Below are 56,824 nucleotides of genomic sequence, written 5' to 3'. Positions count from 1 at the left end.
GCGTCGATCAAGGTGTTGCGTGCCGGATGACCACCCCCGCCGGCCGGCACGGTAGAAGGCTTCATGGAGGCTCCCTCCCCAGGCGGCGCCGCGAGACAGGTTGACCATAGCGGCGTCAAGGCATCCTGGATCCATGGTCGGCCATGGAACGAGCCGTAGTCCACCGCCTCAGCGGCTGCCCCCTACTGCTAACCTGAATGCCGGCGAAGTTTGCCGGCATCGCGTTGTGCGTTCGAATGAAACGGCACGGCGATGCTGCGCCTGATATTGAAAGACGGCAATGATCCGCGGGATTGTTGACTCCGTCGTTCATTGCAATGGCTTCTCGTTCGTTCTTTTGCGCACCGCTGCGCGCCATCCGAAAATCTCCTTGAAATACCCGGCCCGAATTTCTACATTATTGGAAATCATGTCTGCATCGCGGTACTGACGACGCAAACGTTGCACGTGCCGGCAATACCGAACAACAACACTTGAAAATCAAGAGACGGCCCGACAATACGGAAAACAGGCCAGTCACGCACGATCAAGGCCGGGGGAAACATGAACGAGCAAGCAATGGCAAGCAGGCGGCCTGACGCTTCATCCAGCAGACATCCACGGGCCCGCGGCGCCCGCGCGAATCCGCCGCGCACGTTCCCCGGTCCGCTTCCCCCCGATTCCTGACCACCGGCACGCGACCGCGTCCGCAAGACCGTTTCCGCACCGACATCCCGCACGACGAAGCACACGCGAAGCGGCCCGCACCCGGCCGGCGTCGCGTCGCGCGTCGGCCGTGACGGCACGACCATTCGAACGAGGGACCCAGCATGGCCATCGATGTGCCTGTGACACGCCGGACGTTTCTGAAGCTGGCCGGGAGCGGCGCGCTCGTCGCGATCTCGATCACCCATTTGCCGGCGCTGGCGCTCGGCGCCGCCGGGCAGGCAGGCGACGACGCGGCCGGGCCGGGCTGGGCGCCGGTGCCCGGCAAGGCGCGCTGGCGCATCGACGGCATCCCGAAAGTCACGGGCCAGAAGATCTACGCACGCGACTTCAAGTCGCGCGACTTCGTCGGCTGGCCGCAGCAGGAGAACTGGCTCTATGCGTTGCGGTGCGATCGGGTCGACGCCGTGTACGAAGGCTATGACCTCGGGGTGCTGCCGGCCGAATTGCGGCCGATCGCCGTCGTCGACAACGCGCTGCTGAGCGCGCGACGGATTCCGCTGGCCCCCGAGGCCGACCCGATCGCGAACCAGGACATCTACTGGCTTGCGCGCACCGGCCACCCGGCGGATTGCTACGGACAACCGGCCGCGCTGCTGGTGTTCGAGAACTTCGATGTCTATCGTCGCGCGAAGAAGCTGCTCGATTTCAACCGCGGCGTGATCCGTTACGGCGCGCTGGTCACGCGCCCGACGGCCGCGCAGGCCGTGCCGTTTTCCCCCGTGACGATCTACGTGCGTGACGACGAACGCGGCTTCAACTACGTCGACAACTACCAGACCGACAGCAGCGGCAAGCCGACCGCCGAATACCTGAAGCAACGCGAGGAGGCGGTCGCCAACATCGACGCGACGATCGCCCGCAACGCGGCCGCCGGCGCGTGGATCGGCGTGCGCGCGACCGGCAACGAAGGATTCGAGACGCCGGCGATGGACCCGATGTTCATGGAACCGGAAGCGGGGCTCGCATGGTACGACGCGTCCAGCGCGAAAATGAGCCTCGTGCTCGGTACGCAGTCGGCGAACGACGATGCGACCGGCGCGCTCGGGCTGTTCCAGGGTAGCGACGTCGCGGTCAAGGAGGCCCACGTCATCGCATGCTATCCGGGCGGCGGCTTCGGCGGGCGCGACAAGTCCTATTTCCCGCTCTATCTCGCGCTCGCGGCGCCGTTCGCGAAGGGCGCGCTACGCTGGCAACAGTCGCGCTACGAGCAGTTCCAGGTCGGGTTGAAGCGCTGCGAGACGCAGTTTTCCGAATCGCTGTGGTTCAACCGGCGCGGCAAGCTCGAAGCGATCACGTGCGATTTCCTGATGAACGGCGGCGGCAAGAAGAACCTGTCGCCGTACGTCGCGCAGCTCGCCGCGCTGAGCGCGATGAGCTGCTACGAGATTCCGCGCGCACGCGCGCAGGCGGCCTCGACTTACACGCGGGAAGTGTTCGGCGGATCGCAGCGCGGCTTCGGCGGCCCGCAGGCGTTCATGGCCGTCGAGACGCTGATGGACGAGGCCGCGCGCCGGCTCGGGCTGTCGCCGTTCGCGATCCGTCGCGCCAATTTTCTCGGCGGCACGCCCGGGCTCGGCAAGGGGCGCGCGATCACGGGTGCACCGATCCTGTTCGACCTGCAGCTCGACGCGCTGCTCGACCGGCTCGAACAGCACCCGCTGTGGCGCGAGCGCGAGCGCACCCGCGCGGAACGCGGTGCGCGTCATCTCCGTTACGGCGTGGGACTCGCGATGGCGAACGAGGCCTACGGCACCTCCGGCGACGGCATGTTCGGGATGGTGCAGATCCTGCCCGACAGCCGGCTGCGCGTGGTCACGCCGTACACCGACATGGGTAACGGCGCGGCCACGACGCTGGGGCTCGCACCGTCCGAATTTCTCGGGCAGAACGCGCAGACGATCGCCATGAGCGAGATCGGGCCGTTCAATGCGCTCGGGCTCACGCGTTCGAGCAACCCGTCGGCCAATCCGAAGACGGTGCGCTACACGTACGGTTCGTCGAGCGCCTGTCTCGGCGCATTCCATCAGTACCACGCGGTGAAGGGGGCGGCCCAGGCATTGTTCCTGCAAAGCGTGCTGCCGGCTGCCCGTGCGTGGTGGGGCGTGCCCGTGCGGGCGGAGGACGTGCGCTGGGCCAATGGTGCGCTCGTCGCGAACGGCCTCGCGCCGATTTCGTGGCCGGCGCTGCTCGGCACCATCACGAAGCTGGGCCTGCAGACGGTGGCGGCCGTGCATGCGAGCTATGCCGGCTACTTCTGGAAGGGCACCTATCCGTTCGCGTCCGGCAGTGCGCAAATCGACTACGACTACGTGGCGGTCGGCCTCGATCCCTACTTCCTGACGCCGCTGTACCGCACGCTGCTGGCGCCGCCGGTCGACACGACCCTCTACGGACGCACGACCTACGCGCCATCGGCGTCGCTCGTCGGCGTGTCCGTCGATCCGGCGAACGGGCGCGTGAAGGTCGAGCGCGTGGTGTCGGCGGTGAGCGTCGGGCGGCAACTGTCGCCGGAGCTCGTCGAAGGACAGTCGCAGGGCGCGGTCGCGATGGGGATCGGCAACGTGCTGACCGAGACGTGCCCGCTCGGCCCGGACGGCCCGGGTGGCGGCCGATGGAACCTCGACCGCTACGAGGTGACGCGCCTGCCCGACATTCCCGAGCAGGAGCTGATCGCGCTGCCGCCGCCCGGCAACGATCCCGCGAATGCGCGCGGTATCGCGGAAGCGGTGATGTGCCCGATCGCGCCGGCGCTGCTCAATGCGCTGGCGATGGCGACCGGGAAGCGGTTCAGGGTCACGCCGGTCACGCCGGACAAGATTCGGGAGGCACTGCAATGAGCGATCCGGTCCGCATGGTCGTGAACGGCCAGCCCGTCGAGGCCCCCGCCGCCGACGCCGACATGAACCTCATCGACTTCCTGCATGAACGACAGGACCTGACCGGCACGAAGCTGTGCTGCGGCATCGGCGTGTGCCGGGCGTGCACGGTCGGCGTGCGCAACACGCCCGATGCGCCGATGGAAAAGACGCTGTCGTGCTCGACGCCGGTCAGCGCGATGGCCGGCATGCACGTGTACACGATCGAAGGGCTCGCGCAGGACGGCACGCTGTCGCCGCTGCAGCAGAGCTTTCTCGAATCGTTCGCGTTCCAGTGCGGCTACTGCGCGTCGGGATTCCTGATGGCCGCGACCGCGATGCTCGATCATCTGCGCGCGCAGCCGGTGCCCGCCGCCGAGCTGGACGCGATGATCGAGACGTGGGTGGGCGGCAACGTGTGCCGATGCACCGGCTACGTCAAATACATCGAGGCCATCCGCAAGGTGGCGATGCGCTACACGAAGGAGGCGGCATGACGATCAGGACCTGCATCGCGGCGCTGGCGCTGCTGCTGGCCGCGCCCGCCCCGTTTGCCGCGGAAGGCGCCGATGCCTCCCTGCACGAATACGCGCAGCAGTGCACCGACGAAATCGGCGAGATTCCCGCGTTCGACTGCAACAGCGGGACGGACGTGCCGATCACCGTCAACGGCAGCGTGCCCGCGCGGTACGCGGCTCACATGACCTGCGATCGCCCGGCGCTGTTGCCGTACGACGCGCCGACCTCCGGGCAATGCACGCCTTACTCGAAGATCCTCGACCTGTCTCACGGCGACACGCAGATCTCGGCGTTTTGCCGTCGCAAGCAGATCCGCGAGAACCGCAGCCCGTATTACGACGAAGTCGACATCGTGCTGCACCACGTGCGCAACGGCAAGACCTGCTGGTTTCATGCGGACAAGGGCGGCACGGGCGGCATGGATGCGTCGCGCGTGCCGCCGCCGAACGAGAAGACCCCGCCGCCCGGTCGGCCGTCGGCCGCGGAATTCTGGTGGAAACCGGCTGCGACCGCGACGAAGCGCTGCGTGTCGTGCCACGATGCGAGCCCGGTCATGTACAGCCCGTGGATCGGGCAGGTATGGAACCGCGTGCCGACCGATCCGTGGGGCAAGTACGTCAATCTCGGGGCCGACTTCGCGTCATGGACGTCGCACGCGATCAGCACGCCCGGTAACACCTGCATCGGCTGCCACCGGATCGGCGACCAGAACAGTTGCAAGATCTACGTGCCGCTCGCCGCCGGGTTGCTGCCGCCGCCGAAAGGCAGCAACCAGCTGGCGAGCCGCTATCCGCTGACGCACTGGATGCCGATCGACAACAACCGCAGCCGCGACGAATGGAACGCGGCCAACGTGAAGTCGGTGAGCGATCTGCTCGCGTGCTGTTCGGCGCGGGGCAAGAACGATCCGATGTGCACCTTTACGCCCGCGGCGCAGGCGGCGAAGTAGGAGGCCGCCGGGCGGCGGAACGTCGTGCCCGTTCACCCGTTCGCGGCCGTCACTGAAAGTGATGCACATACCGCAGCACCATCCGCGTGCCCTGCGGCCGGTTGCGCGCATAGGTCTCGAAGTACGCGTTGAACATCAGATGATCCTGCGGCGAGAAGCTGACCATCGCCCCCGGGCCGATCGCGAACACGGCCTCCCGCGTGCCCGGCACGTCCTGCCCGTTTTCCTTCATGTCGGTGGTCTGGCGCAGCCAGTAGCCGTTGAGCCCCAGCCGCAGGCCGGGGCGCACTTCATACTCGGTCGCGAAGTTCGCGTGGATCGCCTGGCCGGCCTGCGTCGACGTCACGTCCGGGCCGAGCGACGTGGCCGGCTGATGGTTGGTCGCGTTCCACAGATAATGCAGCCGCCACGACACGGTCCACTTGGGCGTGAGCCACAGCGTCGCTGCCCAGTACGGATCGAACGACCAGACATGGCTGCCGGGATTGATCGCGCGCGACGGATCGTACGCGCCGGTCGGCGCGATGAACTGGAATTCCACGCGCTGCGCGAAGCGCGGGCCTTGCGCGCCCATCACCGGGTCGAACTGGATGAACGGGCCGATCAGCAGGTCGCCGAAGCCGGCGCGTGCATTCAGCGCGACGTTGCCGATGCCGTCGTCGGTTCGCGCGGCCGCGATCCACGGCAGGATCACGTCGAGGCCGGGATGCATGCCCGCGAACGTCCGCGGCGACTGATAGACGAGCTGGCTCAGCCCCGCGAACAGGTCGATGTCCTGCTTCGGCAGCCCGACCTTGTTGCCCGCGTTGTCGTTGACGCGGCCTGCCGTGTAGTACTGCAGGTACTGCGTGCCGTACCAGCCGGCACCGGCCGGCGGCATCCCGTCGAGGAAGCTGGTCATGCCGAGGTTGACCGCCGGCAGGTCCGCTGCGGCGGCCGGTGCGCTTGCGGCCATGCCGGCGATCGTGAGGCCTGCGACGACGAGCACGCGAGAGCCGAGTTTCATGTTCACCACCTCCTGTTGGTTTATTTGTATAACTAATCAATCGGCACGAAAAAGATCGGGATGATCGGCGATCGCACGATACTGGCCCGCATGGAACACCAGCGGCGCACGGCCGTTTGCGTCGAACTGTTCGATCTGGCCGATGAAGAGCAGGTGATCGCCGCCTTCGTAATGGCCGACGTTGCGGCACACGAAGCGCGCGCTCGCGCCGTCGAGGCAGGGCACGCCGCCGGTTTCCGAATCGACGTGAAGCACGCCGTCGAACTTGTCGGCGCGGGGCGTCGCGAAGCGGCGCGACAGGTCGATCTGGTCGTGCGCGAGGATGTTGATCGCGAAATGGGTGGCCGCGACGAAATCCGGGCGGCTCGGCGCGACCTTGCGCAGGCTCCACAGCACGAGCGGCGGATCGAGCGACAGCGACGAGAACGAATTGGCGGTGAGGCCCACCTTGCGTCCGTCGGCCGCGCACGTGGTGATCACGGTCACGCCGGTCGGGAATTGCCCGAACGCGGCGCGCAACTGCAGCGGGTCGAGCGCCGGGCGATCGGTAGCGGTCGTTTCCATGTCGGTCACTCCGTGCGTGCGCTGTGTTCGCGGATCATCGCTGCGCAGGCCGACGGCTCGAACCACCACGGCGAGAACCGGCGCGGATCGTCGAAGCCGTCGACGATCGCCGCGGCGAGCGACGGCAACTGGCCGGCCGCACCGAGCAGTTCGAGGATGTGCGGCGGTGGCGGCGTGAGCAGCGAGTTGGTCCAGCGCACGACATGCTGCGCATACGCCCAGTAGCCTTCGAAGGTCTGATGCATCCAGTCTTCGCCGAACGGCGCGGCATCGCGTGCGACGATCGCATCGAAATACGCCTTCGCGCATTTCGCGGCGTTGTTCGATCCCTGGCCGGTGATCGGATCGTTGACGACCACCGCATCGGCCATCCCGAACACCGTGCGGCCCGACGGCAGCCGGAAGAACGGCTTGCGCACCGTCGGCGTGAAGCGTCCGGCGAGCGTGCCGTTCGGATCGGTGAGCTCGACGTCGCGGCAGCGCTCGAATTCCCACGGTACGTACTGCTGCAGGAACGACAGGCTGCGGTCCAGATGCTGGTCGGGCGTCTTCACGTCGGCCCAGCAGTCGAGCGGGCCGCCCGGAATGCCTTCGAACACCATGATTTCGCAGGGGCCCGACGTGGTCAGTGCGGGGAACACGAAATACTCGCCGATGCCCGGCAGCAGGTTGAAGCGCACGCGCGAATACGGCTGGCTCGGCGTCATCCCTTTCACATAGGTGAGGGCCAGCGCGCGTTGCGGGCGGTCGAACGCGCTGCGTGCAGCGTCGCGGCCGAGCAGGTTGACGATCTCGCCCTTGCCGGCCGCGAGCAGCACGAGGTCGTGGCTGCGCGCCAGTTCTTCGAGTTCGGGCACGCCGATGTCGGCAATGCGCACGTCCGCGCCCCGGCGCTTCACGCCGTCGAGCCAGTCGGCCATCTTCACGCGCTGGTCGACCGATTGCGCATAGCGCGTCAGCCGCGACGACCAGTCGATCACCTTGCGGCCGTTGCCGTCCGGATGCGGCACCGCGATGCCGATCCCTTCGACGGACGGGCACGCTTCCTCCCACGCGTTCAGGCCGAGATCGCGCTCGATCTGCAATGACGTGTGGAACATGCACTGGCTCGACATGACCTTGCCGGTGCGGATCTGCTCGGCGTCGCGGTTGGTCGCGAGCGTGACGTGGTAACCCTGGTCGAGCAGGGCGAAGGCGAGTTGCAGGCCGGACTGGCCGGCGCCGACGATGGCGATGCGTCTCATGAGTATGTCCTTGGTTGGCCGGATGCCGGCCGGAATCGAAATGGTGGCGGGAAGCGGCGCTGACGAACGGTCACTCCGCGAGACGCGGAATGGCCGGCACCGCCTGTTCGGGGCCCATCGCGGCATAGCCGCCATCCACCGCGTAGTCGGCGCCGGTCACGAAGCTCGCCGCGTCGCTGCACAGGAACGTCACGACCTGCGCGACCTCGGACGGATCGCCGACCCGGCCGAGCAGGTGGAACGGCGCGGCGACGCGATCGGTCTTCGCGCGGTCGCCGTGCGTCAGCTCGTCCATCACGCGCGACCACGTCCAGCCCGGCGACACTGAGTTGACGCGAATGCGGTCGGGCGCGAGATCCATCGCCATGCTGCGCGTGAGCTGGCGGATCGCCGCCTTGGATGTCGGGTACAGCCAGCGGCCGGTTTGCGCGCACTGCGCCGAGATCGAGCTGAAATTCACGATCGCGCCGCCGCCGCGCCGGACCATCTGTGGATGCACGGCCTTCGCGAGCATCGCCGCCGACACGACGTTGACGTCCATCGCGGCGAGCCAGTTGTTGCGGGTTGCCTGGATGCCGTTGTCGACGTAGCTGCACGCGAGGTTGACGAGCACGTCGATCGCGCCGAACCGCTCGACGATGGCCGCGACCGCATGCTCGATCGCGCGATCGTCGGTGATGTCGAGCGCGACGAACATCGCCCGTTCGCCGAGCGAGTCGGCCACGCGCGCGCCATTCTCCGCATCGAGATCGAGGATCGCGACGCACGCACCGGCGCGGCTCAGGTCCTGCGCGACCGCGGCGCCGATCAGCGTGGCGCCGCCGGTGACGATCGCGACTTTGCCAGCAAGGGCAGTCATGGGGTGTCTCCGGAAATCGTTGTGTGGGGGAAGGTGTTGTGTCAATGCGTGCCCGACGACGGCTCGCTGTCCTGCCAGCGGCGCATCAGCCCGTTCGACGGCACGGTTTCGTCGAGCAGCTTGCGGGCCGTTTCGACGCCCGCGACCGGCAGGCCGGCCGGATCGAGCAGGCCGATCTGCACGAGCACGCTCGCCTGGTCCCAGTAGATGTGCTCGTGATAGAGCTTGTCGCCGCGAAACTTGACGATCGCGACGAGCGGAATCTCGACGCGCTTGCCGGTCGGCGCGACGCCCGGCAGCATCCAGTCGATCTCGGTGGTGTGCGTGAAGCAGAACAGCAGCTCGTCGACGATCTGGCTCGCGCCGACCGTGCGCGAGATCGGCGTGATCGTCGTGTCCGGCGGATTCGCGTGCACGAAATGATGCGTGTAGAAGCGCTTGAGCTCGTCGTAGCCGACGCCGCCCGTCAGCGTCGGAATATGGTTGACGTACGGTTCGGCGACCATCGTCGCCATCGTGGCATCGACGTTGCGCGTGTCGAATTCGTGTTGAAGATGCGCTTCCCACAGTGTGGACAGGTCGTAGTGCGGGCCGAGCGCGGCACGGAACGCGGCAATCGCGCGCTGATGGGCCATGCTCGCGGCGGCCTTGTCGAAATGATCGCCGCCGGCGCGCGCGAACGCGTGATCGACCCCGGGATACACGTACACTTCGACGCCGTCGCGCCCGGCCAGCGCGTCGGCAATGCGCTGCTGCGCGTCCGGCGGGCAGAAGCGGTCCTGCCCCGCGATCTGCAGCACGAGCCGGCCGTGCAGGTGCGACGCCTCGTCGAGCGCGTGCTCGATGCCGACGCCGTAGTAGCTGACCGCCGCGGCCACGTCCGGCAGCCGGCACGCGGCGAGATACGCGAGCTTGCCGCCGAGACAGTAGCCGAGCACGCCGGCTTCGCCCGTGCATTCGGGCAGCCGCTTGAGCACGTCCAGCGCGGCGCCGATGTCCTCGACACCCTTGTTCTCGTCGTATTCGCGGTAAAGGGCCATCGCGCGTTCCACGTCGGCGGCCGAGTAACCGAGTTCGATCCCCGGCGCCTGGCGCCAGAACAGGTCGGGCACGAGCACCGTATAGCCTTCCTCCGCGTAGTAGTCGGCCGCTTCCCGCATCGTCGCGTTCGCGCCGAAGATCTCGTGGCACAGCACGATGCCGGGCCCGGTGCCGCCGGCCGGCGTGCTCAGGTATGCGCGAAACGTGCCGCCGTCCGGCGACGGAATCTCGATGTGACGTCCTTGCATGTGTCCCTCCATTCCAGTTTTTGCTGCGACGGGCCCAGTATTGGCGGACGAAATGGGCACTTCTATCCGCTTTCTTCGGCCGGTATCCGCGAATTCCGGAAACCTGTTGCACCGGCCGCCGCGCATGGGCAGGCGCGCGGCTGACTGCGGGTATGTGCGGATGCGGAAGCCCCGCACAGTTTTCTACGATGCGCGAACGGTCCGCTTCTTGCGTCATGTGGGCGGGACTCGTGTGCTGGGGCGGCCGGACTGTCCGGATACGCCGGGCGCTATCCGGATCGTGCGGCGGATGCCCCCATACCGGGAACGCATGCACGGCGCGGGTGCAATCGAGCATGACGGGAGAACTTCGATGGCGCAATTTTCCGAAACGGGCTGGCTGCCGGATACGGCCTGTTTCAATCACGACAACCTGCTGCTGCAGTCGAACGACGTCGACGAGGTGCGCGCACGCGTCGCCGACGTCTTCAAGCCGCACCGGCTCACGCCGACCGGCGAATCGCGCGCGCTGCACAGCTGCATGCATCACGCACGTTGGGGCAACCTGTCGTTGAACCTGCTCGATTATGGCGGCGGCGTCAGCATCGAACCCGGCCCGCTCGAGCACTTCTTCCTGTTGCAGATCCCGTTGCGCGGCGACGCGGAGATCGAGTGCGGATCGGCGCGTTTCGTGTCGTCGCCCGGCACCGCGTCGCTGATCTCGCCGACGCTGCCGCTGAAGATGCGCTGGGGCGACGCGTGTCCGCAAGTCATCCTGCGGATCGAGCGCGAAGTGATGGAGCGCCACGCGCAGCGGCATTTCGGTGACGACCGGCGCGCGCCGGTCGAATTCGAGCCGGCATTCAGCCTGTCGTCGTCGCAGGGCGCGTGTCTGATGCAGATGCTGCCGATCCTCGCCGGCGCGATCGCGACGGACGCGCATCCGCTGCGTCATCCGCTCGCGTTCGAGCAGCTCGAATCGACGCTGCTCAACCTGCTGCTGCACGGCCACCCGAACAGCGCGCGCAACGGCACGCGGCACCTGGCGGTAGCGATTGCGCCGTTCTACGTGCGGCGCGTCGAGGACTACATCCGCGCGCATCTCGACGAGCCGCTGACGATCGAACGGCTCGCCGAACTCGCCGGCGTCAGCCCGAGCACGCTGTTCGCCGGCTTTCGTCATCGCCACGGCACCACGCCGATGGGCTTCGTGCGGCAGTTGCGGTTGCAACATGTGCGCGAGGAACTGCTGGCCGATGCGCCGCCGGGCCTCGCGTCGGTGACGGACGTCGCGCTGAAATGGGGCTTCGCGCACCTCGGGCGGTTCGCGATCGAGTACAAGCGGGCGTTCGGCGAGTCGCCGTCCGCGACGCTCAGGATGCGGCGCGGGCGCGCGTAGCGGCTCGCGCGGCAACCCGCTCGCCGACCCGCTACGGCAGCGGCACGCCCCAGACTGCCGTCACGTCCCCGCCGAGCCGCCATTCGGTGAACGGGCGGCGCGGTGCGATGATCGCCGGCAGCCGCGCGTCGTGAAAGCGCGCGTAGTACGGCTCGACCCAGCTCAGTTCATCGCGGAACGTCCACGGAAACAGGTCCTGCCTGACCGGCGTGATGGCGGTGAAGCTGGCGGGATCGACGACCGCATGGATGACCAGGTTCGCCAGGCGGCCGATCGCGCCGTCGTTTTCCCGATAGAGATCGATATGGCGCCGCTGCACGAGTTCCGCCGCGAACACGAGCGGGAGCAGCGCGAACGTGTGATAGTGCAGCGCGCGGTTGCCGCGTTTGACTTCCCGTGCAAGAGAACCGTCGGGGCCGATGTCGCGGATGCCTTCGCGTACCCGCAGCAGCCCCGAATCGACGAGGCTCGCGTTGCCGGTCACGGTGCCGATGGCGATCAGGTCGAGTCCGGCCCAGTACACGAGGTTGTTGTGCAGATGGTTGATCGCTTGCGCATCGCGGGTGGCGATCGCGATGCGTTCGAGCCACGGATCGATCGCGTCGAAGCGCGCGCGGTTCGCGTCGCGCACGTCGCGCGGCATGCGCAGGATCACCATCGCGAAGTCGGTGCCGGCCCAGGAGCGCTCGTAGTTGCCCTGGTAACCGGTGATCCGGCCCATCAGCGCGTCGGCCTGGGCCCAGCTTTCCAGCAGGCTCACCGCGCATGACCAGTCACCCTTGTCCGCCGACGCATTGAGCCGTGAAATGAAATCGCGCATCGGCTTGACCGCGCGCGCATAGCCGGCGGCGTCGTCATAGTAGCCGGGCGGATCGATCGTCGTGACGGCCGCCGGGACGTCACACGCGCGGGCCGGCGGCACGGCACAGCAAAGCGCGCTCACCGCGAGCCACGCGGCGAGCAGGGGGCGAGTCGACAGGCGGCGCATACGGTCCTCGGTGGTGACGTGACGGTGACGCGGCAAACACGGAAGCCGAACCGGGGGCGGACAACCTCGCGATGCAGGACGCGCGCGGCCGCCAAGGCACGACGAACCCCGGTGACGCGCGCGGGCCGTGCAGCCCGCGGCCGCTTCCCGTGGCGCAGGCAGTCTAGCGTCCCCGTCTTTCATCCGCCTTGCCTGGCGCCGGCCGACGACGCATTTTTTTAAGACTGCGCCCCATTCGCCCGGTATCATCGCTGCGCTCGCGACCGACGCCATGGGCCAGTGCATGCCGACTCGCGCGCAACCTGCATCGCCAAGAAGACAACCCAGGGCGGACGCCGACGGCGCGTCGCGCCGCGATCGGGCCGAATCGGCCACCAGCACGACGGAGCAAGGAACGATGGTAACGGGGACGGGCGCGGCGCGACGCGCGAGGGCGATCGCGGCCGGGGGCGCGTGGGTCGTGGCGGCGGCGGGCGGCGCACACGCGCAGGCATCGGGTGCGGCAGTCACGCCGCCGGCCGGCGCGGCGGCGGCCGTGCTGCCGACGATCGACGTGACCGGGAAGGCCGACGGCGCATCGAGCGGGCTCGTCGGGCTGCGCACCACGGCCGGCACGAAGACCGACACGCCGGTGGCCGAGATCCCGCAAACGATCAGTCTCGTGACCGCGCAGCAGATCGAGATGACCGGCGCGACCGACCTGAACCAGGCGCTGCGCTACGTGCCGGGATTTGCCACGTTCGGCGCCGACAGCCGCACCGACTGGTATGCGGCGCTGCGCGGCTTCACGCCGACGCTGTACGTCGACGGTGTGGCCGCGCCGAATACGGCCGTGATCGCGAACTGGCGCGTCGACCCGTACACGATCGACTCGATCGCCGTGCTGCGCGGGCCGACGTCGGTGCTGTACGGCGCGGGCGAACCCGGCGCGATCGTCGACGCGCACACGAAGCTCGCCGACGGCGAGCGCGTCCGCGAAGCCGGCGTGCAGATCGGCAACGACGCGCGCAAGCAATTCATGCTCGATGTCGGCGATACGCTCGATCCGGACGGCCGCCATGCGTACCGCTTCGTCGGCGTGGCGCGCGACGGCAACGCGGTCACCGGCCCGAACGGCGACCGGCGCATCGCGCTGGCGCCGTCGTTCCGATGGCGGCCGACCGCCGATACGTCGCTGACGCTCTCGGCGACGTTCCTGCAGGACGGCAGCGATATTTCGTCGAACTTCCTGCCCGCGTCGGGCACCGTGTTGCCGAACCCGAACGGCCCGCTGTCGCAGGACATCTACATGGGTGCGCCCGGGTTCAACGACTACCGGAAGAAGCAGTGGTCGCTCGGCTACGCGCTGGAGCATCGCGTGAATGCGATCTGGTCGCTGCATCAGGACGTGCGCTGGTCGCACCTGTCGCTCGACGACGCGACGGTGTTCGGTATCGGCTTCGTGCCCCGCAGCAGCACCAACATGATGCGTTATGCGGGGCTGTTCCAGCTCAACTACAGCCGGTTCGACATCGACAACCACGCGCAGGCGCGCTTCGGCACGGGGCCGCTCGAACATACGCTGCTGCTCGGCGCGCAATATGACCGGCAGACGACGACCAACAGCGTGTGGCTCGCGCTGGCGCCGTCGCTCAACCTGTATCAACCCGTCTACCGGCCCGTCACGGACGCGATTTTCTCCGGCCCGACGTCGCTCGGCCACGTCGACCAGTACACGGCGATGAACACGTTCGGCGTGTATGCGCAGGACCAGATCCGCTGGCAGCGCTGGACGCTGACGCTCGGCGGCCGCGAGGATTTCGTCAATGCGCGGTTCGACGACCGGACGGCCGGCACGCAGGCGCGGCAGGACGTCAGTGCGTTCTCCGGGCGCGTCGGGCTCACCTATCAGGGCGACGCCGGGCTGTCGCCGTACGTGAGCTATTCGACGTCGTTCGATCCGGTCATCGGCGTGAGGATGGTCGGCGGCGGCTTGCCGAAGCCGACACGCGGCAAGCAGACGGAAGCCGGGTTGCGCTGGCAGCCGCCCGGCAGGAACCTGCTGCTGAGTGCGGCCGTCTACCAGATCGATCAGACCAACGTCGCGACGCCGACACCGGTGAGTCTCGACCCGACCGGCACGACGTCCGTGCAGACCGGCAAGGTGCGCTCGCGCGGGATCGAGCTGAGCGCGCTCGGCAAGGTCACCCGCGAGTTGTCGGTCGTCGCGTCGTATGTGTATCAGGACGTCAAGAACGTGCAGGCGAACGACGCGTCGCTGAACCACTGGCCGGTGGCGGTGCCGCTGCCGCGGCAGATGGCGTCGATGTGGGCCGACTGGACCTGGCGCACGGGCGCGCTGGCGGGCCTCGGGATCGGCGGCGGCGTGCGCTACCAGAGCGCGTCGGCCGGCGCACCCGACAACTCGCTGACCGTGCCGAGCGTGACGCTGGTTGACCTGGCGCTGCACTACGAGATGCCGCGCTGGCGGTTCGCGCTGAACGTCGCGAACCTGTTCGACCGGCGTTATGTCAGCGGCTGCACGTCGTATACCGTCTGCGTGTTCGGCAACGAGCGGACCGTGCTGGCCACCGCGAAATACACCTGGTAGTCGCGAACGCGCGGAACGGTCCTACGCGTCGCGTTGCGGTTCCCGGCGCACGGCGCGTTCGCCGGCGTGACGCTGGCGCCGCCACTCGGTCGGCGTGAGGCCGAAACGTTCGCGGAATGCGGTCGCGAAATTCGCCGGCGTGGAAAAGCCGATCTCCTTCGCGATGCTGGCAATGCTGAGCGACGTCGAATCCAGCAGGTCCTGCGCGATCCGCAGCCGCTCGTGCCGCAGATACTCGAATACCGTCTGGCCGAGGTTGTCGCGAAACGCGCGTGACAGCCGCTTTTCGTGCGTGCCGACCGCGCGGGCCAGCTGCTCCACCGTCGGCGGATCGTTCAGCGTCCGTGCCAGGTGGCGGATGGCCGCGCGCACGATGATGTCGTCGTCCTTGCCGGCCACGAACGGGCTTTCGATGTCAACGGCCCGCTCGCGCTTCTCGCGCGCGAGCTGCACGCGAATCCGCGCAAGCACTTCGGCGGGCTCGAACGGCTTGACCACATAGTCGACGCAGCCGATGTCGAACCCCTCGAGGCGCTCGTGCAACGCGCCGGCCACGGTCAGGAAAATCACTGGAATCGCGCACGTCAGCGGATCGGCGGCAAGCAGCCGGCACGCGGTGAAGCCGTCCATGCGCGGCATGCGGACATCCATCAGGATCAGGTCGGGCAGGAGCGCCTGCGCGCGCTGGCACGCCTGCAGCCCGTCGGATGCAATGCTGATCCGGCACCCGGTGCCGCGCAGGATGTCGATCAGCAAGCGAAGCTGGTCGGGTTGATCGTCGACGATCAGGATATGGGCGTCGCCCAATGCGGAGATCGATGGATGCATCGTGCACCTGTTCTGGAATGGCTGCTGGCTGCGTTCCTGCGGGTGGCCGGCCCGGTTCGGATCAATCGTCGGAAGCTGCGCTATGGCGACGTACAAGCACATCGATATTCGAATGTCGCCCCGCTACACGAAGGACAACCGGTCGGCGTAATGCCTTGCATGGCTGGTTTTGATCACTGACCCGGTAAAGGCGCGGAGCGTTGCCGGCGTCGCGCGCTGAGAAACGCGCGCCCGCCGGTATCGATGCGAGCCGAATTGTAGGGGCATATTTCAATTCTTGCCAGATGCATTGACTCTATCTGCTTCATTCCGCTTTTCGGATGCTTCATCGTGCATCGTGAATGGCGCTTACAGTATGGCGCACCGATGCCTGTCCATTTCCGCCATTTTCATTTGGCGCTGCTACGTGCAATCGCGTAGTTCCACGGCTTTTTTAAAAAATATTCCAAGGAATCTTTTTTTAATCCGCCTCAGCAAAGATTTTATCCGCCCGGCAAAACATCTCGATTAATTTCGATGACGAGAAATCGTTTGCGAGATGTGCGTTTTCAACGCAACTATTTGAATATATTGAATTTTACAATCTATAAAGAATGCCACCTTCAATAATTTTAATTCGTGTCTCATAATTCGTCCGAACTTTGAGTGCAGGGTTGCACCGAGCAACGCAAGGCACGGCGGGTTGTGGCGGACGTTGTGCGATTCGGGTCCGAGGCATCAGTTGATGTGACTCCGAGCGCATGTCCGTTGCGCGCAAGCGAAAATCCGGTTGCCGTGGATGAAATAAAAGAAGCGGGGTGGGTCGCGGTCAACGCGATATCAAATCAGGGGTGTCCATAACGGCGGGTTGAATCTCCGGATTCAGTCGCTGGGCGAATTCGCCCATATAAAACGATATGCATTCCTAATGCATTCCCTGGATTAACGGAACGGGCCGTCGCACGAACGACGGGCCCGCGCTTTCGAACGTCCCGTCGCCACGGCGGACGATGCGCGCCACCTTCGGCACGCTCGAGCCGCGCCCGGCATCGGGTTCCGCACTGAAGTCGTAATCGCAATCGCAGTCGCAGCTGAAGTCTTCAACAAAACTAAGTAGTCCGTATTCAAACCAAACGCTACAAAACGGAGCAGAAGACCATGAAGAGGAAGCAGATTTCGGCGCTAGCCGCCGCCATGTTCACGGGTGCAGGTGTGCTGATCGCGGGTGCCGCGCATGCGGACAATTTCGTCGATCGCGGCAACCCGGACAACGCGCTGAGCGGTCAGTGCATCGACGGCACGAACCCGTTGTGTGTCGCGACCAAGAGCGGGAGTTACGTGGCAGTGAGCACGGCCAACGTCAAGATGGGCACGAATGCCAAGGCCGGCACCAGCGGGATCGCGATCGGCGACCAGTCGAATGCAAGCAGCAATGGCGGCACCAGCAGCGGCGGCGCGATCGCGGTCGGCGTCGGCGCGCAGGCGCTGGCGAACTCGGCCACGGCCATCGGCACGGTAGCCGTCGCACAAGGCAACACGGCGCTCGCCATCGGCCGCCAGTCGGCCGCGGTCGGCGATTTCTCGATGGCGCTCGGCAACGTCGCCGATGCGCACGGCACGAGCTCGATCGCACTGGGCCACTCGGCGCTCGCCAGCGGCGATCGTTCGGTCGCGATCGGCGGCGCCAACCCGACGTCGAGCGACGGCGTGTCGGCCGGCGCGTCGTATGACGCGGCCACCCAGACGCGCGCCGGCGGCACGCAATCCGTCGCGATCGGTGCTGGCGCGCAGACGAACGACAACAACCAGGTGGCGATCGGTTCGGGCAGCGTCGGTGCGAACAATGGCGGCACGCCGGTGTTCGGCGGCACGGCCGCGCCGGTTGGCGGCGCGGTGTCGTTCGGCGCGATCGGCAACGAGCGCCAGCTCAAGAACGTCGCGGCAGGCGCGGCCGATACGGACGCCGTCAACGTCCAGCAATTGAAGAACGTGAACGGCACGCTCAGCACGAGCATCGCCACGGTCGACGCGCGCGTGACGTCGGTCGGCAATTCGCTGTCGACCACGATCTCGAACGTCGACCAGCGCGTGACCAACGTGGGCAACAGCCTCAGCACCAGCATCGTGACCGCCACGAAGAACGTCGTGAAATACACCGACGATTCGCATGCGGCGATCGCACTCGACGGCGCCAACGGCACGACGATCAACGGCGTCGCGGCCGGCGTCGCCGACACCGATGCGGTCAACGTCGGCCAGCTGAAGGGCAGCGTCGCGCCGCTGCAGACGTCCATTTCGACGGCGGCGTCGAACATCGCGAACCTGCAGACCAGCGTCACCGGCATCAACACGTCGCTGAGCACGGCAACCACGAACATCAGCAACCTGCAGGCCGCCGATGCCCGCAACGTGAAGTACGACGGCCAGAGCGGCTTCGACTCGGTGACGTTCGCCGGCACGAACGGCACGACGCTGCACAACGTCGCGGCCGGTGTCGCGAACACCGATGCGGTGAACGTCGGGCAACTGAACGGCGGCCTGTCGTCGCTCAGCACGAGCGTGACGAACAACCTCAGCACGACGCTCGGCAACCTGAGCACGTCGATCACGAACCAGATCGGCAACGCGACGAAGAACGCCGTGCAGTACGACGATGATGCGCACGGCGGCGTGACGCTCGGCGGCAAGGGCGCGCAGTCACCGGTCGGCCTGCACAACGTGGCGGACGGCATTGCCGCGAGCGACGCGGTGAACGTCGGCCAGCTCGGCAAGGCCACCGACACGCTGAATCAGTCGATCACGAATGTCGGCAACAGCGTCACGACGCTCGGCAACCAGGTGACGACGAATACGGGCAACATCGCCGCGCTTCAGCAGGACGCGCTGCTATGGAACACGAACCTCGGCGCATACGATGCGAGCCACGGCGGCAACGGCACGCAACGCATCGGCAACGTCGCGGCCGGCAAGAACGGCACGGATGCCGTCAACGTCGACCAGTTGAACGCGGCGATTCAGGACGGCACGAGTCAGCTCGACGCGCTCGCGGTGAAGTACGACGACGCCAGCAAGAAGCAGGTGTCGCTCGGCGCAGGCAACGGCGGGAGCCCGGTGCGACTGACCAATATCGCAGAAGGCAACGTCGCGGCAGGCAGCACGGACGCGGTGAACGGCGCGCAACTGCGCCGCGCGACCGACGGCACCGTAGCCGCGCTGGGCGGCGGTGCAACGGCGAATCCGGACGGCTCGATCAGCGCGCCGGCCTATAAAGTTGGCGGCGGCTCGTTCAACAACGTCGGCGACGCGCTCACGAACCTCGACGGCCGCGTCGGCAGCAACACGACGACGCTCGAGAATCACGAAACGCGCATCGGCAACGCCGAAACGAACATCGCCGGCAACACGGCCGCGATCGCCGGGCTGCAACAGGACGCGCTTCAGTTCGACCCGAAGGCCGGCGCCTACAACGCGGCGCGCGGCGGCGCACCGACGAAGCTGACGAACGTGGCCGACGGCAACATCGCCGCGGGCAGCACGGACGCGGTGAACGGCGGCCAGTTGTCGGGCGTGAAGTCGTCGCTCGAACAGCAGATCACGCAGGTGTCCAACCAGGCGGGCGAGGCCGTGAAGAACGTCGTCAAGTACGACGTCGACCCGAACGGCAACCGGCTGAATTCGGTTTCGCTGATCGGCGGCGACACGAATGCGGCCGTCGTGCTGAAGAACGTCGCCGCGGGCACCGACGATACGGACGCGGTGAACGTGAAGCAGCTGAAGGGCGTGCAGTCGAGTCTCAACCAGCTCGGCGCGCTTGCGGTGCAGTACGACGACAGCTCAAAGAACTCGATCACGCTCGGCGGCGCCGGCGGCACGCGCATCACCAACGTGCAGGCAGGCACGCTCAGCGCAACCAGCACGGACGCGGTGAACGGTTCGCAGCTCTACGCGACCAACCAGCAGGTCGCGAAGAACACGACCGATATCACGAACCTGCAGGGGAACGTGACCAACATCGCGAACGGCAAGGCCGGCCTCGTGCAGCAGCAGGATCCGAATGGCGCGATCACGGTCGGGAAGGACACTGGCGGCGCGAGCGTGAACTTCTCCGGCACGTCGGGCGACCGCGTGCTGACCGGCGTCGCGGCGGGGGTGAACAACAACGACGCGGTCAACATGGGCCAGTTCAACAATGCGCTGAAGAACGTGGCGGCCAATGACCAGATCCGCGCGGCGGCGACCGATGCGAACACCACGTGGATCGCGCGAGCCGATGCGGGTTCGATCGGGTCGACGGCAACCGCAACCGGCAAGAACGCGGTGGCGGTCGGCCAGGGCTCGGTCGCCGATCGCGACAATTCGTTCTCGGTCGGCGCGAAGGGCAGCGAGCGCCAGGTCACGAACGTCGCGGCCGGCACGGCGCCCACCGACGCGGTGAACGTGCAGCAGCTGAACGACAACCTGTCGGCCGCGTCGAATCAGGCGAAGGGCTACACCGATCAGCGCATCGGCCAGGTGTACAACTCGTTCAACGACCTGAAGAAGGATATGTACGGCGGCGTGGCATCGGCCATGGCCGTGGCCGGCCTGCCGCAACCGACGGGCGCGGGCCGCTCGATGGTCTCGGCGGCGACGTCGAACTATCACGGCCAGCAAGGTTTCGCCGCCGGATACTCGTACGTGACGGAAAGCAACCGCTGGGTCGTCAAGGCGTCGGTGACGGGCAATGCGCGTTCGGACTTCGGCGCGGTGGTGGGCGCGGGTTACCAGTTCTGACGCTATCCGTGCAGCATCGATTGACCGGTGGTGCCGGGCACCGGTCGTGATGTCCGGCACTGGCGGGAAATCCGTGGCCCGGGGTGGCTCTTTCACCCTCGGGCCATCGACGCTTGATGCGTCACGCAGCGCGACTCGGATGCGCCGAGCGCGTCCGGTAGTCCTTGCCGCTTGCCTTGCGCCCGGGGCTCACGCTGCAAACACAGCGAAACGAGGGTGTTCAGGCCCATCCCGGCCGAATGCGAATAGCGCGATCCACGACGATCGCAACGGCGCCCTGGCCCCCGGTTTCATGCGGGTTCGCGGGCGGTCCGGACGGGCGGCTAATGCGAGTTGTCGAACGTGAGCGCCGGCTCGTATTCTGAATGCGTCGGGCGGAACGGCATGGGCCTCCGCCGATCCACGCATGACAGGGACTCGCAATGACTGCCATTACGCAAACCATGAAGCTCAACCACCTGAGCTTCCCGTCGGCCGACACGCTGGCGACGGCCCGCTTCTTCGAGCGGCACCTCGGCTTCACGATCGCGGGAAGCTGGGAACAATCCTGGATCCTCAAGCGCCCGGGCTTCGACGTGGTGATCGATCACGTCAGCGGCGACAGGCCGGCATGGCCGGCGAATTTTCACGTCGGGTTCGAGCTGCCGAGCCTCGATGAGGTTCGCACGTTGTTCGAGCGCTTCAGGGAAGAGGGCGTCGAGATGGTGACGGACGTCTTCAACAACGGGCGCGGTTCGCGTTTCTTCTGCCGCGCGCCGGGCGGCGTGATGTTCGAACTGAACACGCGCGCGGATGCCGCGCCGGAATACCAACGCACGTTCGACGACTGACGCAGGTCAGCGTCGCACAGCGCTCGGCCGCCGGCGCGGGCCAGCCTGTCGATGACCGCGCGGGTACGCGAAGACTGGGCGAGTTTCGTCCAGTGCCGATCGTTGCAGCGCGCGACACCGCCGATCCGTACCACGCGCCATCCTCCATCCTTCATCCGCCACCCGACGCGCCGTTTGCCGCTCGGCAGGACTTCAAGAGCAAGAAACGGAGTGCCTGCCTGCATCCGGCCGCTTACATTGCCGTGATCAACCTCACTCACGGGATGTGAAAACCATGACCTTGCTCGAAGGGAAAGTCGCCATCGTCACCGGTGCGTCCAGCGGCATCGGCCGAGCGATCGCGTTGATGTTCGCGGCGCACGGCGCGTCGGTCGTACTGGGCGCGCGAAGCGAAGCTCCGCTGAATCAGGTGGCCGACGCGATCCGTCGTCAGGGCGGCCAGGCGCGCGCCTGCGCGGGCGACGTCGGGCACGCCGATACGCATCGAAGGCTCGTGGCAACGGCGCTGCGCGAGTTCGGCGGTCTCGACATCGCGATCAACAACGCCGGAACGGTCGGGCCGCTCAAACCGCTCGCCGACATGTCGCTCGACGATTGGCAGCAGACGCTGTCTACCAACCTGACGGCGGCCTTCCTGGGCGCCAGCAACCAGATTCCCGTGATGCTCGAACGCGGGGGCGGTTCGATCGTCTTCACGTCCAGCTTCGTCGGAACGAGTGTCGGGCTTCCCGGCATGGCCGCGTATGGCGCGTCCAAGGCCGGCTTGATGGGATTGGTGAAGGGCATCGCCGCGGACTACGCGGCACGCGGGATTCGGGCCAATGCACTGATGCCGGGCGGGGTGGATACCGCGATGGCGGGAGACCGTGACCAGAAGGAATGGGCGGCCGGGCTCCACGCGATGAAGCGCATCGCGCACCCCGACGAGATCGCGTCCGCGGCGCTGTTCCTGGCCAGCCCGATGGCCAGTTTCGTGACCGGCTCGGCCCTGTTCGCCGACGGCGGCAATGCGGCCGTGAAGTGACGTCCCGATGGCGCGCGCTCAACCGCCGGCGCGGGCCAGCCTGTCGATGACCGCGCGGGTGTGCGACGGCCGGGTGATTTCCGTCCAGTGCAGATGCGCGAAGGTCGGGTCGTCCCGCAGGGCGGCGAACTTGATGCGATTCCTGGCGAACGTGGTGTACGACCACAGCAGCACCGACTCCCGGGAGAACGCCATCCGCAGCGATTCGCGGTTGCCGTGCGAAAGCTCGGTGCGCATGAGCCCGCGGCTCAACGTGCGCCAGAGCACCCGGGAGAATACCGTTCGGCGTCCGAAGTTGAGCCAGACCACGTGCGTGGCTCTCGACCAGAGCACGTCGCGCACGGCGCTGTAGTTGCCGTCGGCGACCCAGCGGTTGCCGGCGGTCGCGGCCAGCACGGCGTTCTCGAACTGCGCCGGCGGCACGGCTGACCAGTCGGGGCCCCAGTAGAGTCGATCCAGCTCGATGTAAGGGCAGCCGGCTGCTGCCGCCAGCGCGCTGGAGAAAGTGGATTTCCCCGCTCCGCTGGTTCCAACGACGACGACGCGCATGGGTTTGACCGCGGTTGAATTTTGAAGCCGCGTATTGTGCCTCATGCCCCGAAGCGGCGCTGCATCCTCGATCGGTTCGACGCCGCCGGCACACCGTTCCCCAATGGTTGCCCGTGCAACGGTCACGTTTCCGAACAGCATGGCGACCGCCGTCAGCGATGCGCACGAACGCGCCGCTGAAGCGGAGGATTCGTAGAAAGCATTATCTCGTGCGTCGCTCGGCAGCCTTTAACTACGAATTCAAAGGCATCGCCGTCAAAATCGAGAATCGAAGGGCTGTCAAGCGTTTCATTGGCTCGCCGGCAATGGCAACAATCCAAATAAATATTTAATAAAGCAAGTAGTGTCCGGCGCTTTACCCCGGCTTTACCTCATCCGTCCTGCCCGACCCGCGCCACGTACGGCCTTTCCCACGCAGCACCGGCCTCTCCGACACATTCCCCCGATGCAACCTTGTCGATCCCGCTATAGCAGCCGACGAGACCATTTCAAATTTCTCACCAAACAATGATTCGATTAACGCCAATGACAGTAAAAAATAAACTGTCAGAAAATATCTTGTAATTATAAAAATGACCTTCTAGCATCCCTCTGCGGTTCGTGACATGTCTTACATCAAAGTCTGTACTTGATGCATTCCTCGAACATCACCCACTTATAACCCGGGGGATTACATGAAGAAACTGTCTCGTCTGCTGTCCATCTCCGCGATTACCGTCGCGAGTCTCAGTGCTTTTGCCCAGGCCGGCGACCCGTCGGCTACGGTCGACAAGGCACTGCAACTGATCCAGCAGAACCCGTCCGCCTTCAGTCTCGCAGCCGGCGGCGCAGCACGCACGTTGAAGTTCGCAGGGCCGCAGGCGAGCGCGCCGGCGGATGGCGATCAGTTCCAGGTGCGCGACGTGATCGTCGACCCCGACGGCACCGAGCACGTGCGTTTCGACCGCTTCTACGCGGGCCTGCCCGTGATCGGTGGCGACGTGGTCGTCCATTCGAGCAAGGGGCAGTTGAAGCAGGCGAGCGTGACCCAGCTCGCGCCGATCGATCTCGCCGGCACGATCGGCAAGGTGGGTGACCGCGCGGTCGTACGCAACGCCCCCGACATCGGCGCTGCGCGGGTCAAGCGCATCGCAGCCGCGCGTTTCAACTCGGACGTGCGCCGCGTCGATGACGCGGAACTCGTCGTGTTCGCACGCGACGTCACGCCGACGCTGGCCTACGCGGTACGCGTCTACGGCAAGGCGACCGACGTGCATGGCGACGCGGTGCTGTACTACGTCGATGCGCGCACCGGCACCGTGCTCGACGCGCAGGACCTGATCAAGACGGCCGCCGCGACCGGCACCGGCCGCTCGCTGTACTACGGCAACCTGACGCTCACCACTGACCAGACGGGCACGAACGCGTACCGGATGCTCGATCCGAGCCGCGGCTCCGGCTCGGTCTACGACGGCCGCGGGCTGACCTCGGACGACGTCGAGCGGGCGACCGACCTGCCGATCTTCACGAGCAGCACGAACGTGTGGGGCAACAATACGACCACCGACCGGCAGACGGTCGCCGCCGACATCGACTATGGTCTCGCGCTGACTTGGGACTACTACAAGACGACGCACAACCGCAACGGCATCTTCAATGACGGCCGCGGCGTGAAGAGCTACGCGCACGTGGTGTTCAACACGGGCAGCGGCACGACCGGCGCGAATGCGGCATGGCTGGATTCGCACGTGATGGTGTATGGAGACGGCCAGCCCGGCACCAGCCTGCCGAAACCGGTCGTGTCGGTGGACGTCGCCGGACACGAGATGAGTCACGGCGTGACCGAGGCCACGGCCAACCTGAACTACTCGGGCGACGCGGGCGGCCTGAACGAGTCGACGTCCGACATCTTCGGCACGCTCGTGAAGTACTACGCCAACAACCCGAACGATCCCGGCAACTACGTGATCGGTGCGCGCGTGGTGAGCGGCGGCCTGCGCAAGATGTACAAGCAGGATCTCGACGGCCGGTCGTTCAGCTGTTACCCGTCCGGCGGATTCTCGTGGTCGAATCCGCGCCACGATCCGCATTTCACGTCGGGCGTCGGCAACCGCCTGTTCTACCTGCTCGCGGAAGGCCCGACGGTGCCGTCGACCGATACCGGCCTGACGAAGGCGCAGCTGGTCTGCAACGGCGACACGACCTTCAGCGGCGTGGGTCGCGAGAAGGCCGGGAAGATCTGGTACCGGACGCTGACCGTGTACCTGAACGCCAACTCCAGCTACCCGAACGCGCGTCGTGCGTCGATCCAGGCGGCGAACGACCTGTATGGCACGAACTCGGCCGAAAGCGCCGCGGTCGCTCGCGCGTGGAGTGCGGTCGGGGTGAATTGATCGTGCCCGTGTGAGTGCGTTGAACGCCCGGCGCGCGCGTGGTGGACCCTTTGCTTCGAAGAAGGGCGAACCGGTCGAAGCCGCGCGATGCCCGGGCGAATAGAGGCCAGCCGTTGATCGACCGCCTGCGATTGCAGGCGGTCGATTTCCAGCATCCGGTTTTCATTCCACCCGCCGCCTGTCGCGCGGATCTCGTCGCGGCGCGTCACCCGTCGCGCCGTTCGTCGGAACGCACGCGTTCCGTCCAGTCGATCACCGGTTCGCTGGCGTGCCATTTGAGCGCGATATTCTCGGGCGACGTCGCAGCCCGAACCTCCGCTACCCATCCCATCCCGTCTCGTTCCGGCACTTTTTTTCCAAAAAAATATCTGTCGTGCAATCGTTTGCGCCCGGCCGCGCGGCGTTCAGTTTATTCATCACGTGCCGATATCTGGTGGGCGCGCCTGATCGACGCGGCACGGCTCCCGCCGCGTCGATCGGGCATGGCATCGGCCCATGCGACGGATAGGGGAAGAAAGGTTTTGGTGACAGTTTTCGGGTGCATCGTTCATCGGCACAACCACTGGCTGGTGTTGCTTGCCGCACTGCTGTGCGGCGGCGGCTCGTGGGTCACCGCGCGCCTGTTCCAGCGCACGGTGAACACCTCCGGCACGCAGCGGCTCGGCTGGCAGGTGCTGACGGCCATTTCGGCCGGCGTGGCGATCTGGTGCACGCACTTCATCGCGATGCTCGGCTTCGACGCCGGCGCGCCCGTGCACTTCAACCTGCCGCTCACGCTCGTGTCGCTGCTCATCGCGGTCGTGGGCAGCACGATCGGCTTCGCGCTGACGACCTGTCGCATCGTCAAGGTCGCGCCCGCGCTCGGCGGCGCGATCGTCGGCGTGGCGATCGTGCTGATGCACTACACCGGCATGCTCGCGTGGCGGGTCGAGGGGATCGTGTCGTGGGACGTCGGCTACCTGATCGCGTCGGTGGTCCTGGCGATGACGCTCGCCGCACTCGCGCTGCACGTCGCGATGCGGCCGTCGCCGCACGCCGTCAACCAGATGGCCGGCGTGCTGTCGCTCGCGATTCTCGCGTTGCATTTCACCGGAATGTCCGCGCTGCGCATCACGCCGCTGATGCTCGATGGCAACTGGACCGACATGAGCGAGCTGCGTCCGCTGGCGCTGGCGGTCGCAGGCACGTCGCTCGTGATCGTCTGCACGGGGCTCGTGAGCTACGTGATCGACAGCAACGTGCGGGCCGAATCGCTCGAACACCTGCGCCGGCTGGCGCTGAGCGACATGCTGACCGGGCTGCCCAACCGGGCCAGCTTCAACGAGCGGCTCGACCTCGAGATCGCGCTTGCGCAGGAACAACGCACGAAGCTCGCGCTGATCGGCATCGACCTGAACCGCTTCAAGGAAATCAACGACCTGCGCGGCCACCACGCCGGCGACGAGGTGCTGCGCATCCTCGCGCGCCGCATGGCGAACCTGCTGCGCGAAGGCGAATTCGTCGCCCGCATCGGCGGCGACGAATTCGCGGCGCTCTGCCGGATGGACGACGACACGCGCCTGATGGATCTGCTCGAGCGGCTCGAGCCGGCGCTCTACAAGCCGGTCAGGCTGGACGACTACGAGGTCGTGCCGGGCGCGAGCTTCGGCGTCGCCATCTACCCGGACGACGCCGCCACCAAGGCCATCCTCATCAACAACGCGGACCTCGCGATGTACCGCGCGAAGGGCAGCATCGCGCAATCGATCTGCTTCTACGAGCCGGCGATGGACCTGATCGTCCGCGCGCGCCGCAGCCTCGCCGCCGACCTGCGCCGCGCGGTGGCCGACAACCAGCTGAGCATCCACTACCAGGTGCAGACGTCGCTCGCGACCGGCGAGATCCGCGGCTACGAGGCGCTGCTGCGCTGGCAGCACGCGACGCTCGGCACGATTCCGCCCGCCGAGTTCATTCCGCTCGCCGAGGAAAACGGCGTGATCCTGGACATCGGCGCCTGGGTGCTGCGCGAGGCCTGCGCGCGGGCGGCCACGTGGGAGCCGCCCTATGCGGTCGCGGTGAACGTATCGGCCGTGCAGTTCATGCACGCGGACCTGACGGCGCTCGTGGCGGACGTGCTCGAAGCCACCCGCCTGCCGGCGTCGCGCCTGCAGCTGGAGCTGACCGAATCGACGATCTTCGCCAGCCGCGAGCGTGCGCTGGACACGCTGCGGCAGATCAAGGCGCTGGGCGTGAGCATCGCGCTCGACGATTTCGGTACCGGCTATTCGTCGCTCGACACGCTGCGCTCGTTCCCGTTCGACCGCATCAAGCTCGACCAGTCGTTCGTCGCGGACGCGGAAGCGAAACCGCAGGATCGCGCGATCATCCGCGCCGTGCTCGCGCTCGGCAAGAGCCTGGGCATTCCGATCCTGGCCGAAGGCATCGAGACGCACGACCAGCTGGCGCTGCTGGCCGACGAAGGCTGCGACGAAGCACAGGGCTTCCTGCTCGGCAGGCCCGCCCCCCTCAACGAGATCGTCGGCAGCGGGCAGATTGCGCTGACCGGCGGCGACCGCGTCCGCACGGCGGTTCCTGCGTCCGAATCGGCCGTCGCGGCCGATCTCGACCCGGACCCGCGCGGGTAACCCTCGACGCCGGACACGGCAGCCCGCCCCCGGGTTGCCGCCGGCAGGCTCACATGAAAATCCTCTACGCACGGATGGCAAGACTGGCAAGCCTCGCGGCGCCGGACCGGAACCCGGACCTGCTCGCGGCGCAATACCGGGTATTCGCCGGCCAGATCCCGGTGTCGTACCTGATCCTCATCTCGAGCACCTGGAGCCTCGCGGTCACGCACCTCGGCAGCACGCCGTGGTGGCTGTCGGTCGCGATGCCGGCCGCGATGACGCTCGCGGCGCTCGCGCGGCTGCTGCACTGGCACCGCACCCGGCTGCTGGCGCCGACGCCGGACACCGTGATGCGCGCGCTCACGGTCACGAACTGGCTGGTGATCCCGGTCGCGGTGACGTTCACCACCTGGGCGCTGCTGCTGTTCCCGTACGGCGATGCGTGGCAAAAGGCCCAGGTCGCGTTCTACATGGCGATCACGATGATCGGGTGCGTCTTCAGCCTGATGTACCTGCGGACGGCCGCGCTGAGCGTGGCCTTGATCGTCAACGTCGCGTTCATCGTGTTCTTCATCTCGACCGGCCAGCCGACGCTCGTCGCCACGGCGGTCAACATGGCCTTCGTGTCGGCGTCGCTGATCGCGGTCATCTCCGTCAACTACCGGAGCGTCCTGCGCACCGTCGACGCGCAGGACGAATCGCGTCTGCGCGAGCAGGCGCAGACGCGGCTGATGCGGATGATCGACGACATGCCGGTGGCCGTGATGACGGCCGACCCGGAGACGTTCCGCATCAACTACCTGAACGCGACGTCGCGCAACCTGCTGCGCTCGATCGAGCACCTGCTGCCGATCCGCGCGGACGACGCGCTCGGCGCGTCGATCGACTTCTTCCACCCGCATCCGCAGCACCAGCGCCGCCTGCTCGCCGATCCGGCGAACCTGCCGCATCGCGCCCGCATTCCGCTCGGGCCGGAAGTGCTCGACATCCAGGTCTCGGCCGTGCGCGACGCCCAGGGGCGCTACATCGGCCCGATGCTGTCGTGGTCGATCGTCACGCAGCAGGCCGAGGCGGAGGCGCGCATCCACCAGCTCGCGCATCACGATTCGCTCACCGGCCTGCCGAACCGCGCGACCTTCCTGGCCGAATTCGACGCGAGCCTGCGCCGCTCGGACAAGGTGCTCGCGCTGCTTTTCATCGACCTCGACGGTTTCAAGCTGATCAACGACGCGTGCGGGCATTCGGCGGGCGACGCGGTGCTGCGCCAGGTCGCGGAACGCCTGCGCGGGCAGTGCCCCGAGCCGGGGATGATGCTGGGGCGCATCGGCGGCGACGAATTCGCGGTGCTGCTGCGCGACACCGACGCGGACCGCGCGATGGGCGCGGCCGCGCGGCTCGTCGACACGCTCGTCGCCCCCTATGCGCCGTCGCCCGACCGGCCGTTCCGCATCGGTGCGTCGATCGGCTGCGTGCTGGCGCCGCATCACGGCAACGACGCCGGCGCGCTGCTCTCCCGCGCGGACATGGCGCTCTATGCGGCCAAGAAAGCCGGGAAGGGCACCTACCGGATGTTCTCGCCGGACATGGAGACGAGCGCGCAGGAGCGGGTCGCGCTCGAATCGAAGCTGCGCGTCGCGCTGGACGAGAACCAGGGGTTGTACGTGTTCTACCAGCCGATCGTCGATGTCCTCACCCGCCAGGTCACGGCGCGCGAGGCGCTGCTGCGCTGGCATCATCCGCGCGCCGGCTGGATTTCGCCGGGCTGCTTCATTCCGGTGGCCGAGCGCGGCGGCCTGATCGACCGGCTCGGCCGCTTCGTGCTCGAGCAGGCCTGCCGGGAGGCGGCGCGCTGGCCCGACGGTGCGCGCGTTGCCGTCAACGTGTCGGCGGGGCAGCTGGGCCACGGCACGATCGCGCCGACCTTCGCGGCGGCGCTGGCCGGCGCGGGCCTCGCGCCCGACCGGCTGGAAATCGAGGTGACGGAAACCGCGCTGCTGCACGACGAGGGCAAGGCCATCGCGGACCTGCGCGCACTGCGCTCGATGGGCGTGCGCGTCGCCCTCGACGACTTCGGCACCGGCTTCTCGTCGCTCGCGCATCTGCGCGCGTTCCCGTTCGACAAGATCAAGATCGACGGCAGCTTCGTGCGCGATGCGGTCACGCGCCCGGACTGTGCGGCCGTCGTGCGCACGGTGGCCGATCTCGGCAAGCGCCTCGGCGTGACGACCGTCGCGGAAGGCGTCGAGACGGAGGAGCAGCTGGCGTGCATCACCGATGCCGGCTGCCGCGAGGTGCAGGGCTTCCTGATCGGCAAGCCCGCGCCGGGCGAGCACGATGCGCCGGCCATCCGCTGGATCGAGCGGGCCGCGCTGGCGGCGCAGGCCACGGCCAGGCAGGCGTGAGCGGTGCGGGGACGGCAAAGGCCATCGACTTGGCTGGCTGAAACAATTTGTTACAAAGAGCAGATTTTGCCCCCCTTGAAGTGAGCGATGAGCACCTCTATTTCGCTTTCCGCCAGACAGTGGCACGGCTGCCCGGCAGCGACGCTTGCGTCGCCATGCCCGGCAGGCGGATTCCTTTTTCGAACCTTTAATCGCTCAGGAGATGAGAATGCAGATTCGTCCCCTCTACGACCGGGTTATCGTCAAGCGAATCGAGACGCAGCGGACGACGGCCTCGGGCATCGTGATTCCCGATTCGGCCGCGGAAAAGCCCGAGCAGGGTGAAGTCGTCGCGGTCGGCAGTGGCCGGCTGCTGCAGGATGGAACGCTTCGCGCGCTCCAGTTGAAGGCCGGTGACCAGGTTCTCTTCGGCAAATACGCGGGCCAGACCGTCAAGGTCGATGGCGAGGAACTCCTCGTCATGCGCGAGGAGGACGTCATGGGCGTCCTCGAGGCCGATACCGGCGCGTCCCGCCAGGCCGCCTGAGATCCCGGGCAGATCGCGCCCCCCACCGGGTGTTCGCGACACATCGAATCAACGACTTCTATCCAGAGCCACAAGATGAGTGCAAAAGACGTCAAATTCCACGACAGCGCCCGCGCCCGTATCGTCGACGGCGTGAACGTGCTGGCCGATGCCGTGAAGGTCACGCTCGGGCCGAAAGGTCGCAACGTGGTGATCGAGCGCAGCTTCGGCGCGCCCACCATCACGAAGGACGGCGTGTCGGTCGCGAAGGAAATCGAGCTGAAGGACCGCTTCGAAAACATGGGCGCGCAGATCGTCAAGCAGGTCGCATCGAAGACCGCCGACGTGGCCGGCGACGGCACCACCACGGCCACCGTGCTTGCGCAGGCGATCGTGCAGGAAGGCATGAAGCACGTTGCCGCCGGCATGAATCCGATGGACCTCAAGCGCGGCATCGACAAGGCCGTGGCCGCCGTGCTGGATGAACTGCGCAAACTGTCCAGGCCGATTTCCACGAACCGGGAAATCGCGCAGGTGGGTGCGATCTCGGCCAACGCCGACGAGGCGATCGGCAAGATCATCGCGGACGCCATGGAGAAAGTCGGCAAGGAAGGGGTCATCACGGTCGAGGATGGCAAGTCCCTCGAGAACGAGCTGGATGTCGTCGAAGGGATGCAGTTCGATCGCGGCTACGTCAGCCCGTACTTCATCAACGATCCGGAAAAGCAGGCGGCGTATCTGGACGACGCGCTGATCCTGTTGCACGACAAGAAGATTTCGAACGTCCGGGATCTGCTGCCGATCCTCGAGGCGGCCTCCAAGGCAGGCAAGCCGCTGCTGATCGTTGCCGAAGACGTCGATGGCGAAGCGCTGGCCACGCTCGTGGTCAACGCGATGCGGGGCATCCTCAAGGTCGTGGCCGTCAAGGCGCCCGGCTTCGGTGACCGGCGCAAGGCCATGCTCGAAGACATCGCGATCCTCACCGGCGCCACCGTCATCTCGGAAGAAACCGGCAAGCAACTGCAGAAGGCCACGCTCGAGGATCTCGGCGGCGCGAAGCGCGTCGAGGTTCGCAAGGACGACACGATCATCATCGACGGCGCGGGCGACGCGCAGCACATCGAGGCGCGCGTGAAGTCGATCCGTACGCAGATCGAGGAAACCACGAGCGACTACGATCGCGAGAAGCTGCAGGAACGCGTGGCGAAGCTGGCCGGCGGGGTGGCCGTCATCAAGGTCGGGGCCGCCACCGAAGTCGAAATGAAGGAGAAAAAGGATCGCGTCGACGATGCGCTGCATGCCACCCGCGCGGCGGTCGAGGAGGGCATCGTGCCGGGCGGCGGCGTGGCGCTCCTGCGCGCGCGTTCCACGGCGACGAGTCTGACAGGCGCCAACGGCGATCAGGATGCGGGCATTCAAATCGTGCTGCGCGCGCTCGAAGCGCCGCTGCGCGTGATCGCCGCGAATGCCGGGGATGAACCGTCGGTCGTCGTGGCGAAAGTGCTTGAAGGCAAGGGCAACTTTGGCTACAACGCGGCCACCGGTGAATATGGCGATCTTGTCGAGGCAGGTGTGGTCGATCCGACCAAGGTCACGCGCACGGCATTGCAGAACGCCGCATCGATTGCCGGGCTTATCCTGACGACGGACGCAACGGTGGCCGAAGCGCCGAAGGATCCGAAACCGGGGCAGTCGGTCGCACCTGAGTTCGAGCACTGACCTCCGGCAGCGGGGCGTGTACGCACCGGCCAACAGTCGCGGCCGGTGCGAGTCGTTTGGCGCCGCAGGCTGCCTCACTTCATGCGGCGCCCCTTTTTGCCGATGATCGACATGAAACTCGACCTTTGCATTGACTCGAAACCGCTCGACATCGAGCTTGACGACGTCGTGGCGGGACTGCTGGCTGTTCGGCTCGATTTGCCGGCAAACGCCGATCACCGGGACGCCATCACCCGTTATCTCAACGAGAAGGGGGCGCCCTGGAGCCTCGACGCGGACCACATGCGCCGACGGATTCTGCGCCGACTGATCCTCGATATCGCCGATCCGGCACTCGTGATTCGCTATCTGATGGATGAAGACTGAATCGGCCTCGCCGGTTCCAGTCGGCACGCGGCGCATGACGCGCGCTGGCATCCATCAGTTCTCCTTCTGATCCCGATTTGGCCGAGTGGATGCCAGGCAATCGCCGCTCGCTCGCCGGTTCGCCACAAAGAATCCCCGCCGGGGTGCTCGGTCTGGACTACGTCAGCCGATATCGATCGTGCGACTGGTGGGCCTGGCCGGCTCCGATTTCGGTACGGTCAACGTAAGGACGCCATTGTCGAACTTTGCCAAGGTGTGCTCAGGGTCGGCATTGTCCGGCATCGGGATCGTGCGCACGAAGCTTCCATGGGCGCGCTCCAGCCGGTAGCAACCGTTTTCTTCACTGCGCACGTCTTGCCTTTTCTCTCCGCGTAGCACGATCGCCCCATCCTCGACGCTCACCTTCAGATCCTCGCGCTCCATTCCGGGTAGTTCGGCGGTCACGCGCAGCACCGGGCCTTCATCGACGACGTCGATGCGCGGCTGGAAGCGCGACGAGCTGAAGTCGCCAAACCACCGTTCGAGCGCGCCGTGGCCGGCGAACGGGTCATGAAGGAATTCCTCCATGGCGCGCCATGGCTCTCGTGAAAACAGTCGCGAAATGTCGGGCCACGACGCACGCCCCGGCTCGCCTGTCGGCGGATTGTCCGGGCCTTCCGGATCGGACTTGCGGGTGGCCCCGCGAAGGAACCTGAACGGGTTCCACTTTTTCGGATCGGCATTCATGGCGTCCTCCGGTTGATCTCCAGTCTGTTTTGAGCCTGGCCTGGCCGTCCGGTGCGGACACGCGCGCCGTGATTCGTGTCACGGGGATCTGCGAATCCGGAGCGCGTGTCCTCACCCATACGCCCGCGTCAACTCAGGCAGCGAAGCGTCGCTGATCGTGCTCTGCGTCGACGCAGGGGCGCACGCTGCGCCTTGGCTCGTGACGCTTCAGCGGGTCTTGATTTCGATGCGTCGTGGACGTGCTTCGTCGCGGCGCGGGATGGTCAGCTTCAGCACCCCGTCCTGAAGGCTCGCCTCGATCCGGGACGCGTCGAGATCCGACGACAGCGTAAACGTGCGGGCGAAATGCGGCTCCCGAACCTCGGCATGCTGGAGCCGCAGATTGGCCGGCGTCGGTACCACGGCCTCGGCCTCGATCAGGAGGCTGCTGTCGTGAACCTTCACGTCCAGCTTGTCCTTCGTCACGCCGGGCAAATCGGCCCACAGCGTGACGCCTTGACTGTCCTCGTAGACGTCGACGGCCGGCACGAGTGTCATCCGGCGCACGGCCTGTTCGGTATCGCGACGCGCAACGCCGGACGCGTCGCGTTCCGCCAGTTGAGTAGTGTCTTTCATGATCGGCTCCTTCTCTTACTGGATAGCGATGGCGCGCGGCCGGGACGATTCGCGCTTGCCAATGCTGATCGATAGACATCCGTTTTCGTAGTGCGCCTGGACCTTGTCGGGATCGGCGGCCTCGGGCAACTCGATGACCCGCCGGAACGTTCCGGCAAAGCGCTCTTGCGCATAGGTGCGCCGCTCACCCCCGGTGTCGCGTTGTGCCGGTTTGCGTTCGCCGCCGATGGTCAGCAGCCCCTTGTCGATCGACACATCGAGCGCGGCGGGGTCGACGCCGGGCGCGAACGCGACGATCTCGATCGAATCGTCTGTCGCGCCGATATTGATCTGAGGGAACGTGCCGAAACGGCTCGCGCGAATGCTGGACGGGAAACCGCCGAAGCGTTGCGCCATCTGTTGCTGCAGGCGGTCGAACTCGCTGAAGAGGTCGGTTCCGAAATAGAGATCGCTCATGATCTTATCCTCCTGGCTTGTCGCAGCATGGAGGCGAACGGGCCTACGCGCTCCAGTTCGCCTGCCGGACTGCGTGGCAAACAAATCGAAACACGCAGCGCGCGGAATGAAGCGACCCGCGCGTCTGCCTGAGCGAAACTTAAGATAGGAAGTCTGCGGAGAATTTCAAGGGGGAAACCGCCATTTTTTGCCCTTGAAATTGTCGCGCTGGACCCTATCATCGCGGCGAATCGGTACTGCGTTGCGGAGGACGCCATGGAATTCGACACGGACTGGATCACGCTCGGCAGACACCGTATTCGGCTGCGTTCGACGAGGGGGTTTCCGACCGAGTCGATGCGCACCGTGGCGGAGGTCGTCCGGCTTGCGATCGACAACAACATGAGCGCGCGGGCGCGGCTCGTCGAGGTCGTCTGCCGGCAGGAAAAGACTTACGACGTCGTCGTTGGCACCACGATGGCGGAGGACAAGTTTTGTGCGCCGCAACTCGAAGCGGCCGTGGCGGTGGTGCTGGGCCTGTTGCCCGACCAGATCAACATCACGGTCACGCCCGTCACGCAAAAGGAGGTCGATCTGCACTTCGGCGTGTATGAGCGGATGCTGTCGGAGAAGCTGGGTACGACGTCGCCGATCCAATGATCGGCCGGGGCGGCATGGGGCGGTGCACCCACAGCACGTATCGGATGGCGAGCGCATGGGACGGGTACGTGAATTGCTGAGGCCGTATCGGGAGGCCGCCATCATGAACGACCCTGAACCGCTCGAATTCGATAAAGCCGCGCATAAGCCCACCGGCCCGAACTGGGTACGTCGGCTTGGTCCCGGCTTGATTACCGGCGCGGCCGACGACGATCCGTCGGGCATTGGTACGTATTCGCAAGCCGGCGCCCAGTTCGGATTCGAATTGCTGTGGACTCTCCTCCTGACCTACCCGCTCATGACGGCCATCCAACTGGTGAGCGCGCGGATCGGGCGCGTGACCGGCAAGGGGCTGGCGTCGAACATGCGGGCTCACTACCCGATGTGGCTGCTCTACAGCGCGGTCGTGCTGCTGATGATCGCCAACGTCATCAACATCGCCGCCGACCTGTCGGCGATGGGCGCCGCGGCCGGCTTGCTGCTCCCCGGGCCGCACCAGCTCTATGTGGTTGGGCTGGGTGGCCTGTCGGTCGTGCTTCAGGTGTTCGTTCCCTATGAACGGTACGCACGCCTTCTCAAGTGGACGGCGCTGATCCTGCTCGCTTATGTGGCGGTGGCGTTGATCGTCCCGATCCAGTGGACCGAGGTGGGCCGTGCGATCGTATGGCCGCATATCGTGCTGCAATCGGACTACCTCACGACGGTCGTCGCTGTCCTCGGCACGACCATCAGCCCGTACCTGTTCTTCTGGCAGGCCTCGCAGGAAGTCGAGGAACTGCAATCCGCGCCGCGCGAGGGGCCGCTTCGCCGCGTTCCCCGCCAGGCCCCGGCGCAACTGCGCCGAATCAGTTTCGATACCTGGCTGGGGATGGGCGTATCGAATGTCATTGCCTTCTTCATCGTGCTCACCGCGGCGGCGACGCTGCATGCGCACCACATCGAGGTCAAGACGTCGGCTGACGCCGCGCGGGCCCTTGCGCCGATCGCGGGTCGCTTCGCTTATATGCTGTTCGCGCTCGGGATCGTCGGCACCGGCCTGCTGGCGCTGCCGGTGCTCGCCGGATCGACCGCATACGCGGCGGCCGGCACATTCCGCTGGCGCAACAGCCTCGCCCTGAAGTTGACGCTCGCGCGAGAATTCTATGCGGTCATCGCATTGGCAACCGTGGGTGGCGTTGCGATCACGTTCATGCATTTCGATCCGATCCGGGCGTTGTATTGGAGCGCGGTGATCAACGGGGTAACGGCGGCTCCCATCATGGTCATCATGATGCTGATGGCTCGGAGCAAGCGGGTCATGGGTGAGTTCGCCATTGCGGGACCGCTTGCGTGGGGAGGGTGGCTTGCAACACTTGCAATGGCAATTGCAGCCGTGGGGATTTTTGTGCCGGGATGAAGTCCGGCAGGCGGCCCCGGAGTCGCCAAAAAGATCGATTGGCTCGGCGTCCTATTCCCGCATGGCGGCCCCCGATGCGTGGCGGGTGCCGGTTGGTTTCGGTATTCGACATAGCCGATTCATTCGGCACCGGTCTTCACCTGGAGCGTCAAATGGACGAAGGGGCGCAGAGCGGTGACGCGTGACCTTGGCGACCGCCGAGCAAACTGAACTCGACGCGCTGCTGCTTGTCCATCACGAGTGGCTTGCGTCCATCGCTACCTTGAGGCGATGGAGCGGGCGCCCCGGGCGCCGGCCGCTGCGGTGCAGGCGGCAAGCCATGCGATGGCGGCGGATTCGCCTCGCGCGCCGCGTCATCGCAGCGACATCTTTCTCGCGTAAATCTATGGCATTTCGCCAGTCGGCGAAGTACCGTTTTTCTCAAGGAATACCGACCATGGCGGCAAAACGCCTTCGCATCAACATGATTACTCGTCGCCAGTCGACGTTCGATGGCCGGCATCTCGACACCGAGGCGGCACGCCGCTTCGACGCGCACACGCAGGACGCGACGCCTGCTCATCTGAAAGGCACGCAGGGCGCCGAGGCCGAATGGCTGCCGCGCGTGAAGGTCAGCGAACGATAATCCGGTGACGCCGGACGAGCCGCCGCGCGATAGCGGCGATCGCGCCGTCCGGCGGCTTTTTCAATGTCAGACCGGCTCATGGCCGGCACGGCAAGGTTGGCGAGAAACAAGCCCGCCGGCCAGCCGGACTGCGGCCACGACGCGACGAAACCGCGATACGCATGGGTGCCGCCCATCCCATCGACATCGGGGCCGAGCCGCCCCATTCGCCGCCCACGCCAACGCCCTGGATGAAACGCAATACCGTGGGGATAACGGCGCCCCGGATGCCGATCGCAGCGGCAAGTCGGAAAACAGCGGCCAGCGGCCATGCGATCGAGGTGATCGGCGGTGGACCGACCAGGCCTGCTCGCCCTTTATGCGTCTTTCAACCAGGGCATTTCCACGGGTGACACGACCAGTTGCCGGAACTCGCGTTTCAGATCGAAGATGAACCCGACCAGGATCATGGAGTCGGCGTAAGGGATCGGAAAGACATGCGGATTTTCCGGCGTGCGCAGCGGGCGCTCGGGGCTGTCGACCGTCGCCGCGGCGTTCTCGCGAACGCTTTCCAGTTCGTCAGCCATGGCCGGGCCACTGATTTGCAGCACACGGCTACGCAGGTCACTGAAGGGCTCGATGCGCGCAGCGTCTTCGTGGTATTCGGGCACTTCGTAAACGAACCAGGACATTTTCGTCTCCTGTGAGAAGGGGCGCTATTCTAACGCCGCGCAAGGATGCACCGAGCGTCGCGCGGCGGAATTCCTGGGCTGGTTTGTGTCGTCAGCCCGAGGCGAGTGCCCCACGCGAGATCTTGATCCTTTTCTCGTTGTACCTGCGTGACATCGAGCCTCCCGTTCACGAGCCCGGGTTATCCCTCTTGCCTGACCACGGTAGACATGTACTGTTCGCGGACTGCCAGCCCTCCGTATGGCAGGTGGGATGCGGTGACCGTCGCTACGTAATCCGAATAGGCGTAGCTCACTCGTGCAACCGCCACGGGTTTGCCTATCAGCGATTCCAGCGTCGTATCTCCCGACACGGATGTGGGTGCGCCGAGCACATCGTGCAGATTCCGCACGGCGATCTGCCAGCTCCGTCGCGTTTCATCTACGGACATGTCACGACGGTACACATTGATGGCCATCAACGTGCGATCCGGCGCGAAACTGAACCATATTTCGCTCACGGGCGGGCCATTCGAGCCGAGCGATTCGGCAGGCACGCCTCGACAGCGCAGGTAGCGCAAGCCTCGGGACAATGCGACGCACTGCGCGTTGTATCGCGACATTCTTTCCAGCACTTCCGCTTCAGTACTGCGATCGAGCTGCAGGCCGAACGCAGGACGGTGGGCGGCCGCCGATACCCCTTTCTCCTGCAAAATCGCATTGTTGCGAATCGACAGCACCGTTCGGGAATCGACGGAATCCACTGGACACTTCACGCCCAGCTCGGTGAGGAGCCGTCGCCCTTGTGTCGTGTGCAACCCGCCGATCCCGGCAACACTCACGGAGAGTGCCGCAACGACCCACGCGATCACGTGGGTCCTTCGCACCGCCGTCAGCCCGTACATGATGTTGCAACCGTCGGGGGAAGATACACCGGGCCGCCGGGTGTGGCGCTGATGATGGTATTACGCAGGTTGAAGAGGGTGGGTACCGCACTGAACTGGAATTTTGTGCCGACCGGGATGCCGGCCGAGTTTTTCTCGGTGAGCGTGTACGTTCCATTTGTCGTCGACGTCAGTGCGGCAAAGTCCGCGGCCGGGAGCTTGCTTTGCAGCGTCGCGACGAGATCCACCATGAACTGATCGAACACGCAGCCTGGAACGCCAACGTCGTTATGGGCCGTCGTCATGTCTTGGCACATCTCCGGTTGGGCGTCGATGTCTCCGGCCACCTTGACGGGGCCTGGGTAGGTGTACGGACCGCCGAGGAGCGATTCAAACTGCAGCGTGAGACAGGCTTCAAGCCGCGCAGGGGTGTCATGGGCGGCACTGCTGTGGTTGGCATTACCGGTTACCGCCGCGAAATAGGGCGCTTCGACCGGGTCCGCCAACAGGCCCGCGACCGCTGCATTGACCACGCCGGCCACCACGCCGGGGGCCGCCGAATCACCGCCGAGCGCGGTCCAGATGGCCAGATTCTCCGGATGTTGCGCGGCCACGGGAGCAATGTCATCTCCGCCTCCGCAAGCGCTGAGCGCGAACGGTGCCGCTGCGGCAACGACGATACCGATGAAAAGCTTCATGAGTTGTCTCCTCCGGATGCCATCGCGACGCCATTTCCCGAGGTGGGACACCAAGCACCTTGGCTGGATGACATACGCAGATACGGCGGAGGAGCGAGGGCGGATGCAGGGGCGGGTTTGCAGTGATGGAGAAGGTAATACGAGAATTTTCCCCATCCGAATTCACTAAAGCACTTGTTCGACGACTCGCTTTTGGCATCGTCACTGCGAACCATGCGCGTGCTTCGCATGATCGGAGATTAAGCCGGCTTGCCAGGCTCCCGGCGCTATCCGGCGCGGGCGTCGTTCATGTCGTCTGCGCCGATTGGCGCAGGAGGATGGTTCGTTACGCCATCCCAATGGCTTGCAATCGCCAGCGCGGCCGGCAAGATGAACGCCCAGCCGGTTGCGACAACGACGAGCGCTGCAGCCGGATCCTTGAAATGAACGGCTCCCAGTGCCGCACCGGCGCGAAAGGACGCCGGGCCTGCGAATGCGCCGACGAGCGCCGAGATGAGCGGTCGCGCTCGAAGCCAGTGCAGCACGGTATTGAGTTGAATCGCGAACAGCGCCCACAGCCCCGCGAGCCAGTACGGCGCTGTCCCTTTGAGAAAAACGCCGTTCGGGTACACGAGCAGGCCGGAATGGGCAACGGCGCTGTCCCATAACCATCCGGACACCGTGACCGTGATCACGATCCGCGCCTCGGATGCGGGTCGGCGCGCGAAGAGAAGATGGCCGGCTGTCGCGATCAGCGCATAGATAACGCCCCACGCGGCGTGATGCGCTGCGGCCGTCATCACGCAGACCAGCCATCCTGTTTGGGTCGTCGCGAGATAGACGTACATGCGAGCGGCATCAGACTTCCGCGTGCTGGGCGTCAGTTGCTTGGGAGTGCTTCTCATGATCGCTCGCGCGGGATCGGCAACGGCATGGTCGCCATGCCGCCCGGTCGACGTTGCATCTTGGGGAAAGCGGCAGGTAGAACGTTCATGGCAGACGGCTCTCACTATCGTCGACGCGCGGATCCACCACCGCACGATTGCTACGCAGGGAGCGATTGTCGGCATTCCGCGTTGATTCACTTATCCATTCCACATACGGCTCTCCATTGCGGACGGATGCACTTGCGCAGGGAAGATCGGGATGTCGTTAAGGGGGGCGGCTGCCGTGCAATGAATGCATCCGCTTGTGCGCAAGCTCCGTAAACGACATACAAGGCGGCGGATGCGGCCGGAATCGTCGGGGATGGGGATCTTCATGAACATGAAAGCCGGACTTGCCGTCCTGTCGGTGCTGCTCGCGGCCGGTCTCCTCGCCGCGTGCAGCCCGGTGCGGCTCCTGAATGCGCTGACGCCGAGCTACACGTTCAGCCTGTTCGCCGGTATCCCGTACGGATCCGGCGAACGCCATGTGCTCGACGTCTACTTGCCCACGCGCGTCTTGCATCACTGGCCGGCCGATGCGAGTGCGGGCGCCCCGGTGGTCGTGTTCTTTTACGGCGGAAGCTGGCAGTCGGGCGAGCGCAACGACTATCTGTTCGTGGGCGAGGCGCTCGCGTCGAGGGGCTTTGTTGCCGTCTTACCCGACTACAGGACGTATCCGGCCACCACCTTTCCCGGTTTCGTCGACGATGCGGCGCAGGCGGTGGCGTGGGCACGCGAGCACGCAGTCGCGTTCGGCGGCGATCCGCGTCGACTGTTTCTGATGGGGCACTCCGCGGGTGCGCAGATTGCCGCGTTGCTTGCGACCGACGGCCGCTATCTGGCGGCCCAGGCGATGCGCAAGAGCGATATCGCCGGCGTGATCGGCCTGGCCGGCGCTTACGATTTCCTGCCGCTGCGTGACGCGACGCTTGAAAGGATCTTCCCGCAGGAAGCGCGCGCCGCGAGCCAGCCCATTCGATTCATCGAGGGTACGGAGCCGCCGATGTGGCTGGCCGTCGCGGAGAACGACACGGTGGTCGAGCCCGGCAACACGACCCGCTTCGCGCGCGCGCTGCAAGACAGGGGCGATACCGTCGTGGTCATGCGTTACAGGAACGTGAGCCATGCGTCGATCGTCGGTGTGCTGGGCGCGCCGTTGCGAGGGGTGGCGCCAGTCCTCGACGATCTCTCCGTGTTCGTGGATCGCATCGCGAATGCGTCGAATGCCGGCACCACGAGCACGCCGCCGGCAGCGCCTGCCGCAGTGGCTCGCTCCTCGGTTTCGGCTCGGTGATGGAGGCAAGCCCCTTATTGCACGCGAAAGCGCATCGCCGCCTGTCGTCGTGGGCAGGCCGGAACGGCCGGCGGCGCGTGCCGCGCTAAAGCGCCTTCAGCTCCGGCGTCGTTCCGCCCAATCCCTCTTCGCGAAGAATGACGGCCAGCGCCGTCTCGAGCAATTCGGCGGCCCGATTCGCGGCGTCTCCAAGGTGGCGATGCAGCAGCGCATCGGCCGGCGATCGCGACACGCATTCGTCGCTGTATCGCTCGAACGCGCCGAGCTGCATGATCAATTCGGACAGATGCCGCGGACACTCGCACTTGACGGTGGTGGACAGGCCGCTGAGCGACGCGAGCGTCGCATCGTCGAAGCGTCGCCGCGTGCGCAGCCAGAGCCCGCGATCCGCGTCATTCGCTTGGCGCGACTTGACCACGGCTTGCGCCAGTTTCGACATGATGGCGATCGGGTTGGTCTGGCCTTCCGTCGACCGGAACAGCTCGAACCCCGACAGACGTGCCAGCTCGACCGCCTCTGCCGTGCCGAACGCGTACACGACGGCCACGGCATGCGCGTTGAGCTGTTGCGCCACGGCAGCGAGCTGCGAAACGACATCCTCATGGAGCGACGTGGTCGTCGCGATGAGGGCGTCGACCGGCGTCCCCGCATGCGCGCTCGCGCCGTCGAGCGAGTCGATTCGCGCGGCGATCCGGATTCCCATTCGCTCGATCGCGGATTCCGGAATCGACAGCGCGCCGACGACCGCGAGGCTCACGCTTGCCTCGTGAAACGCCGCGTCACGCGTATTCGTCAACGACAGCGCTTCGAGTTCCTCGTGGCTCAGGCTGGCAATCGAGCCGATCGCGTGGCCCTGATTGACGAGCGTCTTCAGCAATCGAATCCGCTGGACGTCGTCGTCCGAGTACATTCGTTGTCCGGACGGCGTTTTGGGCGGCGCAATCACGCCATAGCGCCTTTCCCAGATTCGCAGCGTGGCTGCCGGCATGCGCGCGAGGCGCGCGGCCTCGCCGCTGCGATAGCGATGGGGCGTATCGCGATCCTTGCGAGGGGGCATCGTGGCTCTCCTGAAGTCGACCTGCTGTTGTCTCGGGATTGTACGCAGTTTGCGCGAAATACGAAGCAGGAAAGTGATTCAATAGGCGGGTTTTCGTCCGGAAAGGTGGTTCGTGAAGCGCGAGCCGGCTAGCCTGCCTCGGAGCGGCACCGCTCGGCGTCGCGAGGCGGGTCAGGACGCGCGGAGGTGTTTCGAGTGTCCTCGAACCGCGAAGCGATTCGCGCGCTCATGGCTCGAGATACACCTTGAGTCGCATCAGGCCGCGGCGAATCCAGCTCTTCATCGTGCCGAGCGGCACCTGCATGCGTTCAGCCAGCTCCGCGTACGACGCGCCGCCATGAAACGCTTCCCGCAGCACATACGCCTGCCGCTCGCCCAGATGCGCGAGCCCGCGCTCCAGACGCAGGCGCTCCTGGCTCGCCTGCGCGCCGAGATCGGGCGTCGGGTTTTCGTCGGGGATCGACAGTGCCAGTTCGTCGTCGAGCGGAAGCTCGCGGTGCTGCCGGATCCGGTCGATGGTCCGATTGCGTGCGAGCGTCATCAGCCATGTCATCGCCGTGCCGCGTCCGGCGTCGAATGAATCGGCGCGACGCCACGCCGTCGTGAACACGTCCTGAAGCAGGTCTTCCGCTTCGTGGCGGTCGCGGATCATCCGGACGATCGCGCCGTACAGCCGCGCCGCCGTCAATCGATACAGCTGCGCGAACGCGTGTTCGTCGCCGGCGGCGACGCGCGACAGCAATTGGTTGAGCTCCGCCTGCGCGTCGGATGCTTCGTCGGGCTGAACGACCGCATCGGCGGTGAATTCGGCTCTGCCGCCCGGGCGCGACCTCCCGCGGGACGCGCCCCGGCGTGGCTGCCTGCCTGAATGCGGCTTCGTCGATCGACCCTGGCCGGAAGACGGGCGGAGCGAGTCGTGCGAGCAGTTCATCGGGAACTCCGTATGGCTTTGCGCTTCCTGCTGTTGCGCGCCCGCCGTGACGAGCGGGCGCGGCTCATGGCCGGGCACGGTGCCGGCGCATTCGTCGCGAATGCCTGTCGCGCGCTTTACGCATGCTTTCCGGACAACAAGGCGAGAAACTCTCGGCGAAGCGATGCGTCCGCGAGAAATTTCCCGCGCATCACGCTGTTGGTCATTTTTGCCTGATCGTCCTTGGTGCCGCGCCAATGCATGCAGAAGTGCTCGGCCTCGAGTACGACGGCAAGCCCGTCGGGCGAGATGCGCGATTCGAGGAGGTCGGCGATCTGCTTGACCGCTTCTTCCTGGATCTGCGGGCGCGTCATGACCCAGTTCACCAGCCTGCCGTACTTCGACAGGCCGATCAGATTCGACGCGGCGCTCGGCAGCACGCCGATCCAGATGCGGCCCATGATCGGGCAAAGATGATGCGAGCAGGCACTGCGCACGCGCAGCGGCCCGACGATCAGCAGCTCGTCCAGCCGCTCGACGTTCGGGAATTCGGTGACGGACGGCGCCGTGTCGTAGCGGCCCGCGAACACTTCGCGGATGAACATCTTCGCGACGCGCCGCGCGGTTTCCCGCGTGTTGTGGTCGTTGTCGACATCGATCACGAGCGAGCGCAGCACCGCTTCCATTCCCTGCGCCACTTCGTTCTGCAGAGCATCCAGCTCGCCGTCGTGTAGGTGCGCGGCGATGTTGTCGTTTGCATGGAAGCGCGCGCCCGCGTTCTCGAGCCGACGACGGATGATGTGCGACAGAGGAATGCCCTCGTCGATCGCAGTCAAGGTGTGCTCGGGAGCGTCGATCAGATTGCCCATTTCGGTTCGTTTCTCGAGGTTAGGGGGATGCGATGGATCGCGACTGAGGCGATGCGATGATTTGCCTGTATTCGTTGCGTAAAAATCGGGCGAACGCCGCCGCTATTTCGACGACGCGCCGACCGGGTGCGCTCACCGGCGCGCGCGCGGGCGTGCATGGCGGCTCGGCAATGTCACCGGAGATCCGGCCCTGATCCCGCACGACGGACCCACTGGCGTTGCCGGGGCCCAGCCGCCAACGTCCCGCCGGAACCGCACCATGGGGTCATTCGCCGTCGGCTTGGCTGCGAGCATGACGGCGGCGGATTGTTGCAACGTGGCCAGGACGAATGTGTGGTCGATGCGGCCGCCGACCGAGTGAAACAGGTGGAACCCAGCAAGGCGGATCAACGCGAGGGCCTGCACGCTGCCGTACTCATAGATGATCGCGGCCGCGCGGACACGGCGCGCCTGCGCCAGCGACACGAATTGAATCGCCAGATTCATCTGCAACGACGAAACCTCGGCGATCAGCGCGTCGACGGCCTGGCCGGGCTGTCGTAGCGCCCGCGACACCGATTCGACGCGCTCGCTGACGTGCAGGCCGACTCGCTCGATCGTTTCGTCGGAGGCAGTCAGGCCGCCGGTGACGAGCAGCGTCGGACATGCACGAGCCGTGGCGGCGTTCGATCGCCGTTCGGGCAGTGCGCCGTTCGGGCTGGCGCCTGCGCACCGGTCGGTCACCTGTGGCGAGCGGCGCCGGCAGCGTTGGCCGCGCTGTTGCGCGGCGACCCGCAAGCGCGATGCAATCGGCCGGTCGGGTGCCGCACCGGCGTGGTGTGACGGGCTGCGTGCCGGGGCGACGGACACGCGCGCCATCAATGAAGCCGGACACGCCGGAAACCGGCGCGGCTTGATGTCGTGATTGCGTGTTGGCACGGGGCCTCCGTCGGTCGATTCATGCGTCACAGCTGGATTGTATGCAAATTTTCCGGAAAGTGAAGCGGAAAAGTGATTCATGAAATAATTTGTACCGGAAGTTTGTGCGTCAACTACCGATTCGGTATCGGGAGATTGCGTTTTCAGCCCGTGAATGCTCATTTTTATAAGCGTATTGCGTGTCTTTGGTGCATGCGAAACGACTTTCGGGGTCAATGGGATACTGACCAAGATGGGTCAAGATGGGCCAGGAAGTACGCCGGAAGGCATGCGATTTCGATGCATGAATCGAGCGTGTCGCACATTTGCGAGTCGATGCGGCGGGATCCGGCCCGCGGCCGCTCGCGCCAACGAACATGACCGCGCGTTCACGCAAGCGTGGTGCAACTGAGGCAGCGCGGAGTGAACCGTCTGGAGGCAACCGGGCATGCGGCAATCCAGACGGCCGAGGGGAGGGGGAGGTCCGTTCTCACGAGTACGCCTGCGCGCACCGGTGCCGATCGATCCCCGGTGCCCGAAACAGGGGCAAACATTCAGTCGCGGCCCAATCGAAGCGCTATCCGGGCCCGCGCGCTGCTCGCGACCGGCTCATCAACGCGGAGTCAACGACGTGCAGCGTTTGCCTTGATGCGGGTACGCGGCCGCCGGTTCCGACGGCAACGCTCCGAGCAATATCGGACTTCGTCCCAAGCGGCTTTCCATTTCTTTCTCCAGCTGAAAGGCAAGCCGCAGGTCTCGCAGATCTTCTCAGGCAAGTGCATCTTGTCGACCATGGCGAATCACGCGTCGAGACGGATCTCTGACGAACTGCCCGGCCGAGCGACGTTGCCGCGTCGATACACCGGAGCCATCGCCATCGCTCACCGTCGAATCAGCGCGCATCGTCGCCCAGCAACTGACGACGCAACGATTTTGCCCGCGTGCGCGGGTCGAGCCAGATCGAGAAGAAGGCGCGCGCGAACGCCGGATCGGTCACGTCGGCCGTGAGGCGGCCATTGGAGTAGAAGCGTGCGCCGCGCTCGGGCACATACACGCCGCACAGCACGTCGCCGAGCGATACGTCGGTGAACGCCCGTTCGAGATCGCGGCGCCATGCATCGAGCGTCGCAGCCGGCAACGGCGCGGGTGCGAGGCGCTCGATCTCGTCCATGCCCGTCGAGACGAGCCGCTCGCCTTTCACGTCGTGACGGTAGGCCAGCGACAACGCAAACGGCGTGTCGAACGCGCCCGGCGGCCGGGGTGCCCACAGCTCGGCGTCGTAAAGACAGATGCCCAGGATGCAGAACCGGCCGGATCCGATCAGTCGCGCCGATGGGATGTCGTCGACGCAGCTCGCGCCGGCGAACAACGGCGCGGCCAGCGCGGCAGCCGCGGCCGCGGCGAGCATCGCAAGCTGGCGCCTCATGTCAGCCGCCCGACGACACGATGAAATGCATCACGTCGGTCCGCCGCTCGGCAAATCCCGCTTCGCAATAGGCGAGATAGAGGCGCCAGGTGCGAATGAACGTCTCGTCGAACCGTTGCGCGCGCACCGAGTCGATGCGCGCCTCGAACGCGGCCCGCCAGGTGCGCAGCGTGCGCGCGTAGTCGTCACCGAACGCGAACACCGGTTCGGCGGCCAGGCCGGCCCGCCGTGCGGCATCGACGAAACGCTCCGGGCTCGGCAGCATCCCGCCGGGAAAGATGAACTCGCGAATGAAGTCGCTCGACGTGCGATACGCGTCGAATAGCGACTCGATGATCGTGATCGACTGAATCAGCGCGCGCGCACCGGGCTTCAGGCGTTGCCTGAGCGTGTCGAAGTACACCGGCCAGAACGTTTCGCCCACGGCCTCGAACATCTCGATCGACACGATCGCGTCGTATTGGCCGTCGACGTCGCGATAGTCGCGCAATTCGAGCGTGACGCGATCGGACAGCCCGTCGCGCCCCATGCGCTCGCGGGCCAGCGCGTATTGCGCCTGCGAGACGGTGACGCCATGCACGCGGATGCCTTGCCGTGCGGCATGCGCGGCGAACCCGCCCCAGCCGCAGCCGATCTCGAGCACGTGCATGCCGGCGCGCAGGCCGAGCGAATCGACGATGCGCTGATACTTCGCCGTTTGCGCGTCGGAGAGCGAACGCTGCGTGTCGCCGTCGAAGCAGGCGCTCGAATACGTCCACGTGTCGTCGAGCCACAATCCGTAAAAGTCGTTGCCGAGATCGTAGTGCGCGTGGATGTTGCGGCGGCTGCCGGCCCGCGTATTCGTCCTCAGCCGGTGACGCAGCGCGTACCAGAGGCGTGCCAGGCGGCCGCCGGTCACCGTCTTCGCGATCACCGGCTGGTTGCGGATCGCGAGGCGCAGCAGCGCGACGAGCTCGGGCGTGTCGACCCAGCCGGCGCGATACGCTTCCGCGAATCCGATGTCGCCCGCGCGCAGGATCGCACGGCACGCCCGCCAGTCGCGGACCTGCAGCGTCGCGGCCGGCTGGCAGTGCGGATCGCCGAACACATGCTGCGCGCCTTCGGGCGTCACGAGCGTCAGGTGACCGTCGTGGATTTGCCGGAGCAGCGCGATGAACAACCGGGCCGAGAGTGGCATCGCCGGTTGCGAGGCGGAAGACAGCAGGCGCAGCAAGGTCATGGGCGAGCCTCGTGATCGGACATCGCCGAGCGGTCGCGTGGCGACGCGCCCGGCGAACGGGACAATGGCGAATCGGTAGCGGCGGAACGGCCGGGGGGCGTCTTGCCGTGGAACGGCACGCGCGCGAGCCACAGCCGCAGCGCTTGCCAATGAATGCGAATGACGACGTTGATCGCGTTCAGCGGCTGCCGGGCCAGCGCGCGCCATGCGCGTGCCGCCGTCAGCGGCGCGGACCGCATGCCGATCGCCGTGCGCAGCAGCAGACCGTCGTCGTCGCGATAGTCGATCGCCACGCTCAGATGGTCGCCGCACTGACGCACGCGAAACGCGTAATCCCCGACGATGTCGCAAAACGGCGAGACATGAAACGTCTTGCGGCAGACCAGCACGGTGTCGGCGTCGATCGGCGCGTGACGCATCGCGCTGAGCAGGTAGCCGTGGTGCGCACCGAACGTGTTGCGCACATCGGCGTACAGCGCGCGCAGCCGGCCCGCGCGGTCGTAGCAGTACCAGAAGCTCACCGGATTGAATGCGTAGCCGAAGACGCGCGGGATCGTCTGCAGCCAGATCGGGCCGTCGGCGGGAATGCCGGCGTGCGCGAGGACATCGCGCATCCACGGGCCGAGCGCGCGGCCGTCGCGCGGGCCGTAGTCGCGGGAAGCGAGCGCGAGCGGGGCCCGGCGATCGATGCCGAACCAGCCGGCGTCGATCTCGTCCAGCCGCTCGACGTCGCAGCAGACCTGGAATATCGGGTACGCGAACGCGTGGCGCACCGGCCGCAGCCGTTCGTGCATCACGGTACCGACGAGCAGCCGGGCGGCCATGCCATCGCGGGCGAAGGGCGCGTTCATGGGCGCGCCCAGGCCGGCGCGACGCCGAAGCTGCGGGCGACGCGCAACGCCGATTTCAGCCCATCCTCGTGGAACCCGTAGCCTGTCCACGCTCCCGCATACCACGTATTGCGCCGCCCCTGCAGCATCGGCAGACGATGCTGCGCATCCACGGCCGCGAGGTCGAGCAGCGGGTGCGCGTAATCGTAGCGGCCGAGCAGGGTGTCGGGCGCGGGCTCGTCGACCGGATTCAACGTGACGACCACCGGCGAGCGGAACGGCAGCGGCTGCAACTGGTTGAGCAGGTAGCTCACGCACACGGGCGACTCGCCGCCCGTGCGTCTCGGCCGGGCGCCCAGGTAGTTCCACGCCGACCACACGCGCCGCCGGCGCGGCAGCAACGCCGTATCGGTATGAAGCACCGCGACGTTGTGCTGGTAGCGCACGGCGCCGAGCACGTCGCGCTCGGCCTTGCTGGCATCCGCGAGCAGCCCCAGGCTGGTCGGCGCATGGCACGCGAGCACGACCGCGTCGAAACGCTCGTGACCGGCTGCATCGGTCGCCACCGTCACGCCCGCGTCGTCGCGCCGAATCGCGCGCACCGGCGTATTCACGCGCACGTCGTCGAGCGTCGCGGCGATGCGCTCGACGTACTGCCGTGCGCCGCCCGCGACGGTGCGCCAGGTCGGCCGGTTGTTGACCTGCAACAACGCGTGATTCAGGCAGAAGCGCAGGAACGTCGCCGCCGGAAACCGCAGGATGTCGTTGGCCGCGCTCGACCAGATCGCGGCCGCCATCGGCAGCAGGTAGTGATGCTGGAACGATGCGCCGTAACCGCCGGCCGTGAGCAGTTCCCCGACCGAAAGGCGCTGCCGGCTCGCCGATTCCAGGTGATCGTGCGCGGACGCGTTGAAGCGCAGGATGTCGCGCAACATCCCGAGAAAGGTCGGCGAGAACAGGTTGCGGCGTTGCGCGAACACCGTGTTCAGGTTGCTGCCGGCCCATTCGAGCCGGCCGCCGTCGACCGAAACCGAAAACGACATGTCGGTCGAATGGGCGGCCACGCCCAGTTCGTCGAACAGCGCGACCAGATTCGGATAGGTCCGGTCGTTGAACACGAGGAAGCCCGTATCGACGGGGTGGCGTGCGCCGTCGAGATCGACGTCGACCGTGTGCGTGTGACCGCCGAGATAGTCGGCGGCCTCGAACAGCGTCACGCGGTGACGGCGGGCCAGCAAGTACGCGCTGGCCAGGCCCGCGATGCCGGCGCCGACGACGGCGATCCGCCGGCCGGGCCGCGACATTGAAAGTTCCGGGTGCATCGCGAAGGGTCTCCGTCAGTCACACGTGCAGGTTCGGGAATCACTTGTGCTGATATACGTCGCACCGCGCGCGGCGGATGCAGGAGCGGCCGTCATTCGCGATCGCCGGGCGACGCGAAGCCCGGCTTGCCGAGCTGGTCCGGTGTTTGCGGCACCCGCCTGAAGCGCGACGTGTCGTAACCCATTGCATCGAGCCGGGCGAGCAGCGAGCGATAGGTGGCCTCGTCCATCGTCGGCACGCGCGAGAAGATCCAGCCGAGCGTCTTGCCCGGGTAGCCGAGGATCGTGTACCGGTAGTCGGGGTCGACGTAGAGCGTCAGTTGCGTGACATACACCGGCCAGAACAGTCGCACGCGCCATTCGCCACCGCCGCTGCCGGGCTTCACGGTGTCGACGAACCGATAGTGCTTCTCGGGCTGGTCGAAGCCGCCTTTGCGGCCGACGAATGCGTCGTCGATCCGGCCGTCGTCACGCAGGTTCCACTCGGCCCGGCTGCCGACGTAGTCGCGTTCCGCGAAATACGGGATGTTCGCGATCACGTACCAGCGGCCCATGTAGCGCGGCAAGTCGACGGGTACGGTCGACAACGGAACGGCGGCGCGCGGATTCGGGTTCGGCGGGCTGCCCGAGCACCCGGCGGCCCCGATCGCGAGCGCCGTCACGACCGCGACGGCGACGCGGCGGAGAACCCGGTACGGGATCGCGGCCCTCATGCGAGCACCCGGCGCTTGTCGAACAGATAGTGGGCGACGCCCCATTCCTGCCCGTCGGCATAGCCGAACAGCTCGGCGACCGCCATGTAGAACATCCGCCAGCGCTGGAACCAGAGGCGGGCGTCGGTGCCGTAGACCGTCTCGAAAATCGGCATGATCCGGTCGCGCGCCGCATCGAGCGACGCGAGCCACTGATTGGCCGTGCGGGCGTAGTGCGTCCCGTCGAGCCACCATTGGCGGGCGATGCGCACGTCGTCCTGGAACCGCAGCAGCAGGTCGGCCGACGGCATCGTCCCGCCCGTGAAGAAATGGCGCGACATCCAGTCGGTGTCGTCGCGCACCGCGAAGTGATAGGCGAGCAGCTTGTGCGCGAAGATGTGCACGAAGAGCTTGCCGTCGTCGTGCATCCAGCGCGCGATTTTGGCGAGCAGTTGCCCGTAGTTCTTCATGTGCTCGAACATCTCGATCGAGAGCACGCGGTCGAAACCGGCGTCCGCGGGATCGAAGTCGAACTCCACCACGTTGCCGGTCACGATGCGCAGATTCGTCAGCCCGCGCTGCGCCGCGCATCGCTCGATGAAGTGGCGTTGGCCGTGTGAATTCGACAGGCCGACGATCTGCGCCGCCGGATACCGTTCGGCGAGCCAGAGCGACAGCGAACCCCAGCCGCATCCGAGGTCGAGCATGCGCTGGCCGTCCGCCAGCCTCGCGCGCTGCGCGTACAACGCCAGCATGGCCTCCTCCGCCTGCGACAGCGTTTCGTCGCCACGCGGGTAATAGCCGCACGAATATTTGAGCCGCGGGCCGAGATGGGCCTCGAAGAAGCTGCCGGGCACTTCGTAATGCTGCGTGTTCGCCGCGAGCGTCTCGATTGCGATCGGGCTCGCACCCAGTTCACGCACCAGCGTGTCGTGCGCCGCCGCACGCTGTTCGCCGTCATCCGCGTGTTCGGCGCGCAGGCGTTGCCGCATGAGCGAGCGCATGCCGGCCCGGATCAGCCGGTCCGGCAGCCAGCCGCGCTCGCAGCAGCGGATCAGCCAGGTGTCGTGGGGTGCCGCCGCCGAGGCCGGCGACGGTGGCGAGGTGGTAGCGGTCATGATCGCGTGCTCCGGTCTTCAGGGGGATCGGATCGAGTGGGGGAAGGGCCGGGTGCCGGCCTCGGCGGCCACGGAACGATGGCGCTGGTCGTGCGCATGTACTCGCGGTATCCCGGCCGGCTTTGCACCAGACGCGCTTCGAGCAGCGGCAAGCCGGAAACCTTGAGCAGCAGCCATGCCATCAGCACGGGCGGGAACAGCGTCAGCCAGCCCCAGGGCATGCCGATCGACAGGGCCGTGTAGGCGAGCCAGTGCACGCACTCGAAAAAATAGTTGGGGTGCCGCGAATAGCGCCACCAGCCGGCGCGACAAACCTGGCCGCCGTGGTCGCGATCCGCGAGAAACCGCTTGAGTTGCCGGTCGGAGGCCGTCTCTCCGGCGACGGCGGCGATCCAGATCGCCACCGCCGCAGCGATCGCGAACCGGGACGGGGCTGCCGTGCTGTATGCGGGGATGAAAAACGCGATCGACAGCAGCATCGAGATCAGCGCCTGCAACTGGAACAGCCAGAACATGTTGCGCGGCGCGGCGTCGCCCCACTGCAGGCGGAACTGTCGATAACGCGGGTCCTCCGGCTGCCCGCGATTGCGCCGCCACAGGTGCCGCGCGAGTCGCAGCGCCCAGATGCCGCCGCCGGCGGCGACGAGCGCACGATTCAATTCCGGGCCGGTCGCCAGCGCGGCGACGAACACGGCGACGCCGCCGAGCGTCACGGCCCAGACCGGATCGATCATCCCGGCGTTGCGGGAATGCAATTGGGTAATCCACACCGCGGTGAAGGACAGGATCAGTCCGACGAAGGCGAGGAGGGCAACGACGACGGCGGGCATACAGGCTCCGGGGGCGCGATATCCCCTTATACGGAGCCGGCGACCGAACGGATGCAGACGGATGCGACGAGATGCGGCGTGATCCCGTCGAGCGAGACGGCAGCGGGCGGCACGCCGCCGCGCTTGACGGGTCGAGCGCGCGTTGCGCGCGTCAAGTGGTGTGCATCGCGCCGGTGGCGAGCACCGGCCCGGTGGGTTGGCCGCTCGGCGAGCCGCCGTGGGGCTCGAGCGAGACGGCGAGCACCGCGCGTGCATCGAGTCGCGCGACGATCGCTGGCGGCAGCGTCATCGACGCCGGTGCGTTCGACGCGAATACGCCGAGCGAGATCGGCTTCGCATTCGGCGCAATCAGCCAGAGCTCCGTCGAGCGGTCCGCGGCGACGGTTGGCGTGTTCGCGGGCACCACGACCATCCGGGCACGCCGCAAGTCGACCGTGGCGGTCCACCGTGCGACGCCATCCGTTTGTGCCAACGTGGCTGCCATGTAGTGGCTGTCCTCGGCAGCGGGGCGCGGCGGCGCTTCGCCCACCCGGATCACGTTGACCGTGAGCAGCCCGAGCGCCGCCACGCTCGCGCCCATGCCGACCCAGCGCCACAGTCGCAGGCTGTTCCACCATCCGGCGGACGGCGCCGCGCTGCGTGGGTGCGGCGGCGGGATGAAGCCCAGTTGGTGCTGGATCCTCGTCCAGGTTCGCGCGGGCGGGTCGACGGGCGTGACGTCGTCCGCGAGCGGCGCGAGATGGCGCTGCCAGCGCTCGAGCGTGGCTTGCAACGCCGGGTCGCGCGCGGCGGACTGCTCCAGCTCGCGGCGCGCGTCTGCGTCGAGCACGCCGAGCGCGTATTCGGCGCAGCGCAATTCGGGATTGTGATCGGCCGGCGTATTCATTGCTCCAGGCACACCTTCAGCTGCATCAGGCTGCGCCGGATCCAGCTCTTCATGGTTCCGAGCGGCACACGCAGTCGCGCTGCCAGCTCACTGTAGGTTGCGCCGCTGAAGAAGGCCTCGCGCACCGCGCGGCCCTGCTGCGGATCGAGTTGCGCGAGGCAGCGCTCGAGGCGCAGGCGTTCCTGCGAGGCTTGCGCCAGCGCGGCGGGCGTCGGATCTTCGGCGGGAAGCGCCAGCGCCTGTTCGTCGTCGAGTTGCGCGTCGCGATGCTGCCGCAAGCGGTCGATCGTCTTGTTGCGCGCCAGCGTGATCAGCCACGTCATCGCGCCGCCGCGCGCCGGGTCGAACGCGTCGATGCGCCGCCATGCGGTGGTGTAGACCTCCTGGAGGATATCCTCGGCTTCGCCGTGATCGTGAAGCATGCGCACGATTGTCCCGAACACCCGCGACGCGGTCAGCTGATACACCTCCGCGAAAGCCGCCTGATCGCCGGTTGCTGCCTGAAGCATCACCCGATTCAGATGTTCGCGGCGCGCGACATCCGCATCGGCATCGCGCGAAGGGGCTGACTGATCGAAGCCGCTGGCACCGCTTGGCGTGTCGCTCATGCGAAGTGGATGGCGCGGACCGCCATGCTGTGAATGTCGAGCGAAATATAGCACTCCCGGATGCCTCTGATCGAACGATCGGCGGCGCGCCCGCTGCACGTTGTACAGCGCGACGCCCGCTGTGAGATTTTCAACCAGATACGAGCGACGCGTCCGCGCGGATGCAGGCAGCCGCAACGTGCGGCGAATGCGGCCGGCTACCGTCGGTTGAGGGCACAATGACCGGGTTTCGTGTCTGGAGAGTCATTCGATGAAGCGAAGTAGCGTTGGCCGACCGCTGTGGGCGGCGGGCGTGATCGTGGCGGGCGCCGCACTGGTGCTGGCGGGATGTGCAGGCCTTGCCGGCGGGCCCAGCGGGAATGCACACGTTCCGCAACCCGCGAAATCCGTCGATCTCGATCGCTACGTCGGCAGATGGTACGAGTTCGCGCGGTATGAAAACCGCTTCGAGCGCGGATGCGACGGCGTGACGGCCGAGTACGCGAAGCGGGAAGACGGTCTCGTCGGCGTGCGCAATACCTGCCGCGAAGGCGGGCCGGTCGGCCGCGCGCGAAGCGCCGACGGCCGCGCGAAGATCGTGGCCGACAGCGGCGGCGCAAAGCTGAAAGTGTCGTTCTTCGGGCCGTTCTTCTTCGGCGATTACTGGGTGCTCGATCGCGCCGACGACTACGCATGGTCGATCGTCGGTGAACCGTCGGGGCGCTTCCTGTGGATCCTGACGCGCGATGCGAAGCCCTCCGCTGAACAGGCCGCGGCGCTCGTCGAACGGGTGCGGGCGCTCGGTTACGACACGACGATGTTGCGGCGCACTGTGCATTAGGGCGGCCGCGTGCGGCATGCGTGCATGGGGCCGTCGGGCTTGGCGCTATGCCGAGGCCAGCGTATGTGCGCAGCCGTGCCGCAGGTGCATCGACGCGGCCGCATTACGAGGTGGCCTTGCATCGCGCTGGTCCCTGCACCGATCAGCGCACCGCAGGAGGGCAGCGCAACACTTGTTGCCCGGAAGCCAGAAGTCTTTGACTGCGCAGAAAACGAATGGCGACACACGCAGATTGCGCGACTGGGCGGAACATCAACGCTCGGCACGTCTCGCGCAAAAAAGTATCTGACGTGGGATGGTTTCGCCGGCGGCCATTTCTTTCCCGGCGACTACCTCCCTTACTCTGCGATGAACGTGCCTTTGACCAGCACGTTCGGTGCACCCTCGGCCCTCGTCAGCACGAGCTTCGCCCCGTGCACACTGACTTCGAATTTCGCCTGTTCGGGGGTAAATGTTGGTGGGTAGAGGTTACCGTTCCGCACCGTGATCAGATCGCGATCATTCGATGATGTCCATGAGGCTGTACTGCCTTCACCAAACAGTACATCGGGGTCCTCGCCAGGTATGTGGGGGGCCATCGTGAAATTCGTCTCGACTTGTCCATTCTCGTGGAATCGAATCCACAGCGCTTCGCTGATGTCTCGCTGCTGCGTGTGGACGTCGCCCGACTTCATGATCTTGCTTGTCAGTTCAACCGTCTGCGGCGGATGTTTTTTCTGGTCAACAACGGCACCTTCGTACTGTGCTTCCTGCAGATACCACTGTCTGCCGATAAGACCTGCCACCGGAGAGGCGGCAGGTCGCCCATCGCGGATGCGCTTGTCGACTTCCAGCGCACACTTGGTAAAGATGTCGAACGCCTTGATCCTGTCTTCACTCTTCAACGTCCCATCGCTTATCAGACTTGCGCGGACGGATGACAGCGTTTCAGCGCTGAGTTCGCCCCCGTGGCCCAGCTCAGTCTTCGCTTTGGCCGCCGTGGACTCGTCAAGGCCGCCGCCACATGTTGCTAGTACGGTGACGGTGTGATCTTGCGCTTCGGTTCCAAGCGAGGACGTTTTTGTGGCGCAACCTGCGGTCAGTCCCAACGCGAGACATGCAACTATGCTTGCTAGATCAAGTTTCATCTTTGAGTTCAGCAACCCCTCTACTTACCTGAAACGGATATCGGACGAATCTCACTGAAACTTTAGCGAAGTGCCTGCGCTGCACGCGAAGATCCTCCATTACCTTGCCGAAAAATTTCGACGATGAAGGGTCCGTCAAGGGAGGCAAGCCTGAACCTCGAGTGCGACAAATGGCTTGCTCGAACTGGGCTATTTCACGGAGCGCTTTGGGCGGAAGAAGTTTCGCGCACTCAAACGAGGCTGGAAACTGGCGTTGGGGCGCGCGTCCGAAGCGGACATTTGAGCTTTGCTCTTACAACCAATGTCATACCCGGATTCAGATGTCCACCTTCCAGCCATTTAAAAATGTCCGGTTTTAAGGTTGTTTTTGCTGCGTCTTTTTCCTCGTTTTGAGCATTACGCAGTGTCGAAGGTCGGCGCCTGAAC

At 66.2% G+C, this 56,824-nt stretch carries 50 protein-coding genes and 1 pseudogene; 19 read left to right on the top strand and 32 right to left on the bottom strand.

From position 1 onward, the window contains the following. Positions 1-809 precede the first annotated feature (809 nt). The 3 genes from LGM56_RS12575 to LGM56_RS12565 are packed head-to-tail and all read left to right on the top strand — an operon-like array spanning position 810 to position 5,031. Positions 810-3,545, top strand: a complete 2,736-nt coding sequence (locus LGM56_RS12575) for a xanthine dehydrogenase family protein molybdopterin-binding subunit (RefSeq protein ID WP_226204815.1) — start codon at positions 810-812, stop codon at positions 3,543-3,545. Further along, positions 3,542-4,060 (top strand): (2Fe-2S)-binding protein, encoded by a 519-nt coding sequence (locus LGM56_RS12570; protein ID WP_089444303.1) that lies wholly within the window; start codon positions 3,542-3,544, stop codon positions 4,058-4,060. The genes LGM56_RS12575 and LGM56_RS12570 overlap by 4 nt, the downstream gene beginning before the upstream one ends. Beyond that, positions 4,057-5,031, top strand: a complete 975-nt coding sequence (locus LGM56_RS12565) for a hypothetical protein (protein ID WP_226204813.1) — start codon at positions 4,057-4,059, stop codon at positions 5,029-5,031. Before LGM56_RS12570 ends, LGM56_RS12565 begins: the two co-directional genes overlap by 4 nt. A 49-nt stretch (positions 5,032-5,080) precedes the next feature. Here LGM56_RS12565 and LGM56_RS12560 read toward each other — a convergent pair whose 3' ends face one another. The 5 genes from LGM56_RS12560 to LGM56_RS12540 form a co-directional block, all read right to left on the bottom strand. Further along, positions 5,081-6,037 (bottom strand): transporter, encoded by a 957-nt coding sequence (locus LGM56_RS12560; RefSeq protein ID WP_226204811.1) that lies wholly within the window; start codon positions 6,035-6,037, stop codon positions 5,081-5,083. Between the two features lie 36 nt (positions 6,038-6,073). Further along, positions 6,074-6,601: a flavin reductase family protein gene (locus LGM56_RS12555; RefSeq protein ID WP_089498727.1), complete on the bottom strand. Its 528-nt coding sequence runs from the start codon at positions 6,599-6,601 to the stop codon at positions 6,074-6,076. Positions 6,602-6,606: 5 nt separating this feature from the next. After that, complete coding sequence (locus LGM56_RS12550; RefSeq protein WP_226204810.1) at positions 6,607-7,845, bottom strand: styrene monooxygenase/indole monooxygenase family protein; 1,239 nt, start codon at positions 7,843-7,845, stop codon at positions 6,607-6,609. Between the two features lie 70 nt (positions 7,846-7,915). After that, positions 7,916-8,704, bottom strand: a complete 789-nt coding sequence (locus tag LGM56_RS12545; protein ID WP_226204809.1) for an SDR family oxidoreductase — start codon at positions 8,702-8,704, stop codon at positions 7,916-7,918. 41 nt (positions 8,705-8,745) lie between these two features. After that, the gene (locus LGM56_RS12540) at positions 8,746-9,993 is read right to left on the bottom strand and encodes a dienelactone hydrolase family protein (protein WP_226204808.1); all 1,248 of its coding nucleotides are present in this window, start codon (positions 9,991-9,993) and stop codon (positions 8,746-8,748) included. A gap of 352 nt (positions 9,994-10,345) precedes the next feature. Between LGM56_RS12540 and LGM56_RS12535 the strand changes: the two genes are divergently transcribed. Next, a complete protein-coding gene (locus tag LGM56_RS12535) occupies positions 10,346-11,371 on the top strand; it encodes an AraC family transcriptional regulator (protein ID WP_226204807.1) in 1,026 nt (341 codons plus the stop codon). Between the two features lie 31 nt (positions 11,372-11,402). On the opposite strand, the gene LGM56_RS12530 is transcribed toward LGM56_RS12535, so the two are convergent. Next, entirely contained in the window at positions 11,403-12,359 is a 957-nt protein-coding gene (locus LGM56_RS12530; RefSeq protein WP_226204806.1) for a mannuronate-specific alginate lyase, read from the bottom strand. A 397-nt stretch (positions 12,360-12,756) separates the two neighbouring features. On the opposite strand from LGM56_RS12530, the gene LGM56_RS12525 reads away from it, so the two are divergent. Then, positions 12,757-14,949 (top strand): TonB-dependent siderophore receptor, encoded by a 2,193-nt coding sequence (locus LGM56_RS12525; RefSeq protein ID WP_226204804.1) that lies wholly within the window; start codon positions 12,757-12,759, stop codon positions 14,947-14,949. A 21-nt stretch (positions 14,950-14,970) separates the two neighbouring features. On the opposite strand, the gene LGM56_RS12520 is transcribed toward LGM56_RS12525, so the two are convergent. Further along, on the bottom strand, positions 14,971-15,777 hold the full coding sequence (locus LGM56_RS12520; protein WP_226204802.1) for a response regulator: 807 nt from the start codon (positions 15,775-15,777) through the stop codon (positions 14,971-14,973). A gap of 1,137 nt (positions 15,778-16,914) precedes the next feature. Here LGM56_RS12520 and LGM56_RS12515 point away from each other — a divergent pair. From LGM56_RS12515 to LGM56_RS12505, 3 genes are all read left to right on the top strand, one after another. Beyond that, a complete protein-coding gene (locus LGM56_RS12515) occupies positions 16,915-20,529 on the top strand; it encodes a YadA family autotransporter adhesin (protein ID WP_226204800.1) in 3,615 nt (1,204 codons plus the stop codon). Positions 20,530-20,951: 422 nt separating this feature from the next. Next, complete coding sequence (locus tag LGM56_RS12510; protein ID WP_226204799.1) at positions 20,952-21,359, top strand: VOC family protein; 408 nt, start codon at positions 20,952-20,954, stop codon at positions 21,357-21,359. Between the two features lie 274 nt (positions 21,360-21,633). Next, the gene (locus LGM56_RS12505) at positions 21,634-22,383 is read left to right on the top strand and encodes an SDR family oxidoreductase (protein WP_226204798.1); all 750 of its coding nucleotides are present in this window, start codon (positions 21,634-21,636) and stop codon (positions 22,381-22,383) included. A gap of 18 nt (positions 22,384-22,401) precedes the next feature. On the opposite strand, the gene LGM56_RS12500 is transcribed toward LGM56_RS12505, so the two are convergent. After that, a complete protein-coding gene (locus LGM56_RS12500; protein ID WP_179254973.1) occupies positions 22,402-22,932 on the bottom strand; it encodes a toxin in 531 nt (176 codons plus the stop codon). Positions 22,933-23,606: 674 nt separating this feature from the next. Between LGM56_RS12500 and LGM56_RS12495 the strand changes: the two genes are divergently transcribed. The 6 genes from LGM56_RS12495 to LGM56_RS12470 all read left to right on the top strand — a co-directional run bounded on the left by LGM56_RS12495 (position 23,607) and on the right by LGM56_RS12470 (position 32,902). Further along, positions 23,607-25,304 carry a M4 family metallopeptidase gene (locus tag LGM56_RS12495; RefSeq protein ID WP_089498716.1) on the top strand — a complete coding sequence of 566 codons (1,698 nt, stop codon included), beginning with the start codon at positions 23,607-23,609 and terminating at the stop codon, positions 25,302-25,304. A 524-nt stretch (positions 25,305-25,828) separates the two neighbouring features. After that, on the top strand, positions 25,829-27,928 hold the full coding sequence (locus LGM56_RS12490) for a putative bifunctional diguanylate cyclase/phosphodiesterase (RefSeq protein ID WP_226204797.1): 2,100 nt from the start codon (positions 25,829-25,831) through the stop codon (positions 27,926-27,928). 53 nt (positions 27,929-27,981) lie between these two features. After that, a complete protein-coding gene (locus tag LGM56_RS12485; protein WP_226204796.1) occupies positions 27,982-30,312 on the top strand; it encodes a putative bifunctional diguanylate cyclase/phosphodiesterase in 2,331 nt (776 codons plus the stop codon). Between the two features lie 208 nt (positions 30,313-30,520). Continuing rightward, positions 30,521-30,838, top strand: a complete 318-nt coding sequence (gene groES / locus LGM56_RS12480; RefSeq protein ID WP_089430123.1) for a co-chaperone GroES — start codon at positions 30,521-30,523, stop codon at positions 30,836-30,838. Positions 30,839-30,913: 75 nt separating this feature from the next. Then, positions 30,914-32,536, top strand: coding sequence for a chaperonin GroEL (gene groL, locus LGM56_RS12475; RefSeq protein WP_226204795.1), 1,623 nt, complete (start codon positions 30,914-30,916; stop codon positions 32,534-32,536). A gap of 111 nt (positions 32,537-32,647) precedes the next feature. Further along, positions 32,648-32,902, top strand: coding sequence for a hypothetical protein (locus tag LGM56_RS12470; protein WP_226204794.1), 255 nt, complete (start codon positions 32,648-32,650; stop codon positions 32,900-32,902). A 162-nt stretch (positions 32,903-33,064) separates the two neighbouring features. On the opposite strand, the gene LGM56_RS12465 is transcribed toward LGM56_RS12470, so the two are convergent. The 3 genes from LGM56_RS12465 to LGM56_RS12455 all read right to left on the bottom strand — a co-directional run bounded on the left by LGM56_RS12465 (position 33,065) and on the right by LGM56_RS12455 (position 34,699). Then, positions 33,065-33,628, bottom strand: coding sequence for an Hsp20/alpha crystallin family protein (locus LGM56_RS12465; RefSeq protein ID WP_226204793.1), 564 nt, complete (start codon positions 33,626-33,628; stop codon positions 33,065-33,067). A gap of 207 nt (positions 33,629-33,835) precedes the next feature. After that, entirely contained in the window at positions 33,836-34,243 is a 408-nt protein-coding gene (locus tag LGM56_RS12460) for an Hsp20/alpha crystallin family protein (protein WP_089498711.1), read from the bottom strand. Positions 34,244-34,258: 15 nt separating this feature from the next. Then, positions 34,259-34,699, bottom strand: a complete 441-nt coding sequence (locus LGM56_RS12455) for an Hsp20/alpha crystallin family protein (protein ID WP_226204792.1) — start codon at positions 34,697-34,699, stop codon at positions 34,259-34,261. A 255-nt stretch (positions 34,700-34,954) separates the two neighbouring features. Here LGM56_RS12455 and LGM56_RS12450 point away from each other — a divergent pair, with 255 nt between their 5' ends. From LGM56_RS12450 to LGM56_RS12440, 3 genes are all read left to right on the top strand, one after another. Next, positions 34,955-35,338, top strand: a complete 384-nt coding sequence (locus LGM56_RS12450; protein WP_089429691.1) for a hypothetical protein — start codon at positions 34,955-34,957, stop codon at positions 35,336-35,338. A 103-nt stretch (positions 35,339-35,441) separates the two neighbouring features. Next, positions 35,442-36,734: an NRAMP family divalent metal transporter gene (locus LGM56_RS12445; protein WP_226204790.1), complete on the top strand. Its 1,293-nt coding sequence runs from the start codon at positions 35,442-35,444 to the stop codon at positions 36,732-36,734. A gap of 181 nt (positions 36,735-36,915) precedes the next feature. Next, a complete protein-coding gene (locus LGM56_RS12440; protein WP_226204788.1) occupies positions 36,916-37,359 on the top strand; it encodes a hypothetical protein in 444 nt (147 codons plus the stop codon). A gap of 74 nt (positions 37,360-37,433) precedes the next feature. Here the strand turns inward: LGM56_RS12440 and LGM56_RS12435 are convergent. From LGM56_RS12435 to LGM56_RS12415, 5 genes and pseudogenes are all read right to left on the bottom strand, one after another. Next, a pseudogene (locus tag LGM56_RS12435) lies at positions 37,434-37,639 on the bottom strand (MFS transporter); the annotation flags it as partial. Between the two features lie 76 nt (positions 37,640-37,715). Continuing rightward, positions 37,716-38,030, bottom strand: a complete 315-nt coding sequence (locus tag LGM56_RS12430; RefSeq protein WP_046546935.1) for a hypothetical protein — start codon at positions 38,028-38,030, stop codon at positions 37,716-37,718. Positions 38,031-38,209: 179 nt separating this feature from the next. After that, positions 38,210-38,911: a hypothetical protein gene (locus LGM56_RS12425; protein WP_226204787.1), complete on the bottom strand. Its 702-nt coding sequence runs from the start codon at positions 38,909-38,911 to the stop codon at positions 38,210-38,212. After that, positions 38,899-39,588: a hypothetical protein gene (locus tag LGM56_RS12420; protein WP_226204785.1), complete on the bottom strand. Its 690-nt coding sequence runs from the start codon at positions 39,586-39,588 to the stop codon at positions 38,899-38,901. The genes LGM56_RS12425 and LGM56_RS12420 overlap by 13 nt, the downstream gene beginning before the upstream one ends. A gap of 266 nt (positions 39,589-39,854) precedes the next feature. Further along, on the bottom strand, positions 39,855-40,415 hold the full coding sequence (locus LGM56_RS12415) for a DUF2878 domain-containing protein (protein WP_226204783.1): 561 nt from the start codon (positions 40,413-40,415) through the stop codon (positions 39,855-39,857). Positions 40,416-40,827: 412 nt separating this feature from the next. Here LGM56_RS12415 and LGM56_RS12410 point away from each other — a divergent pair, with 412 nt between their 5' ends. Continuing rightward, positions 40,828-41,787: an alpha/beta hydrolase gene (locus LGM56_RS12410; RefSeq protein ID WP_226204781.1), complete on the top strand. Its 960-nt coding sequence runs from the start codon at positions 40,828-40,830 to the stop codon at positions 41,785-41,787. 85 nt (positions 41,788-41,872) lie between these two features. Here the strand turns inward: LGM56_RS12410 and LGM56_RS12405 are convergent, their stop codons facing one another. From LGM56_RS12405 to LGM56_RS12340, 14 genes are all read right to left on the bottom strand, one after another. After that, positions 41,873-42,844 (bottom strand): MerR family transcriptional regulator, encoded by a 972-nt coding sequence (locus tag LGM56_RS12405; protein ID WP_089498704.1) that lies wholly within the window; start codon positions 42,842-42,844, stop codon positions 41,873-41,875. 226 nt (positions 42,845-43,070) lie between these two features. After that, the gene (locus LGM56_RS12400) at positions 43,071-43,775 is read right to left on the bottom strand and encodes a sigma-70 family RNA polymerase sigma factor (protein WP_226205287.1); all 705 of its coding nucleotides are present in this window, start codon (positions 43,773-43,775) and stop codon (positions 43,071-43,073) included. 116 nt (positions 43,776-43,891) lie between these two features. Then, a complete protein-coding gene (folE, locus tag LGM56_RS12395; protein ID WP_226204779.1) occupies positions 43,892-44,623 on the bottom strand; it encodes a GTP cyclohydrolase I in 732 nt (243 codons plus the stop codon). A gap of 132 nt (positions 44,624-44,755) precedes the next feature. Further along, a complete protein-coding gene (locus LGM56_RS12390; protein WP_226204777.1) occupies positions 44,756-45,703 on the bottom strand; it encodes a hypothetical protein in 948 nt (315 codons plus the stop codon). A gap of 440 nt (positions 45,704-46,143) precedes the next feature. Then, positions 46,144-46,302 (bottom strand): DUF2256 domain-containing protein, encoded by a 159-nt coding sequence (locus tag LGM56_RS12385; protein ID WP_373452578.1) that lies wholly within the window; start codon positions 46,300-46,302, stop codon positions 46,144-46,146. A 110-nt stretch (positions 46,303-46,412) separates the two neighbouring features. Continuing rightward, positions 46,413-46,946 (bottom strand): chalcone isomerase family protein, encoded by a 534-nt coding sequence (locus LGM56_RS12380; RefSeq protein WP_226204775.1) that lies wholly within the window; start codon positions 46,944-46,946, stop codon positions 46,413-46,415. 1 nt (position 46,947) lies between these two features. Next, positions 46,948-48,165: an SAM-dependent methyltransferase gene (locus LGM56_RS12375; RefSeq protein ID WP_226204774.1), complete on the bottom strand. Its 1,218-nt coding sequence runs from the start codon at positions 48,163-48,165 to the stop codon at positions 46,948-46,950. Beyond that, positions 48,162-49,016 (bottom strand): DUF1365 domain-containing protein, encoded by an 855-nt coding sequence (locus tag LGM56_RS12370; RefSeq protein WP_226204773.1) that lies wholly within the window; start codon positions 49,014-49,016, stop codon positions 48,162-48,164. The genes LGM56_RS12375 and LGM56_RS12370 overlap by 4 nt, the downstream gene beginning before the upstream one ends. Next, positions 49,013-50,299 (bottom strand): NAD(P)/FAD-dependent oxidoreductase, encoded by a 1,287-nt coding sequence (locus LGM56_RS12365; RefSeq protein WP_373452573.1) that lies wholly within the window; start codon positions 50,297-50,299, stop codon positions 49,013-49,015. The genes LGM56_RS12370 and LGM56_RS12365 overlap by 4 nt, the downstream gene beginning before the upstream one ends. Before the next feature lie 110 nt (positions 50,300-50,409). Beyond that, complete coding sequence (locus tag LGM56_RS12360) at positions 50,410-51,030, bottom strand: lipocalin family protein (protein ID WP_226204772.1); 621 nt, start codon at positions 51,028-51,030, stop codon at positions 50,410-50,412. Beyond that, the gene (locus tag LGM56_RS12355) at positions 51,027-52,127 is read right to left on the bottom strand and encodes an SAM-dependent methyltransferase (protein ID WP_226204771.1); all 1,101 of its coding nucleotides are present in this window, start codon (positions 52,125-52,127) and stop codon (positions 51,027-51,029) included. Before LGM56_RS12355 ends, LGM56_RS12360 begins: the two co-directional genes overlap by 4 nt. Further along, a complete protein-coding gene (locus LGM56_RS12350) occupies positions 52,124-52,957 on the bottom strand; it encodes a DUF1295 domain-containing protein (RefSeq protein WP_226204770.1) in 834 nt (277 codons plus the stop codon). Before LGM56_RS12350 ends, LGM56_RS12355 begins: the two co-directional genes overlap by 4 nt. Before the next feature lie 151 nt (positions 52,958-53,108). Next, positions 53,109-53,843, bottom strand: coding sequence for an anti-sigma factor domain-containing protein (locus LGM56_RS12345; RefSeq protein WP_226204769.1), 735 nt, complete (start codon positions 53,841-53,843; stop codon positions 53,109-53,111). Further along, entirely contained in the window at positions 53,840-54,451 is a 612-nt protein-coding gene (locus tag LGM56_RS12340; protein WP_226204767.1) for a sigma-70 family RNA polymerase sigma factor, read from the bottom strand. Before LGM56_RS12340 ends, LGM56_RS12345 begins: the two co-directional genes overlap by 4 nt. 250 nt (positions 54,452-54,701) lie before the next feature. Here LGM56_RS12340 and LGM56_RS12335 point away from each other — a divergent pair, with 250 nt between their 5' ends. Next, a complete protein-coding gene (locus LGM56_RS12335) occupies positions 54,702-55,271 on the top strand; it encodes a lipocalin family protein (RefSeq protein WP_226204766.1) in 570 nt (189 codons plus the stop codon). Positions 55,272-55,609: 338 nt separating this feature from the next. Here LGM56_RS12335 and LGM56_RS12330 read toward each other — a convergent pair whose 3' ends face one another. Next, positions 55,610-56,398, bottom strand: coding sequence for a hypothetical protein (locus LGM56_RS12330; RefSeq protein WP_144023177.1), 789 nt, complete (start codon positions 56,396-56,398; stop codon positions 55,610-55,612). A 230-nt stretch (positions 56,399-56,628) separates the two neighbouring features. After that, the coding region (locus tag LGM56_RS12325; RefSeq protein WP_226204765.1) for a hypothetical protein at positions 56,629-56,824 on the bottom strand (196 nt) is incomplete at its 5' end.

This window comes from Burkholderia sp. AU38729, assembly GCF_020419725.1.
GTDB lineage: Bacteria > Pseudomonadota > Gammaproteobacteria > Burkholderiales > Burkholderiaceae > Burkholderia.
The sequence above is the reverse complement of the archived record's forward strand: the minus strand, read 5'-3'. Positions and strand labels throughout refer to the sequence as shown.

Bases quoted from the DNA above. Each gene is read 5' to 3' on its own strand.
- LGM56_RS12575 (WP_226204815.1), top strand. From the start codon at position 810: ATGGCCATCGATGTGCCTGTGACACGCCGGACGTTTCTGAAGCTGGCC.
- LGM56_RS12570 (WP_089444303.1), top strand. From the start codon at position 3,542: ATGAGCGATCCGGTCCGCATGGTCGTGAACGGCCAGCCCGTCGAGGCC.
- LGM56_RS12565 (WP_226204813.1), top strand. From the start codon at position 4,057: ATGACGATCAGGACCTGCATCGCGGCGCTGGCGCTGCTGCTGGCCGCG.
- LGM56_RS12560 (WP_226204811.1), bottom strand. From the start codon at position 6,037: ATGAAACTCGGCTCTCGCGTGCTCGTCGTCGCAGGCCTCACGATCGCC.
- LGM56_RS12555 (WP_089498727.1), bottom strand. From the start codon at position 6,601: ATGGAAACGACCGCTACCGATCGCCCGGCGCTCGACCCGCTGCAGTTG.
- LGM56_RS12550 (WP_226204810.1), bottom strand. From the start codon at position 7,845: ATGAGACGCATCGCCATCGTCGGCGCCGGCCAGTCCGGCCTGCAACTC.
- LGM56_RS12545 (WP_226204809.1), bottom strand. From the start codon at position 8,704: ATGACTGCCCTTGCTGGCAAAGTCGCGATCGTCACCGGCGGCGCCACG.
- LGM56_RS12540 (WP_226204808.1), bottom strand. From the start codon at position 9,993: ATGCAAGGACGTCACATCGAGATTCCGTCGCCGGACGGCGGCACGTTT.
- LGM56_RS12535 (WP_226204807.1), top strand. From the start codon at position 10,346: ATGGCGCAATTTTCCGAAACGGGCTGGCTGCCGGATACGGCCTGTTTC.
- LGM56_RS12530 (WP_226204806.1), bottom strand. From the start codon at position 12,359: ATGCGCCGCCTGTCGACTCGCCCCCTGCTCGCCGCGTGGCTCGCGGTG.
- LGM56_RS12525 (WP_226204804.1), top strand. From the start codon at position 12,757: ATGGTAACGGGGACGGGCGCGGCGCGACGCGCGAGGGCGATCGCGGCC.
- LGM56_RS12520 (WP_226204802.1), bottom strand. From the start codon at position 15,777: ATGCATCCATCGATCTCCGCATTGGGCGACGCCCATATCCTGATCGTC.
- LGM56_RS12515 (WP_226204800.1), top strand. From the start codon at position 16,915: ATGAAGAGGAAGCAGATTTCGGCGCTAGCCGCCGCCATGTTCACGGGT.
- LGM56_RS12510 (WP_226204799.1), top strand. From the start codon at position 20,952: ATGACTGCCATTACGCAAACCATGAAGCTCAACCACCTGAGCTTCCCG.
- LGM56_RS12505 (WP_226204798.1), top strand. From the start codon at position 21,634: ATGACCTTGCTCGAAGGGAAAGTCGCCATCGTCACCGGTGCGTCCAGC.
- LGM56_RS12500 (WP_179254973.1), bottom strand. From the start codon at position 22,932: ATGCGCGTCGTCGTCGTTGGAACCAGCGGAGCGGGGAAATCCACTTTC.
- LGM56_RS12495 (WP_089498716.1), top strand. From the start codon at position 23,607: ATGAAGAAACTGTCTCGTCTGCTGTCCATCTCCGCGATTACCGTCGCG.
- LGM56_RS12485 (WP_226204796.1), top strand. From the start codon at position 27,982: ATGAAAATCCTCTACGCACGGATGGCAAGACTGGCAAGCCTCGCGGCG.
- groES (WP_089430123.1), top strand. From the start codon at position 30,521: ATGCAGATTCGTCCCCTCTACGACCGGGTTATCGTCAAGCGAATCGAG.
- groL (WP_226204795.1), top strand. From the start codon at position 30,914: ATGAGTGCAAAAGACGTCAAATTCCACGACAGCGCCCGCGCCCGTATC.
- LGM56_RS12470 (WP_226204794.1), top strand. From the start codon at position 32,648: ATGAAACTCGACCTTTGCATTGACTCGAAACCGCTCGACATCGAGCTT.
- LGM56_RS12465 (WP_226204793.1), bottom strand. From the start codon at position 33,628: ATGAATGCCGATCCGAAAAAGTGGAACCCGTTCAGGTTCCTTCGCGGG.
- LGM56_RS12460 (WP_089498711.1), bottom strand. From the start codon at position 34,243: ATGAAAGACACTACTCAACTGGCGGAACGCGACGCGTCCGGCGTTGCG.
- LGM56_RS12455 (WP_226204792.1), bottom strand. From the start codon at position 34,699: ATGAGCGATCTCTATTTCGGAACCGACCTCTTCAGCGAGTTCGACCGC.
- LGM56_RS12450 (WP_089429691.1), top strand. From the start codon at position 34,955: ATGGAATTCGACACGGACTGGATCACGCTCGGCAGACACCGTATTCGG.
- LGM56_RS12445 (WP_226204790.1), top strand. From the start codon at position 35,442: ATGAACGACCCTGAACCGCTCGAATTCGATAAAGCCGCGCATAAGCCC.
- LGM56_RS12430 (WP_046546935.1), bottom strand. From the start codon at position 38,030: ATGTCCTGGTTCGTTTACGAAGTGCCCGAATACCACGAAGACGCTGCG.
- LGM56_RS12425 (WP_226204787.1), bottom strand. From the start codon at position 38,911: ATGTACGGGCTGACGGCGGTGCGAAGGACCCACGTGATCGCGTGGGTC.
- LGM56_RS12420 (WP_226204785.1), bottom strand. From the start codon at position 39,588: ATGAAGCTTTTCATCGGTATCGTCGTTGCCGCAGCGGCACCGTTCGCG.
- LGM56_RS12415 (WP_226204783.1), bottom strand. From the start codon at position 40,415: ATGTACGTCTATCTCGCGACGACCCAAACAGGATGGCTGGTCTGCGTG.
- LGM56_RS12410 (WP_226204781.1), top strand. From the start codon at position 40,828: ATGAACATGAAAGCCGGACTTGCCGTCCTGTCGGTGCTGCTCGCGGCC.
- LGM56_RS12405 (WP_089498704.1), bottom strand. From the start codon at position 42,844: ATGCCCCCTCGCAAGGATCGCGATACGCCCCATCGCTATCGCAGCGGC.
- LGM56_RS12400 (WP_226205287.1), bottom strand. From the start codon at position 43,775: ATGAACTGCTCGCACGACTCGCTCCGCCCGTCTTCCGGCCAGGGTCGA.
- folE (WP_226204779.1), bottom strand. From the start codon at position 44,623: ATGGGCAATCTGATCGACGCTCCCGAGCACACCTTGACTGCGATCGAC.
- LGM56_RS12390 (WP_226204777.1), bottom strand. From the start codon at position 45,703: ATGAGCATTCACGGGCTGAAAACGCAATCTCCCGATACCGAATCGGTA.
- LGM56_RS12385 (WP_373452578.1), bottom strand. From the start codon at position 46,302: ATGCACTTGCCTGAGAAGATCTGCGAGACCTGCGGCTTGCCTTTCAGC.
- LGM56_RS12380 (WP_226204775.1), bottom strand. From the start codon at position 46,946: ATGAGGCGCCAGCTTGCGATGCTCGCCGCGGCCGCGGCTGCCGCGCTG.
- LGM56_RS12375 (WP_226204774.1), bottom strand. From the start codon at position 48,165: ATGACCTTGCTGCGCCTGCTGTCTTCCGCCTCGCAACCGGCGATGCCA.
- LGM56_RS12370 (WP_226204773.1), bottom strand. From the start codon at position 49,016: ATGAACGCGCCCTTCGCCCGCGATGGCATGGCCGCCCGGCTGCTCGTC.
- LGM56_RS12365 (WP_373452573.1), bottom strand. From the start codon at position 50,299: ATGTCGCGGCCCGGCCGGCGGATCGCCGTCGTCGGCGCCGGCATCGCG.
- LGM56_RS12360 (WP_226204772.1), bottom strand. From the start codon at position 51,030: ATGAGGGCCGCGATCCCGTACCGGGTTCTCCGCCGCGTCGCCGTCGCG.
- LGM56_RS12355 (WP_226204771.1), bottom strand. From the start codon at position 52,127: ATGACCGCTACCACCTCGCCACCGTCGCCGGCCTCGGCGGCGGCACCC.
- LGM56_RS12350 (WP_226204770.1), bottom strand. From the start codon at position 52,957: ATGCCCGCCGTCGTCGTTGCCCTCCTCGCCTTCGTCGGACTGATCCTG.
- LGM56_RS12345 (WP_226204769.1), bottom strand. From the start codon at position 53,843: ATGAATACGCCGGCCGATCACAATCCCGAATTGCGCTGCGCCGAATAC.
- LGM56_RS12340 (WP_226204767.1), bottom strand. From the start codon at position 54,451: ATGAGCGACACGCCAAGCGGTGCCAGCGGCTTCGATCAGTCAGCCCCT.
- LGM56_RS12335 (WP_226204766.1), top strand. From the start codon at position 54,702: ATGAAGCGAAGTAGCGTTGGCCGACCGCTGTGGGCGGCGGGCGTGATC.
- LGM56_RS12330 (WP_144023177.1), bottom strand. From the start codon at position 56,398: ATGAAACTTGATCTAGCAAGCATAGTTGCATGTCTCGCGTTGGGACTG.